Annotated in this window: 49 protein-coding genes (1 of these 49 running past the window's edge); 25 read left to right on the top strand and 24 right to left on the bottom strand. The window is 63.3% G+C overall.

Annotation, left to right across the window (positions count from 1 at the left end):
* The 7 genes from JQ609_RS13115 to JQ609_RS13085 form a co-directional block, all read right to left on the bottom strand.
* A protein-coding gene (locus JQ609_RS13115; protein ID WP_212206817.1) for an SUF system Fe-S cluster assembly protein crosses the window boundary here: on the bottom strand, positions 1-299 show its 5' portion. The gene continues 73 nt to the left of window position 1, outside the view; only the first 299 of its 372 coding nucleotides appear in the window; its start codon is at positions 297-299; its stop codon lies beyond the left edge, outside the window.
* Complete coding sequence (locus JQ609_RS13110) at positions 296-1,543, bottom strand: cysteine desulfurase (protein WP_212273727.1); 1,248 nt, start codon at positions 1,541-1,543, stop codon at positions 296-298. Before JQ609_RS13110 ends, JQ609_RS13115 begins: the two co-directional genes overlap by 4 nt.
* Entirely contained in the window at positions 1,540-2,865 is a 1,326-nt protein-coding gene (gene sufD / locus JQ609_RS13105) for a Fe-S cluster assembly protein SufD (RefSeq protein WP_212273726.1), read from the bottom strand. Before sufD ends, JQ609_RS13110 begins: the two co-directional genes overlap by 4 nt.
* A 20-nt stretch (positions 2,866-2,885) precedes the next feature.
* Positions 2,886-3,641, bottom strand: coding sequence for a Fe-S cluster assembly ATPase SufC (gene sufC / locus JQ609_RS13100; RefSeq protein WP_192739479.1), 756 nt, complete (start codon positions 3,639-3,641; stop codon positions 2,886-2,888).
* 223 nt (positions 3,642-3,864) lie between these two features.
* On the bottom strand, positions 3,865-5,346 hold the full coding sequence (gene sufB, locus JQ609_RS13095) for a Fe-S cluster assembly protein SufB (RefSeq protein ID WP_212206809.1): 1,482 nt from the start codon (positions 5,344-5,346) through the stop codon (positions 3,865-3,867).
* Positions 5,347-5,435: 89 nt separating this feature from the next.
* Positions 5,436-6,596 carry a cysteine desulfurase family protein gene (locus JQ609_RS13090; RefSeq protein ID WP_212273725.1) on the bottom strand — a complete coding sequence of 387 codons (1,161 nt, stop codon included), beginning with the start codon at positions 6,594-6,596 and terminating at the stop codon, positions 5,436-5,438.
* Between the two features lie 176 nt (positions 6,597-6,772).
* Positions 6,773-7,987, bottom strand: a complete 1,215-nt coding sequence (locus JQ609_RS13085; RefSeq protein WP_212273724.1) for an acyltransferase family protein — start codon at positions 7,985-7,987, stop codon at positions 6,773-6,775.
* A gap of 31 nt (positions 7,988-8,018) precedes the next feature.
* Here JQ609_RS13085 and JQ609_RS13080 point away from each other — a divergent pair, with 31 nt between their 5' ends.
* The 3 genes from JQ609_RS13080 (at position 8,019) to JQ609_RS13070 (ending at position 10,396) form a co-directional block, all read left to right on the top strand.
* Positions 8,019-8,960 (top strand): LytTR family DNA-binding domain-containing protein, encoded by a 942-nt coding sequence (locus JQ609_RS13080; protein WP_212273723.1) that lies wholly within the window; start codon positions 8,019-8,021, stop codon positions 8,958-8,960.
* Positions 8,961-9,220: 260 nt separating this feature from the next.
* Positions 9,221-9,868: an alpha/beta hydrolase gene (locus JQ609_RS13075; RefSeq protein ID WP_027536583.1), complete on the top strand. Its 648-nt coding sequence runs from the start codon at positions 9,221-9,223 to the stop codon at positions 9,866-9,868.
* 15 nt (positions 9,869-9,883) lie between these two features.
* On the top strand, positions 9,884-10,396 hold the full coding sequence (locus tag JQ609_RS13070) for a DUF1697 domain-containing protein (protein WP_212273722.1): 513 nt from the start codon (positions 9,884-9,886) through the stop codon (positions 10,394-10,396).
* Between the two features lie 95 nt (positions 10,397-10,491).
* Here JQ609_RS13070 and JQ609_RS13065 read toward each other — a convergent pair whose 3' ends face one another.
* Positions 10,492-11,169, bottom strand: coding sequence for a glutathione S-transferase family protein (locus JQ609_RS13065; RefSeq protein ID WP_212273721.1), 678 nt, complete (start codon positions 11,167-11,169; stop codon positions 10,492-10,494).
* Positions 11,170-11,286: 117 nt separating this feature from the next.
* Positions 11,287-12,390: an anhydro-N-acetylmuramic acid kinase gene (locus JQ609_RS13060; protein WP_212273720.1), complete on the bottom strand. Its 1,104-nt coding sequence runs from the start codon at positions 12,388-12,390 to the stop codon at positions 11,287-11,289.
* Between the two features lie 176 nt (positions 12,391-12,566).
* On the opposite strand from JQ609_RS13060, the gene tyrS reads away from it, so the two are divergent.
* Both tyrS and JQ609_RS13050 read left to right on the top strand, forming a co-directional pair.
* A complete protein-coding gene (gene tyrS, locus JQ609_RS13055) occupies positions 12,567-13,820 on the top strand; it encodes a tyrosine--tRNA ligase (protein WP_212273719.1) in 1,254 nt (417 codons plus the stop codon).
* A 56-nt stretch (positions 13,821-13,876) separates the two neighbouring features.
* On the top strand, positions 13,877-15,124 hold the full coding sequence (locus tag JQ609_RS13050) for an MFS transporter (protein ID WP_249127960.1): 1,248 nt from the start codon (positions 13,877-13,879) through the stop codon (positions 15,122-15,124).
* Positions 15,125-15,154: 30 nt separating this feature from the next.
* Here the strand turns inward: JQ609_RS13050 and JQ609_RS13045 are convergent, their stop codons facing one another.
* The 3 genes from JQ609_RS13045 to JQ609_RS13035 form a co-directional block, all read right to left on the bottom strand.
* Positions 15,155-15,445, bottom strand: a complete 291-nt coding sequence (locus JQ609_RS13045; RefSeq protein ID WP_211994952.1) for a GlsB/YeaQ/YmgE family stress response membrane protein — start codon at positions 15,443-15,445, stop codon at positions 15,155-15,157.
* A gap of 128 nt (positions 15,446-15,573) precedes the next feature.
* On the bottom strand, positions 15,574-15,888 hold the full coding sequence (locus tag JQ609_RS13040; protein WP_192739493.1) for a hypothetical protein: 315 nt from the start codon (positions 15,886-15,888) through the stop codon (positions 15,574-15,576).
* 111 nt (positions 15,889-15,999) lie between these two features.
* Positions 16,000-17,208, bottom strand: a complete 1,209-nt coding sequence (locus tag JQ609_RS13035; protein ID WP_212273811.1) for a sensor histidine kinase — start codon at positions 17,206-17,208, stop codon at positions 16,000-16,002.
* A 243-nt stretch (positions 17,209-17,451) separates the two neighbouring features.
* On the opposite strand from JQ609_RS13035, the gene JQ609_RS13030 reads away from it, so the two are divergent.
* The 3 genes from JQ609_RS13030 to JQ609_RS13020 all read left to right on the top strand — a co-directional run bounded on the left by JQ609_RS13030 (position 17,452) and on the right by JQ609_RS13020 (position 18,929).
* A complete protein-coding gene (locus JQ609_RS13030) occupies positions 17,452-17,619 on the top strand; it encodes a hypothetical protein (RefSeq protein ID WP_212206770.1) in 168 nt (55 codons plus the stop codon).
* Between the two features lie 25 nt (positions 17,620-17,644).
* Positions 17,645-18,064: a response regulator gene (locus JQ609_RS13025; protein ID WP_212273717.1), complete on the top strand. Its 420-nt coding sequence runs from the start codon at positions 17,645-17,647 to the stop codon at positions 18,062-18,064.
* 103 nt (positions 18,065-18,167) lie between these two features.
* A complete protein-coding gene (locus tag JQ609_RS13020; RefSeq protein WP_212031343.1) occupies positions 18,168-18,929 on the top strand; it encodes a Crp/Fnr family transcriptional regulator in 762 nt (253 codons plus the stop codon).
* An 8-nt stretch (positions 18,930-18,937) separates the two neighbouring features.
* Here the strand turns inward: JQ609_RS13020 and JQ609_RS13015 are convergent, their stop codons facing one another.
* Together JQ609_RS13015 and JQ609_RS13010 are read right to left on the bottom strand one after the other, a co-directional pair.
* Positions 18,938-20,041, bottom strand: a complete 1,104-nt coding sequence (locus tag JQ609_RS13015) for a mandelate racemase/muconate lactonizing enzyme family protein (RefSeq protein WP_212273716.1) — start codon at positions 20,039-20,041, stop codon at positions 18,938-18,940.
* Positions 20,042-20,135: 94 nt separating this feature from the next.
* Entirely contained in the window at positions 20,136-23,876 is a 3,741-nt protein-coding gene (locus tag JQ609_RS13010) for a DUF3971 domain-containing protein (RefSeq protein WP_212273715.1), read from the bottom strand.
* Positions 23,877-24,104: 228 nt separating this feature from the next.
* On the opposite strand from JQ609_RS13010, the gene JQ609_RS13005 reads away from it, so the two are divergent.
* Entirely contained in the window at positions 24,105-24,914 is an 810-nt protein-coding gene (locus JQ609_RS13005; protein WP_212273810.1) for a peroxiredoxin, read from the top strand.
* A 101-nt stretch (positions 24,915-25,015) separates the two neighbouring features.
* A complete protein-coding gene (locus JQ609_RS13000) occupies positions 25,016-26,365 on the top strand; it encodes a M23 family metallopeptidase (protein ID WP_212273714.1) in 1,350 nt (449 codons plus the stop codon).
* Between the two features lie 258 nt (positions 26,366-26,623).
* Here JQ609_RS13000 and JQ609_RS12995 read toward each other — a convergent pair whose 3' ends face one another.
* Together JQ609_RS12995 and JQ609_RS12990 are read right to left on the bottom strand one after the other, a co-directional pair.
* Complete coding sequence (locus JQ609_RS12995; RefSeq protein WP_212273713.1) at positions 26,624-28,114, bottom strand: NAD(P)/FAD-dependent oxidoreductase; 1,491 nt, start codon at positions 28,112-28,114, stop codon at positions 26,624-26,626.
* Between the two features lie 29 nt (positions 28,115-28,143).
* The gene (locus tag JQ609_RS12990) at positions 28,144-28,593 is read right to left on the bottom strand and encodes a cupin domain-containing protein (RefSeq protein ID WP_212273712.1); all 450 of its coding nucleotides are present in this window, start codon (positions 28,591-28,593) and stop codon (positions 28,144-28,146) included.
* Between the two features lie 278 nt (positions 28,594-28,871).
* Here JQ609_RS12990 and JQ609_RS12985 point away from each other — a divergent pair, with 278 nt between their 5' ends.
* The 4 genes from JQ609_RS12985 to JQ609_RS12970 all read left to right on the top strand — a co-directional run bounded on the left by JQ609_RS12985 (position 28,872) and on the right by JQ609_RS12970 (position 32,633).
* Positions 28,872-29,885 carry an AraC family transcriptional regulator gene (locus tag JQ609_RS12985; RefSeq protein WP_212273711.1) on the top strand — a complete coding sequence of 338 codons (1,014 nt, stop codon included), beginning with the start codon at positions 28,872-28,874 and terminating at the stop codon, positions 29,883-29,885.
* Positions 29,886-29,904: 19 nt separating this feature from the next.
* On the top strand, positions 29,905-30,093 hold the full coding sequence (locus tag JQ609_RS12980) for a hypothetical protein (RefSeq protein ID WP_212273710.1): 189 nt from the start codon (positions 29,905-29,907) through the stop codon (positions 30,091-30,093).
* A gap of 3 nt (positions 30,094-30,096) precedes the next feature.
* Entirely contained in the window at positions 30,097-32,280 is a 2,184-nt protein-coding gene (locus JQ609_RS12975) for a carbamoyltransferase C-terminal domain-containing protein (protein WP_212273709.1), read from the top strand.
* Between the two features lie 158 nt (positions 32,281-32,438).
* Positions 32,439-32,633 (top strand): hypothetical protein, encoded by a 195-nt coding sequence (locus tag JQ609_RS12970; RefSeq protein WP_212206742.1) that lies wholly within the window; start codon positions 32,439-32,441, stop codon positions 32,631-32,633.
* A gap of 6 nt (positions 32,634-32,639) precedes the next feature.
* Here JQ609_RS12970 and JQ609_RS12965 read toward each other — a convergent pair whose 3' ends face one another.
* The 5 genes from JQ609_RS12965 to JQ609_RS12945 form a co-directional block, all read right to left on the bottom strand.
* Positions 32,640-33,569: a DMT family transporter gene (locus JQ609_RS12965; protein WP_212273708.1), complete on the bottom strand. Its 930-nt coding sequence runs from the start codon at positions 33,567-33,569 to the stop codon at positions 32,640-32,642.
* A gap of 80 nt (positions 33,570-33,649) precedes the next feature.
* Positions 33,650-34,522, bottom strand: a complete 873-nt coding sequence (locus JQ609_RS12960; RefSeq protein ID WP_212273707.1) for an NAD(P)-dependent oxidoreductase — start codon at positions 34,520-34,522, stop codon at positions 33,650-33,652.
* Between the two features lie 17 nt (positions 34,523-34,539).
* Positions 34,540-35,671 (bottom strand): peptide chain release factor 2 gene (gene prfB / locus JQ609_RS12955; protein WP_212206736.1). Its coding sequence is split into 2 segments (ribosomal slippage): positions 34,540-35,601 and positions 35,603-35,671, totalling 1,131 coding nucleotides; the frame shifts between segments, so codons are not numbered across the junction.
* A gap of 181 nt (positions 35,672-35,852) precedes the next feature.
* On the bottom strand, positions 35,853-38,366 hold the full coding sequence (locus tag JQ609_RS12950; RefSeq protein WP_212206734.1) for a penicillin-binding protein 1A: 2,514 nt from the start codon (positions 38,364-38,366) through the stop codon (positions 35,853-35,855).
* A gap of 257 nt (positions 38,367-38,623) precedes the next feature.
* Complete coding sequence (locus tag JQ609_RS12945) at positions 38,624-39,928, bottom strand: N-acetylmuramoyl-L-alanine amidase (protein ID WP_212273706.1); 1,305 nt, start codon at positions 39,926-39,928, stop codon at positions 38,624-38,626.
* A gap of 741 nt (positions 39,929-40,669) precedes the next feature.
* Between JQ609_RS12945 and JQ609_RS12940 the strand changes: the two genes are divergently transcribed.
* Positions 40,670-43,834: a ribonuclease E/G gene (locus JQ609_RS12940; RefSeq protein WP_212273705.1), complete on the top strand. Its 3,165-nt coding sequence runs from the start codon at positions 40,670-40,672 to the stop codon at positions 43,832-43,834.
* A gap of 86 nt (positions 43,835-43,920) precedes the next feature.
* Here JQ609_RS12940 and JQ609_RS12935 read toward each other — a convergent pair whose 3' ends face one another.
* The 3 genes from JQ609_RS12935 to JQ609_RS12925 form a co-directional block, all read right to left on the bottom strand.
* Positions 43,921-45,249, bottom strand: coding sequence for a dicarboxylate/amino acid:cation symporter (locus JQ609_RS12935; RefSeq protein WP_212273704.1), 1,329 nt, complete (start codon positions 45,247-45,249; stop codon positions 43,921-43,923).
* Between the two features lie 116 nt (positions 45,250-45,365).
* Positions 45,366-45,917 (bottom strand): biotin transporter BioY, encoded by a 552-nt coding sequence (locus JQ609_RS12930; RefSeq protein WP_212273809.1) that lies wholly within the window; start codon positions 45,915-45,917, stop codon positions 45,366-45,368.
* Between the two features lie 109 nt (positions 45,918-46,026).
* Entirely contained in the window at positions 46,027-47,214 is a 1,188-nt protein-coding gene (locus JQ609_RS12925; RefSeq protein WP_212206724.1) for a pyridoxal phosphate-dependent aminotransferase, read from the bottom strand.
* Positions 47,215-47,451: 237 nt separating this feature from the next.
* Between JQ609_RS12925 and JQ609_RS12920 the strand changes: the two genes are divergently transcribed.
* The 10 genes from JQ609_RS12920 (at position 47,452) to JQ609_RS12875 (ending at position 57,539) form a co-directional block, all read left to right on the top strand.
* Positions 47,452-48,852, top strand: coding sequence for a M48 family metalloprotease (locus tag JQ609_RS12920; RefSeq protein ID WP_212273703.1), 1,401 nt, complete (start codon positions 47,452-47,454; stop codon positions 48,850-48,852).
* 114 nt (positions 48,853-48,966) lie between these two features.
* Positions 48,967-49,734, top strand: coding sequence for a DsbA family protein (locus tag JQ609_RS12915; RefSeq protein ID WP_212273702.1), 768 nt, complete (start codon positions 48,967-48,969; stop codon positions 49,732-49,734).
* Between the two features lie 137 nt (positions 49,735-49,871).
* Positions 49,872-50,804 carry a hypothetical protein gene (locus JQ609_RS12910; protein ID WP_212273701.1) on the top strand — a complete coding sequence of 311 codons (933 nt, stop codon included), beginning with the start codon at positions 49,872-49,874 and terminating at the stop codon, positions 50,802-50,804.
* Between the two features lie 200 nt (positions 50,805-51,004).
* Entirely contained in the window at positions 51,005-51,724 is a 720-nt protein-coding gene (locus JQ609_RS12905) for a DUF1236 domain-containing protein (protein ID WP_212206716.1), read from the top strand.
* Positions 51,725-51,957: 233 nt separating this feature from the next.
* Positions 51,958-52,425: a type II 3-dehydroquinate dehydratase gene (aroQ, locus tag JQ609_RS12900; RefSeq protein ID WP_212273700.1), complete on the top strand. Its 468-nt coding sequence runs from the start codon at positions 51,958-51,960 to the stop codon at positions 52,423-52,425.
* A 56-nt stretch (positions 52,426-52,481) separates the two neighbouring features.
* Entirely contained in the window at positions 52,482-52,973 is a 492-nt protein-coding gene (gene accB, locus JQ609_RS12895; protein WP_212273699.1) for an acetyl-CoA carboxylase biotin carboxyl carrier protein, read from the top strand.
* A 24-nt stretch (positions 52,974-52,997) separates the two neighbouring features.
* A complete protein-coding gene (accC, locus tag JQ609_RS12890; protein WP_212206696.1) occupies positions 52,998-54,359 on the top strand; it encodes an acetyl-CoA carboxylase biotin carboxylase subunit in 1,362 nt (453 codons plus the stop codon).
* Between the two features lie 122 nt (positions 54,360-54,481).
* Complete coding sequence (locus tag JQ609_RS12885; RefSeq protein WP_212273698.1) at positions 54,482-56,014, top strand: CHASE3 domain-containing protein; 1,533 nt, start codon at positions 54,482-54,484, stop codon at positions 56,012-56,014.
* Positions 56,011-56,451, top strand: a complete 441-nt coding sequence (locus JQ609_RS12880) for a response regulator (RefSeq protein ID WP_212206692.1) — start codon at positions 56,011-56,013, stop codon at positions 56,449-56,451. The genes JQ609_RS12885 and JQ609_RS12880 overlap by 4 nt, the downstream gene beginning before the upstream one ends.
* Positions 56,448-57,539 (top strand): sensor histidine kinase, encoded by a 1,092-nt coding sequence (locus JQ609_RS12875; protein ID WP_212273697.1) that lies wholly within the window; start codon positions 56,448-56,450, stop codon positions 57,537-57,539. The genes JQ609_RS12880 and JQ609_RS12875 overlap by 4 nt, the downstream gene beginning before the upstream one ends.
* Positions 57,540-57,671 lie beyond the last annotated feature (132 nt).

Genomic DNA, 57,671 nt, shown 5'->3' with positions numbered 1-57,671 from the left:
TTGACGTTGACGACGCCGACGCCGGGAACGCTGGCAACCGCGTTCTCCACCATGGTCGGCAGTTCGCCCGCCGCCGGGCAGTTCGGCGTGGTCAGCGTCATCATCACGTCGACGCTGCGATCGTCCTTGAAATCGACCTTGTAAATCAGCCCGAGTTCGTAGATGTCGGCCGGAATTTCCGGGTCGAACACCGTCTTCAGCGCAGCCACGATCTCACCGCCGAGACGCTCGGTCTCCTCCGGCGGCAGCGCCGATTGGGTTTCCATGTTGGCGGTTTTGACTTCGGCTGTGTCGGTCATGAAAACAATTCCTGCGCCTTGATCAGCGCCTGCACCAGATGGTCGACTTCTTCACGGGTATTATACATCCCAAAGGACGCCCGGCAGGTGGCTGTGACATTGAACCGCTCTAAAAGCGGCATCACGCAATGGGTGCCGGCGCGGACCGCGATGCCCTGGCGGTCGATCACGGTCGCGATATCGTGGGCGTGCGCGCCCTTCATCTCGAACGAGATCACCGGTCCCTTGCCGAGCGCGGTGCCGATCAGCCGCAGCGAATTGATTTCGCGCAGGCGATCCTGGGCGTAGGTCACGAGGTCGTGCTCGTGGGCGGCGATGCGCTCCTTGCCGATCGAATTGACGTAGTCGATCGCGGCCCCCAGCCCGATCGATTCCACGATCGCGGGCGTGCCAGCCTCGAATTTATGCGGCGGATCGCCATAGGTGATCCAGTCTCTCGCGACTTCGCGGATCATCTCGCCGCCGCCGTTGAACGGGCGCATCGCGACCAGGTGCTCATGCTTGGCGTAGAGTACGCCGATGCCGGTCGGGCCGTACAGCTTGTGACCGGTGAAGACGTAGAAGTCGGCGTCGATGTCCTGGACGTCGATCGTCATGTGGACGGCGGCCTGGCTGCCGTCGATCAGCACCGGAATGCCGCGGGCATGCGCCAGCTTCACCACGTCCTTGACCGGCACGATGGTGCCGAGCGCGTTCGACATCTGCGTGACCGCGACCAGTTTGGTACGGTCCGACAGCAGCCTTTCGAATTCCTCGATCAGGAAATTGCCTTCGTCGTCAACCGGCGCCCATTTGATGACCGCGCCGTGGCGCTCCCGCAGGAAATGCCAGGGCACGATGTTGGAATGGTGCTCCATGATCGAGATGATGATCTCGTCGCCGGCCTTGATGTTGGGCTCACCCCAGGACGACGCCACGAGGTTGATCGCCTCGGTGGCGTTGCGGGTGAAGATGATCTCTTCGGTACGCGCGGCGTTGAGGAATTTTGCCACCTTGGCGCGGCCGCCTTCATAGGCTTCGGTGGCGGCGTTGGCGAGGTAATGCAGCCCGCGATGCACGTTGGCGTATTCGCTCTTGTAGGCTTCCGTCATGCGGTCGAGCACGGCGGTGGGCTTCTGGGCGGAGGCGGCGTTGTCGAGATAGACCAGCGGCTTGCCATAAACCTTCATCGCCAGCGCCGGAAAATCCTCCCGCACCCGCGCGACGTCATAGGCGCCATTCTTTACCGCCGGATGCATGGTCAACCCCTCGCCTCCAGCCAACGCTGCGCCGCTGCAATCGCAAGCTCGCGCAGGCCGTCATTCACAATCGATTCAATCGCCTCGCCGACGAAGGCCTGGATCAGCAGCGCCTGGGCTTCCTTCTCGGACAGGCCGCGCGCGCGCAGGTAAAACAGCAGGCTCTCGTCGAGCGCGCCAGTGGTCGCGCCATGGCCACAGGTGACGTCGTCGGCAAAGATTTCCAATTCCGGCTTGTTGTCGGCCTCGGCGTCGTCGGACAGCAGCAGCGCCCGCGTCATCATCTTGGCGTCGGTCTTCTGGGCGTGCGGACGCACGATGATGCGGCCCTGGAACACCGAATGGGCGCGGTCGTCGACAACGGCGCGGAAGATTTCGCGACTGTCGCAATGCGGCACCGCGTGGTTCATGAACAGCGTGGTGTCGGCGTGCTGCTTGCCGTTGAGCAGATTGACGCCGTTGGTCTCGACCCTGGAGCCCTCGCCGGCAAACGCGATAGTCGCCTGGTAGCGGCTGACGCCGGCGCCCGACATCATGCCAAAGGTGTTGAAGTGCGCGTGTGCGCCGAGGCTCACCACACCAGAGGAAATATTTGACGCGTCGCGGCCGTCTTCGTTGAGACGGACATGATCGAGGCGTGAATTGTTGCCGATCGAGATGATCAGGGAATCGTGAACCTGATAGGCCTTGGCGCCTTCGGCCGCGATATAGCTTTCAACCAGGGTCGCACCGGCATCCTTGCCGAGGCGCAGCAGCGAGCGCGTGAACATCGCCGCCGGCACCGTACCGCTGGCGATATGGACGATCTGCAGCGGCTGCGTCAGCACGACGCCGTCCGCGACATCGATCACCACGCCGTCGGTCATCATCGCGCTATTCAGCGCCACCATGGGATTGGCATTGTCAGGCGTGAACAACAGCGCCTGCAGCGCGGCGTCGCCGGTTTCCAGCGCCTCGCGCAGGGTGCGGATGCCAAGGCCCTTCTCGAGACCGCCGAGTTCGGAGAGTTTGGGGGCGAACACGCCGTCGACCAGCACCAGCCGGCGGACGCCTTCGATGGCGTGCAGCTTGGCGGCGCTAGCCGCGCGCGAAAACTCCGCGGTATCCGGCGCGGGCGCCAGCGGCAGCACCTCGCGCATCAGCGCGCGCAGATCCGTGTATTTCCAATCCTCGATCCGGCGATGCGGCAGGCCCGCTTGCGCATAGGCAGCGAAAGCTGCCTCGCGCGCCGCAGCAACCTTGCCGGTGCCGGGAAGCCGGTCGCGCGCGATCGCAAAGCTGTCGCTCAGCGCGCTCCCGGTCTCGTTTTTTACCAAAGCCACATTCATCACAAAATCCGTATCCCGCCTCAGGCCGCGTCTTCGAACTGGGCGTAGCCGGAAGCCTCGAGCTCCAGCGCCAGTTCCTTGCCGCCGCTTTTGACGACGCGGCCCTTGGACATCACGTGCACGAAATCCGGCACGATGTAGTTGAGCAGCCGCTGGTAGTGGGTGATGACGACCATGGCCCTGCCCTGCGAACGCAGCGCGTTGACGCCGTCGGCCGCGACGCGCAGCGCGTCGATGTCGAGGCCAGAATCCATTTCGTCGAGGATGCAGACGGCCGGCTCGAACAGCGCCATCTGCAGAATCTCGTTGCGCTTCTTCTCGCCGCCGGAAAACCCGACATTGACGCCGCGCTTGAGCATGTCGCGCGGAATGTTCAGGCTGGCCGCCGCCGCATAGGCCTTCTTCAGGAATTCCGGCGTCGTCAGCTGGCTCTCGCCGCGCGCCTTGCGCTGCGCATTCAGCGCCACGTGCAGGAAGTTCATGGTGGCGACGCCGGGAATTTCGACCGGATACTGAAACGCCAGGAACACGCCCTTGGCGGCGCGCTCGTCCGGCGACATTTCCAGAAGGTCTTCACCCTTGAACAGGATTTCACCGCCGGTGACTTCATAGCCGGGCTTGCCGGCGATGACGTGCGACAGCGTCGATTTGCCGGAGCCGTTCGGCCCCATGATCGCGTGCACCTCGCCCGGATTCACCGTGAGCGACAGCCCATGGAGGATCTCACGCTCCTCGACACGGACTTTCAGGTCTTTCACTTCAAGTAACGCAGTCATATTCTTTCCTTCTGGCCTAAAACGCCCGAACTAGAACTGGCAAAAAAAGCCAGGCAAAAAACCCCAGAGACCCACCACCTGCAGCCAGTTTGCCGAATTCGGTAACTTCAACCGATCCCGCCAAACTCCCGATCAACACGGCAAACAATCCGACGATCGCAATCATCAAACAGCGCGAGCGGCGCAAACCGAATGAAGCCGAAGATGTTTCGAATCATCTGGGTTACCCGACGCTGCCCTCCAGCGAGATCGAAATCAGCTTCTGCGCTTCCACCGCAAACTCCATCGGCAGTTGCTGCAGCACGTCTTTCACAAAGCCGTTGACCACGAGGCCGACGGCTTCTTCCTGGGAGAGCCCGCGCTGCACGCAGTAGAACAGCACGTCCTCCGAAATCTTCGACGTGGTGGCTTCATGCTCGAACAGCGCCGAGGAGTTCTTCGCTTCGACGTACGGCACGGTGTGCGCGCCGCATTTGTCGCCGATCAGGAGCGAGTCGCAGGCGGTGAAGTTGCGCGCGCCTGTTGCTTTCCTGTGGGCGGTGACGAGGCCGCGATAGGTGTTTTGCGAGACGCCGGCGGCGATGCCCTTGGAGATGATCCGGCTCGTCGTGTTCTTGCCGAGATGGATCATCTTGGTGCCGGAATCGACCTGCTGGTGACCGTTCGAGATCGCGATCGAGTAGAACTCGCCGCGTGAATTGTCGCCGCGCAGGATGCAGCTCGGATACTTCCAGGTGATCGCCGAACCGGTCTCGACCTGGGTCCAGGAGATCTTCGAGTTATTGCCGCGGCAGTCGCCACGCTTGGTGACGAAATTGTAGATGCCGCCCTTGCCTTCGGAGTTGCCGGGGTACCAGTTTTGCACGGTCGAATATTTGATCTCGGCATCGTCGAGCGTGACGAGTTCGACGACGGCGGCGTGCAACTGGTTCTCGTCACGCTGCGGCGCAGTACAGCCTTCGAGATAGCTGACGTAAGAGCCCTTGTCGGCGATGATCAGCGTGCGCTCGAACTGGCCGGTATTGCGCTCGTTGATGCGGAAATAGGTCGACAGCTCCATCGGGCAGCGCACGCCCGGCGGCACGTAGACGAACGAGCCGTCGGAAAACACCGCCGAATTCAGCGTCGCGAAATAATTGTCCGAAGTCGGCACGACCGTGCCGAGATACTTCTTTACGAGCTCAGGGTGTTCGCGGATCGCTTCCGAGATCGGCATGAAGATCACGCCGGCCTGCTTCAGCTCCTTCTGGAACGTGGTCGCAACCGATACCGAATCGAAGACAGCGTCGACCGCAATCTTGCGCTGGCCCTCGGGCCGCACGACCCCTTCCAGCACTTCGACTTCGCGCAAGGGAATGCCGAGCTTCTCGTAGGTCTTCAGGATGTCCGGATCGATCTCGTCGAGCGAGCCGATCGTCTTCTTCGGCTTCGGCGCCGAATAGTAATAGAGATCCTGGTAGTCGATCTTGGGGTAGTTGACGCGGGCCCATTGCGGCTCGGTCATGGTCAGCCAGCGGCGATAGGCCTCCAGACGCCATTCCAGCATCCAGGCCGGCTCGTTCTTTTTTGCGGAGATGAAGCGGACGGTGTCTTCCGACAGCCCTTTTGGAGCCTTGTCGGACTCGATCAGCGTCTCAAATCCATATCGATATTGGTCGACGTCGATCTGCCTGACGCGATCGACCGTCTCCTGTACGGCAGCCATTTCATCCTCCGCTCGCGGTTTCAAGGACCGCGGTGGATCAATCCGGCGGTTCCGGCCTGATCGATCCTGATTGGTTCAGAACCGATTGCTTAGAACCGTTCAACCTGTGTTTCGTCGCTCTTAAGTAAGGTATTGGCGAGCGTTCGCCAAGCCTTGAGGGCCAATTCAATCTCTGTCTGTGATGTAGACCACCCCAGACTGAGCCGCACAGCTCCCTGAGCCAGTTCCCGGCCCTGGCCCATCGCGTCCAAGACATGCGACGGCTGGACCTTGCCCGACGAGCAGGCCGAGCCAGACGATACCGCAATACCGGCGAGATCGAAGCCAATTACGGCCGTTTCGGCCTTTAGGCCGGGAACGGTGAACAGTGTGGTATTGGGCAACCGCGGAGCAGGTTCAGCGAACACGATCATCCCCGGCGTCTGCTTCAGACCGTCCTCGAGGCGATCCTTCAGCCCCTGCAGCCGTCCCGCATCCGTGCCCAGCGCTGCCATCGCCGCCCTGGCAGCGGCGCCGAACGCCGAAATCCCGGCTACATTCTCGGTGCCCGCCCGGCGGCCCAGTTCCTGTCCGCCGCCGCGCAGCAGCGGCTCCAGCCCCTGCACGTCCCCGGCCAACACCACAGCACCGACACCCTTGGGGCCGCCGATCTTGTGCGCAGAAAGCGTGATCAGATCGGCTTCGATCGAGTTGATATCAAAGGCTATTTTCCCGAATGCCTGGATCGCATCGACATGCAGCAGCCCGCCGGCCTGATGGACGATCCGGGCCACCTCCGCCACCGGCTGAATGGCACCGGTCTCATTATTGGCCAGCATCACCGATACCAGCGCGGGAGGGCCGTTCAACAGCTCGCGCAGATGGTCGAGGTCAACAAGGCCTGAGGCCGTGACCTTGATGGTCTTGATGGTGTCGGGTGGAAAGCGTCCGCCCGACAGCACCGAGGCGTGTTCGATGGCCGACACCAGCAGCCGCTGAACCGGCTGCCCTGCGCCCCGCCGCAGGCCCGGCGTCAGCGCCAGCACGTTGGCCTCGGTTCCACCTGATGAAAAGACCACGTCCTGCGGCCGGGCGCCGACCGCCGCGGCGACCGCGGCGCGGGCGTCCTCGACCAGCCGGCGCGCCTGGCGGCCCTCGGCGTGGACCGAGGACGGGTTGCCGGCGAGCTCCCAGGCCGCCGCCATCGCCGCCTTGGCTTCCGGGCGAAGCGGCGTGGTCGCGTTCCAGTCGAGATAGATCCGGTCGGGCATGCGCCGTCTTAGCACGTTTCCCTAGAGCATTATCGGTTCTGATTGAATCAGAACCGAAGCTCTAGTCTCTTGTTTTGACGCGTTTTCTACCGCAGATAAGTCTACGCAATCTGCGTAAACTTGATTGCTGTGCGAACCGGCATCCACTTCGCTCGAAAACGCTTCCAGGCGGCCAATCATTGCGCGGGCTGGCTCCTCGCCCGCACCGGCATGGCCGGTTCGGATGCCATCCGCAATCCGAACAAGGGCCTCAAGATAGTGACGCGCCGAACGATCTCATAGGTCGCCACACAGGCCGCGATCGTTCCAAAAATGACGATCCCCGCCTCAAGCCAGGCTGGCAGACCCTGTCCGTGCAAAGCATGCGCAATCATGATGATCGCGGTCTGGTGCACGATGTAATACGGGAAGATCGCATCGGTGAGATAGCGCCGCGCCGGCGAATCCGCGGTCAGCCATCGCCGCGCGAAGCCGAGCAGCGCGACCATGCAAAGCCATTGATAAGAAGCGTAGGCAACGCCGGCATACATTTTCAGCGGCACGCCGCCGTACCTGTTCGCCCGCACGGCGAGAAAGCACAGAAAGAATCCGGCCGCCAGCGACAGCGCCAGCCAGCGCAGACGCTCCATCGCCTCCCAGACGGCCGTAGCGCGGGCCAGCACGAAGCCGAACAGGAAGACGGTCGCGAACAGCGCGTGATTGTACCAGTCGCCGAACAGCGCGTGCGTCGATGGAAAGTGCGGCAGCAGGACCAGGCGATAGGCCGCAAGCAGCAGCGGCGGCACGACCAGCAGCAGCACGCCCGACAGCGCGGATGCCAGCCGCCGCTCGATCCAGCCGAGAAGCCCCGGAGCCAGCCACAGCACGCCGCCCAGCGCCACCGTGTAGACCCACAGATAGGCCACGAACCAGAGATGGTTCCAGGTCGGCAGCAGGATGCAGGGGGTTGGGCAGAATTGCGGCCCGAAAGCGAAATAATGCCGCTGGTAGAAATCGACGAAGCCGGCCGGATAGCCAAGCGCCTCGACGATCTGGTCATAGGCCTGCGGCGGCACGATCACCAGCATGCCGAACACCAGGGGTATCAATAGCCGCGCCGACCGCGACCGCAGCAGCGGCCCCAGATTGTATTTGCCCAGCATGAAGCGGGTCGCCACCCCTGAAACCAGGAACAACAGCGCCAGCCGCCACGGATTGAGCACCAGCATCACCGGTTCCAGCGCAACGATCCGATGCGCGCTCTTGATGTGGAAGCCCCAGGAAACGTAGAGCATGCCGACATGGTAGAAGATCAGGAGGCCGAAGGCTGCGATCCGCACCCAGTCGAGATCGATGCGCCGATCGGAGCCGGGAGCGCTGTCCGGTGATTGTGATATGGTTTGCTGCCACATGGCTTGATCCCTCAATGTGCGACGAAGTTGGATGACCGACGTCAAAAATGCGCCTGATGGCCGTGGCGTCGAGCCGGTTTGGGATCAAAACCAGCCTGCTTGGGACGAGACGACCTCGCGTGGGACCAGCGGATTGCATCGCGGGATAACCGGCGCCGACTGGCTGGTCTATGCCGGGGTCGGGGCGGTCGCGCTTGCGATCGGCAGCGTCAATGCGCTGTCGATCGCGGACGACATCGCCCGGCGCGGCGGCCCGTATAACCTCAAGACGCCGCTGCTCTGGGAGATGACCAGCATTGCCGTCATCATCCTGCTGGCGCCGGCCCTATTCGCCGCCGTCAGGCGAATCCGCCGGGAACCGCGCCGGCTGGTCCGTATCGCGCTGGTAATCGCGGTAATCATCGTCTTCTCCGCCGTGCACATCACCGGGATGGTGGCGTTGCGTAAACTCGTGCTGTGGATGCTCGGCGGCAGCTATGATTTCCACCTCTCGCTCGCGACCGTGCTCTATGAGGCTCGCAAGGACGCGGTCACCTGCCTGTTGATCGGTGGCGGCATGTGGCTGATCGACAGCCGACGGGAGGTCGGGGCGGTTGCGATGGCGGCCCCCGCCACGGCAGCGGAAACGCTGCCGCACATGGTCTGGCTGCGCGACGGCACCACCCGTATCCGCATCGAACCCAAAGAGATTATCTGGATCAGTTCGGCCGGGAACTATGTCGAGTACAGCCTCGCCGATGGTCGCAGCCATCTGGTTCGCGGAACGCTGGCGGCAGCCGAGGCTCAGCTTGCGCGATTCAAACTGGCACGCGTCCACCGCACACGGCTGGCCAATCTCGACCGGGTAACCGCTGTGGCGTTGAAGCCATCGGGAGATTTCGAGCTTACCTTTGACACCGGTCAGACCACTGTGGGCAGCCGGCGCTACCGCAACGCCATCGCCTCGCTTGAACGCATCACCGCTTCAAGTTGAGCGGCCGACTTGCCATGGCGGCACCGAGGCGGCTCTCGGCGAAAAGAAATCTCTAAAATCCATCAAATACTTATCCCGAGCGCCGGATTCACCCTTGCCCGGCGGCGGGCGCATAAAAACCTTGCTTTTTGCCCCTCGCCTCATGTTAGAACGCGGCCGACAGTTCACGGGGCGCCGCGCGCGCATCTCCCAAACGACGCCTGATTGCCGTTTCTCCGCGGATCAATTCCGTCGCCAAGAAGCACTTCCAAGGATCATCCATGCCCGAAGTTATTTTCACCGGTCCCGCAGGCCGTCTCGAAGGCCGCTATCATCCGGCGAAGCAGAAGAACGCGCCGATCGCGATGATCCTGCATCCGCATCCGCAGTTTCACGGCACGATGAATCACCAGATCGTCTACCAGTGCTACTACGCCTTCGCGCATCGCGGCTTTTCGGTGCTGCGCTTCAATTTCCGCGGCGTCGGCCGCAGCCAGGGATCGTTCGACCACGGCACCGGCGAATTGTCGGACGCGGCGTCCGCGCTCGACTGGGCGCAGACCATCAATCCCGAAGCGCGCGCCTGCTGGGTCGCGGGCTTTTCGTTCGGCGCCTGGATCGGCATGCAGCTGTTGATGCGCCGGCCCGAGGTCGAAGGTTTTATTTCGATCGCGCCGCCGGCCAATCTCTACGACTTCTCGTTCCTCGCGCCCTGCCCGTCGTCGGGCCTGATCGTGCATGGCGAAAAGGACGCGGTGGTGCCGCCGAAAGACGTCAACACGCTGGTCGAGAAGCTCAAGACGCAAAAGGGCATCGTGATCGACCAGCAGGTCATCCCCGGCGCCAACCATTTCTTCGACGGCAAATTGCAGCCGCTGATGGAGACGGTGACCGGCTATCTCGACATGCGGCTCGCCAACGTCCGCTAAATCAAGCGGTTTGCGATGACCGCCTTCGTCGCTTTGCTGCGTGCCGTCAATGTCGGCGGCACCGGCAAGCTGCCGATGAGCGAACTCAAGGCGATGTGCGAGGCGCTCGGGTTCGAGGCCGTCCGCACCTACATCGCCAGCGGCAATGTCGTCTTCACCAGCCGCAAATCCGAATCCGCCGTCAAGAAGGCGCTCGAAGCGCGGCTTGAAGCCTATGCCGGCAAAGCCGTCGGCGTCATGTTGCGCACCGCGGCCGAGATGCAGGCCGTTCTGAACAACAATCCGTTTCCAAAGGCGCCGGGCAACCGGACGGTAGCGATATTCCTCGATGCCAAGCCACCGGCCGATACGCTGGCCGCCGTCAAAGGCCGCAAGGACGAAGAAATCGGATTGGGCGCGCGCGAGATCTACGTCCACTACGGCGACGGCATCGGGCAATCGAAACTGGTGATCCCGGCCGCGAAAGCAGGCACCGCGCGCAACATGAACACGATCGCGACGCTCGCGAAAATGGTCACGGAATTGTAGAATTGTAGGATGGGTTGAGCTCTTCGCGAAACCCATCAATTGCTGCCCGAGAATGTGTGATGGGTTTCGCGAAGAGCTCAACCCATCCTACGCGTTCACGCTGCCAGTTTCAGCATGTGCGCATTATGGCGAACCAGGAACGCGTGCAGCAATTGCGGATAGTCGGTGCCGACGGCGCTCTGAACACTGTCCCGTTTTGCCAGCGCCGTCCGCCATGCGCGCACCTTCGGCGTCTCTGCGAAGATCGAGAGGTCGATCAGTTCGTCGAACACATCGAAGTAGCGGAAGATTGGCGCGAACACGGCGTCCACGAGACTGAATTTCTCGCCGGCAAAGAATGGACCCGAACCCAGCGCCTCCTCGACGCGTGCGAACTTCGCGGCCACCGCGACGCGTTTGGCTTCAAACACCGCGGCATCGCCTGTCGTCTCGAGGCCCCACAGCTCGCTCAGGATCGTCGAGCCGAATTCCATCCATGCGCGGTGCTGCGCCCGCTGCAACGCGTCCTGCGGATGCAGTTTTGCACCCCTTTGGGTTTCCTCGATGTACTCGCAGATCACGTTGCTCTCGAACAGCGCGACCTCGCCGTCCTCGCTGCGCACGATCAGCACCGGCACCTTGCCGAGCGGCGATAACTTCAGGAACCAGTCCGGCTTGTTGGCGAGGTCGATATCGACGCGCTCGAACGGCACACCCTTCTCGTTCAGCGCGATCACGGCGCGCTGCACGTAGGGACAAAGCTTGTGGCTGATCAAAGTGAGTTTTGCCGTCATGACGACCTCCAAGGGCGAGGCCAAACGGCTCGCTTCATGCATTTGCATCAATTAGATGCATGTGCATGTAGTCGTCAAGATCAATGCAGTTGCATCAACAGATCTTGATCCCGGCCGCTACGGCCGGGCCATCAGCCCCCCGGTCATCGGGATCGGCACCCCCGTGGTGGCCGGATAGCTCAGCGGCAGGCCTTTGAGCCCTCGCGCCGCGAGGAAGCCGAAGGCCTGCGCCTCGATCGCATCCGAGGCCCAGCCGAGCCCATCCGCAGCCTCGACGGCCGCAGGCTGAAGCCGATCGCGCAGCATCCGCAGCATGGTCAGGTTGCGGGCGCCGCCGCCGGCCACGATCCAGCTCTTCGGCACCTTCGGCAGCAGCGGCACGATCCGGGCGATCGATGCGGCCGTGAACGCGGTCAGGGTCGCGGCGCCGTCCGCGGGCGACATCCCGTCGACCTTGAGCGCGGCAAAATCATTGCGGTCGAGCGATTTGGGCGGCGGTTTTGTGAAGAACGGCAGCGCCAGCGCGCGGGCAATCCAGGCGTCATTGACCTTGCCTTGCGCGGCGGTCTGGCCGGCGGTGTCGAAGCGCTGGTTCAGGACACGGTACATGTGGTCGTCGAGCAGCGCGTTGCCGGGCCCGGTGTCGCAGGCGATCAGCGTGTCGGTCCCGTCGATATAGGTGATGTTGGAGACCCCGCCGATGTTAACCACGACGATCGGACCCTCGCGCTCGAGCGACTGGGCCAGCGCGCGGTGATAGACCGGCACGAACGGCGCGCCCTGCCCGCCGGCGGCGACGTCGGCGGCGCGGAAATCATGCATGACGGGGATGTGGATCGCCTTGGCCAGAGCTGCGGCGTCGCCGATCTGCACCGTCAATCGGCGCTCGGGCCGGTGCAGCACGGTCTGGCCGTGAAAGCCGACGATGTCGATGTCCTGGGCGGAGATGCGGTGCTGCGCGGTAAAGGCCGCCACCGCCTCGGCATGGGCCAAAGTGACGGCCTGTTCGGCGTCCCGCAGGACGCCAGGCCGCGCATCGCGCTGCGGCAGGTTGACGGCCTCGTACAGCGCCTGGCGCAGCAGGCGGCGCTCCATTTCGCTGTAGGGTCGATATCCGGATGGCCCAAAAGCCCGGACTTTCCGGCCATCGGTTTCGATCATGGCGACATCGACCCCGTCGAGCGAGGTACCGCTCATCAAACCTATGGCCGTCAACATCATCGTAATCGTGCCTTCGCCACGCCCTGCTCGAATCGTCCCGCCGACGACGACCAGCTTGTGCCAAACACGGACATCTTATAATGCCACACCGCAAGCGCTTGCGGCAGCCCATTCCGCTATGGTTCCGCAACTCGTTACAATTACCGTGAAAATAGAATGATCAGAGTCGCAGACCAATGACCGCATTTAAATCAGATTTCCTGAACATTTTACAGGAACGCGGCTTCATCCACCAATGTTCCGATTTCGACGGCCTCGACGCGCTCGCCGCGAAAGGCCAGGCGACCGCCTATGTCGGCTACGATTGTACCGCGCCGTCGCTGCATATCGGCAATTACCTGACCATGATGATGCTGCACTGGCTGCAGCAAAGCGGCAACAAGCCGATCACCCTGATGGGCGGCGGCACCACCATGGTGGGCGATCCCTCCGGCAAGGACGAGTCGCGGGCGATCCGCTCGATCGCGGAAATCGAGGCCAACAAGGCTTCGATCCGCGGTGTGTTCTCAAAGGTGCTGCGCTACGGCAACGGCGCCAGCGACGCCATCATGCTCGACAACGCCGAATGGCTGACCAAGCTGAACTGGATCGAAATGCTGCGCGACATCGGCCGGCATTTCTCGGTCAACCGCATGTTGACGATGGACTCGGTGCGCCTGCGGCTCGAACGCGAGCAGGAGATGAGCTTCATCGAGTTCAACTACATGGTCTGCCAGGCCTATGACTTCGTCGAGCTGGCCCGGCGCACGGGCTGCCGCTTGCAGATGGGCGGCTCCGACCAATGGGGCAACATCGTCAACGGCGTCGATCTCGGCCGCCGCATGGGCACGGAACAGTTGTTCGCACTGACCACGCCGCTGCTCACCACAGCCTCGGGCGCCAAGATGGGCAAGACCGCGCAAGGCGCGGTGTGGCTCAACGCCGACGCGTTCTCGCCATACGATTTCTGGCAATACTGGCGCAACGTCGAGGACGCCGACGTCGTGAAATTCCTGAAGCTGTTCACGATCCTGCCGATGAGCGAAATCAACAAGCTTGCGGCGCTGCAGGGCGGCGAGATCAACGAGGCCAAGAAGGTGCTGGCGACGGAAGCAACCGCGCTGCTGCACGGCCGCGAAGCCGCCAACACCGCCTCCGAAACCGCGCGGCAAACCTTTGAGGAAGGCGCGATTGCGGAAAGCCTGCCGACGGTGGAAATTCCGCGCGGCGAACTTGATGCCGGTGCCGGCGTGCTGGGGCTGTTCGTCAAGGCCGGCCTCGTCGCATCGAACGGCGAGGCACGCCGCCAGATCAAGGGCGGCGGGCTGCGCGTCAACGATGCCGCCGTGACCGACGAGAAGATGGTCCTGAACGCGGGCAATCTCACGCAGGAAGGCGTCATCAAGCTGTCGATGGGCAAGAAGAAGCACGTCCTGCTCAAGCCTGCATAGGCGCATTCGGTTTTGACGCTTGCGTGGGATTGCGGAAGCGCGCTCCCATGCCCGCCATGGATGACAAGACGCCAGGGGGAGACGCGTTGACGACGCCGCAAAAGCCGGCGCGCACCGCCCTCAACGTGCTGGCGCTGTGCTTTGCCCTGTCGGTGGTCGGCCGCGGCCTTGGCGAGAGTTTTACGGTTTTCCTGAAACCGATCGCGGAGAGTTTCGCCTGGGACCGCGCCGAAGTGGTCTCGGTCTATTCGCTGACCTGGCTCGCAGGCGGGCTGATGGCGCCGCTCGTCGGCCGGCTGTTCGACCGCTCCGGGCCGCGCCTCGTCTATTCGCTCGGATTGCTGCTGCTCGGCGGCTCGTTCCTGGTCGCCTCGCGCGCGCAGGCGCTGTGGCAGTTCCAGCTCTCCACCGGATTGTGCGTCGGCATCGGCATCGCACTGATCGGCGTGGTGCCGAATTCGATCCTGCTCGGCCGCTGGTTCGGGCCGCGATTGCCGACCGCGATGGCGATCCTCTATTCGGCGACCGGTGCGGGCATCCTGGTGCTGTTGCCGGCCTCGCAGCTCTTGATCGACCGCATCGGCTGGCGCGATGCCTATCAATGGTTCGGCATCGCCGCGCTGTGTCTGTTGCTGCCGCTGCTGCTGATGCCGTGGCGGCTGTTCGCGACCGGCTCGCCGCATGTCGTCAAGAAGACCGACGACGGCCTGGTCGATGATGGCTGGACACTGAAGAGCGCGATGCTCAACCACGTCTTCTGGGCGCTGTTCTCGACCTTCTTTTTCACCGCGGTGGCGATGTACGCCATCACAGCGCAGATCGTGGCGTATCTGATCGACGCCGGCTTCCCGCCCCTCGAGGCCGCCACGGCCTGGGGTTTTTCCGGCGTGGTGCTGCTGTTCGGCATGCTCGGGATCTCGACGCTGGACGGCATCATCGGCCGCAGGCCGTCAGTGCTGTTCAGCTACGGCGTTTCGATCGTCGGCATCATCCTGCTCTGGCTGCTGCAATATTATCCGAACTACTGGCTGCTGACCGGCTTCATCATCTCTTTCGGCAGCATGATCGGCTCGCGCGGGCCGCTGATCACCGCGACGGCACTGAACATTTTCCGCGGCAAACGGGTCGGCACCATCTTCGGCACCATTTCGATCGGCAGCGGCCTCGGCTCGGGAATGGGCTCATGGGCCGGCGGCCTGATCCATGACTGGACCCACAACTATAACGCGCTGTTCGTGTTCGCGCTGGTCAACGTGGTGCTGGGATTGATCCCGTTCCTGGTGGTGCCGGCGCTGCGGCGCTGACGATACAATCCAGGGACGGCGCAATTGTCATCACGGGCGCCACCAGCTCCTTCGCCATCGGCCGCCACCACGAACCAGCCGCACGACGACGAGTAGCAATATCGCGCCGATGGTCGCATTGATGATTGCGCTGATGATTCCGGTTCCGAGATGAATGCCGAGCTGCGGCAACAGCCAACTTCCGATAAAGGCGCCCACAATCCCGATAAGGAGATCGCCGACGATCCCAAAACCAGTCCCCTGCACGATTTGGCCCGCGAGCCAGCCGGCCACGAGACCGACAAACAAGATGACCAGCAAACTCTCGCCCGACATATGCATATCGTCACCTCAGCGGTTGGCCGCAGCGCCAGCATTGCAGGCTGGTCCGCCTCTGCCTGTACAAGATTGATCATGCCCGACCGAACAAAGTCGGCCGGGCAGATCTGTGGTCATTCGCAGCGCGTGGCTCAGTAGCGACCGCCGCCGACACCAATGCTCACGCCGGGCGCATGAATTCCAATACCGGGTCCGCGCTCTTCATAGCCGCGGCGCTCGATATAGCGCTCGCGCGGCGCATAGCCATACGAGTCGCGAGACTCGCGAAGGATGACGCGGCGCTCCCCGCGCTCTCGCCAGCAACGGCCGTCTTCGTCGCAAACCATGCGTACGTTCTGAATATGGCTGTCCGACGCGACCGGGCCAATGGAAAGCGGAGCCGCCGAGGCAGCAGTGGCAAACAACGCCGCAGCGCCGGCTGCCAGCGCGAGGGTGAGCGTTTTCATAATTTCTCCGGGGGTTGATGTGTCAGGAGACCAATAGGCCGCTGGCCCATTGGTTCCTGCGACATCTTCACGTGTTCTGCCTGGATCGAACAGCGCGAGAGGCGACGCAATCTATTCTTTGACTTGGGGAAGGATAGGCAGGTCGAGCAGGAAATGTGCCCCTTTGGGATTTCCGGAGATGAGCGTCAGGTGGCCTTGAAGCTGCCGCACCATGCCGACGATCACCTTGAACCCCAGACTGGTTTGCGGCTGATCAATGTCGAAGCCGTGCGGAAGGCCGACGCCATGGTCGGAAACCTCGACATGAAGATGTTCATCGATTTCCCGCGCACTGACCTCGATGACGCCACCGCCTTCGGGGTAGGCGTATTTCACCGCGTTTGTAACGAGTTCGTTGATCAGGAGTCCCAATGGAATGGCATGGTCAGCCGAAAGCAGCATTGGGTCGGCATGGCAGTGCAGCGTATGGCCATCCGTCGTACCTTTCAGCTTTTTGCAAAGCTCGTTCATGAAGTCTACGAGTTCGACAAAACCGACGTGCGAACTACGCCATAGATGATCATGTACCTGGGCGATGGTGTCGACGCGCAGGCTTGCATCCTCAAGCGCATTTCTGACATCCGGGGATAGAGCCGAACGGGCCTGGACGCGCAGCAATCCGACCACGGAAGTTAGACTGTTCTTGACGCGGTGGCTCATCTCCCGCGTCAGCAGCGCCTGGTGCTCAAGTGCCTCCTGCAGTTTGGCGTCCGCCTGCTGACGTTCGATGGCGACGCCGAGCAGGCCGGCAAAGCCGGCCAGAAAGTCGGCATCCGCCTCGTCAAACTGGCCGGGATCGGCGCTATCGACCTCCAATACGCCGAAGAACGTTTTGCCCTCCCCGCCCTTTTCGATCAGCACGTTGATCGCGCGCCTGACGCCGTGATCCTTCAGGAGCTGGGGTGTCCGGAAACGGGTCTCCACATCCAGGTGATTCGAGATAACCGTGGCCCCGGTTTGGTAGGCGTATCCGGCCGGCGATCCGAGATCGGCGGTGAGCGACACGTTATCAATGGTGTCGAGGTCCCAGCCGACGCCGGCGCGCACCCTCAGGTGGTCTTCTTCCGGCACATATTCCAAGACTTTGGCGAATCGCGTCTGAAGCCCGTCGGCGCAAAACTCCGTGGCCCGCTGCAGGATTTGTCGGTAGTCGCGGGTTTGCATGGCGATTCGGCCGAACTCGCCGAGCAGGGATTGCTGCCGAAGTCGGTATGGAAGCTCGTCCCGATCAGGCGATTCTGCAGGAAACTTGAATAGTTCCTGAACTGCGTCAGACGGCAAATGCAATCGCGGACCTCCCGAGCACGGCCTTCGCCAGGGATCAGTTCAGATTTCAGCCAGTGCTTTCAGGGCATTATGGCAGCCCGGCGTTGGTCAGTCTGAGCAAAACAGCTCACTTCAGCGCCCCGGTGCGTGAGCGCCCGCTCCTGCAGCATCACGAATACGTGGGTCATGGTCTGTGGTGTGGACCACCGACAGCACGAAAGGCGGTGTGCGATCACTCACACCTTCCAGGAGGTGCGCATGCCCGATTCCGAAAGCAACCGAAAGCGCGACCTCGAGTGCCTGCGCCTGGCATCGGACCTCATTGAACTCGCATCCATGTCGCTCGCCCCGGAATTGAAGGCGCAGTGTCTGCGGATGGCAGCCGATTTGACCGAGCAGGCCAATCAGGGACACGGCAGCCAGTAGCCCGTTTTGGAAAGTTCCCGTCAATATGGCTGCAGAATTGCCCAGCAAATCACCGACCATCGTTCTGATCGTAGAGGACGACACACTGCTGCGGATGTGCGTCGCAGAGATTGTTGAGGAAGCAGGCTTTGCAGTCATAGAAGCTGCTGATGCAGACGCGGCGATGGCGCTGCTGGAATCCCGCTTGGACATTGCGTTGCTGCTCACAGATATCGACATGCCCGGCAGCATGAACGGATTACAATTGGCCCACGCGGTGCGCAACCGCTGGCCGCCAATCAAAATTCTCGTCGTATCGGGACAAGTTCGGCTACAGCCCTTCGAACTTCCGCAGGACAGCTGCTTTCTCGCAAAGCCTTACCAGACTGCGGCGCTGGTCGAGGCGCTGTGTACGCTGGCGCCTCCCTTGGGCCATCCCTATCGGGAACCCAGCAATGTCCACTGAGCTGTTTTGCTCAGACTTGAGCCGCTTATTAGTGCAAATCTGATCCGCCAATCGCCGTGCCTAAAATCGGTCCGAAGCACTCGGATCATCACGGCCATAAGCGATGCCCCAGGCGCAAATGGATTATGACCCGCGAAGCAATCAACTGCTCGGCGCCCTGGAGCCAGACAGCCGCAGGCGAATAGATTCCCACCTCGAGCCGATCGATTTCGAACTCGAAGAGATGGTCTGCGATGCCGGCGGTCTGCTCAAACACGCCTATTTTCCGCAAGGCTCGGTTCTGTCGCTATTGACCGTTCTGGAGAATGGCGCCGCCATCGAGACGGCCAACATCGGACGCGAAGGCGCGTTCGGCCTGTTTGCAGCCATGTATAGCCGTGTCTCGTTCAACCGCTGTCTCGTGCAACTCCCGGGTCATACGGTTCGCTGCCCGATCGAGCTATTGCAACACGAATTCAAAAACAGCGAACACGTGCGCGACCTGTTCGTTAGTTACTCGGAGACCCTGCTTTCCCAGGTTCAGCAGACGGTTGCCTGCAATTCCATGCACACGACGGAAGAGCGAATGTGCAGGTGGTTGTTGATGATGCACGACCGCGCCGGCGGTGAAGCGCTGCCTTACACCCACGAGTTTCTTTCGCATATGCTCGGCGCGAACCGGAAATCCGTAACGCTTGCCGCACAATCGATGCAGACCGCCGGTCTCATCCATTATCGCCGCGGCACCATCCAGGTACTCGACCGGGCGGGCCTGGAGAAGGCGTCATGCGAATGTTACGCCATCGTCAAGGAGCGCTTCGATGCGTTCCTGACGCCGCCTTCGACGGCGGTACAGGGCCACAACAAGGGCCGTACGGCCGGGTGAAGCACCCGCTAGACCCGATACCGCTCCATGACCTCGCGGTCCGGCTCGTAGCCAAGCCCCGGCGCTTCCGGCACCGCGACCGCGCCATCGGCGCCGACATCGATCGCGCCGCGCCAGAGGCACGCGGCACGGTTCATGTAAAAGAACTCGACGAAGGTTTTGTCGTCGCGCAGCGACAGCAATTGCAGTGTCGCCAGAAGGCCCGGACCGAAATAGGGCGAATGCGGCGCCAGCCTGACGCCCCTTTCGTCGGCCAGATCAACCACCTTCAGATATTCGGTGATGCCGCCGACCTTGGTCACCGAGGGCTGCGCGTAGCTGACCGCGCCCGCATCCATCATCAGGCGAAATTGATTGATGGTGCAGGCATTCTCGCCGGCGGCGATATCGAGCCCGCCCTTCGTGCGGGTCTCGGCCAGCGCGGCAAAATCTTCCGGCGGCCACACGGGCTCCTCCAGAAACATCGGCGCGGCCGCCTTGCATTCATGCGCGAAGGCGATGGCTTCCGCCGACGTCATCGGGCAGTTCATATCGACCATCAGCGGGATGCCGTCGCCGATCGCGCGCCGTGCGGCGAATACGGCCGGCGCCGTCGTCTCATGAAGCTTGATGGCGGTGTAACCGCGCCGCAGCGCCGTCTCGCATTCGCTGGCGACGAGATCGGGTGTTCCGATCCGCAGCAGGCTGGCATAGGCCGGTACCCGCACCCGTTTGCGCGCACCCAACAGGCGGTGCAACGGGACGCCCTGCACGCGTGCCGCAAGATCCCACAACGCGATATCGAGCGCGGAGATCGCGAACATCGTGATGCCGTAGCGGCCGAACAGATGCAGATTGCGCTGGATACGGTCCATGAAGGCGGGAATGCCAGCGGCGTCGGGGACCTCGAGACCCCGGGCCTGCGGCGCAATCATTTCATCGATGGCGGTGGCACAGGATCGCGGGCACACATAGCTGAAGGCGTCACCCCAGCCGGTCAGCCCCGCATCGGTCGAGACCTCGACGAGGACGATTTCGAGCGCCGATATCGCCGAGGCGCCCTGCTTGAAACTCGCCACGCCGGCGTCATAGGGGATACGGATGTGATGCGCACGGACGTTGGTGATCTGCATGACGCCAGCCTCCCGGTTTTTTGAAAGCTAGCGCGGGACGATGCCGATTGGCCAGATCAATCGCTGATGGCAAAATCTCTCAACAGCTCACGCCCTAATTATTGGTCGGCGGGAATTCGATCGGGTTGTTCTGCTTGCCGGTGTTGAATTCGAAGATCTTGCGCAGCACGCCGGGCGCCATCGCTGAAATTGGATTGACGCGCAGCACCGGCGCGGCCGGCGTGCCGACGACCTCATAGGTGACGCCGATCAGGCCCTCATTGCTGCCGCCGCCGAGGAACAGGCCGAGCACGGGAATCTGGCCGAACATATTGTTGAGTCCGTACATCGGAACGAAGGTCCCGCTCATGCGTACGGAGTTGCCGATATAGTCGAGCGTGCCTTCGATGGTGGCGCCGATCGTCGGGCCCTTCACGACGCCGTCCCGGATCGTGAGGTGTCCGCTCTGCCGGGTGAATTCCGCGCGCAACGCCGAGAACGACACGCCGTTTTGTACGCCTGCCGGTCCACCCGCTGCCGCGCGCTCCAGTTCAGGGACGCCTTTGACGGAGAAGTCGCGGATATTGATCAGGCCATCTTTGGCTGATGGTTCGACCGTCGGCGGCTCCATCGCGAGCGAGAGCTGACCGCCGAAGACCTTCGAGTTGGTGTCGGTGAAGCGGAGGAACGCGCCGGCGTCATTGGTCTGCAGAATGATCAGGTCACGCCCCTGCCCCTGAACACGACCGCGCAAATCGGCGGTCACCGGCGTATCGCGCCCGACCTTGCCGGTCATCGCAAACGCCTTGATGACGCCATTGCGCCGGGACATCTTGGCATCGACGCTGCGTAGCGCCTCGCCATTATGGCCGGCGACCGCGCCGAGCTTGACGTCGATATCCAAGTCGATGTTCTTGGTCTTCTTGGCGTCGGCCTCCTTGCCCGAGATCGCCGATTTGAGGAAGCCGCGGCCGTCGAACACGTCGCCGCGCATCGTCACCTTCACGATGCCATCGGCATTGCGTTCGGCTTTCAGCGAGGTCTTGTCGCCTTCCGATGGCGAGTAGGTCGGGAAGTTCGCGGTCATCAGATCGCCATTCGCGTCGACTTCCAGCGAGCCCTTGATCGAGACGCCGCCGCCGTCGACGACGATGTCCTGGAACAGCGTCGACTGCTCCTTTTTGACGACGCTGAAGGTCGCCTTGCCGGACCTGCCCGGCACCTTGACCCAACCCGGCAGGATGTTGTCGAGCCGGAGCGCGGTGAGATCGGCCTCGATACCGACGCGGCTGTCGTTCTCGCCGATCTTGCCGACCAGTTTGATTGGAATCGCGCCGCTAACGGCTGGACCGAGATCCAGCCCAAGCCGCGCGCGGCTGGCGTCATCCAGCGTCGCCGACAGCCTGATATCGGCGTCGCCCTCGTTCGGCTTGCGATAATCCAGCGACGCCTGCTGGCCGTTGATCTTGACGTCGCCCCTGACCTGATAGCCGTTGTTGTTGGCAACGACCTTCAGCGTGTTCGCCTCCAGCTTCTGGTTCATCACCAGCTTGTCGATGGAGACCCCGCCGAGATCGGCGGTCACAGCATAAGTCGTGTCGGCCTTGGTCAGCACGCCCTTGACCGGCATGCCGAGCATGATGTTAGCCGTCACTGTCCCCTTGCTCGCGTTCGGATCGATGAAATTGGCGGAGACGTCGCTGAGGCGATCGGATGCCAGGATCTCGGCCGCGGCCGCAATGGTTCCATCCATGCGGAATTTCACCTTCGACGGCGATGGCTTCGGCGCCATGTCCGGCACCTCGAAGGTGAAATCCGAAATCGTGACCTTGCGACCGGCCGGCGTATCGGCGATGCCCTGGCCGATGTTGACGGTAGCGGTGCGACCCGTCACGCGTGCCTTCAGGTCGGCGTCGCGCACGACCGGCATGTCATCGACGGGGCGCACCGTCACGCCGGTCGCCGTGATAGTGACCGCCAGGCCGTCGTCGGGAATCGGCGGGCCTTTGCGCGACAAGTTTCGCACCGGCGAATTGACGCCGACCTCGATGCGCTGGAGCGTGCCGCGTTCGATCCGCTCGATCACCCATTCGCGCACTTCCGGCACGATCAGGACCGGCCACATCCGCTTGAGCGCGGAGGCCGACATCGGCGTACCGGCAAAGCCAAGCTGGAGCCGCGCCTCGCCGGAATAATCGACGCTGCCGGTTCCGGCGACGCCGATCTCGCCATTGCTGATATCTGCCTGCGTCAGCAGAAAGCGCTTCCTGTCAGTGTCGAAGCGCATGCCGATCGCGATGCGATTGAAGATCAGCGGCTGTTCGCCCTCATTGCCGGCCAGCACGATAGTGCCGCCGCTCAACCCGGCCTGCCATTCGGTCGTGGTTCCATTCGGCGGCTCGAGATGGCCGAGCAGCGTGACCCGGTTGGCGCCGGAAACGATCTTGAACGGGGCGACCAAAACGCGCCGCGCGGAATCCCATTCGACGTTCATTTCCGCCGCATCGATCGCCATCGGATAATCGGGCGTATCGCTGTCGATGATGTTGCCGGCACCAGCGGTCAGCTTGCCACGGAAATAGGTCGGCAGGCCATCGCGGCCGAGTTCGCCTTTCAGTTCACCCGACAGCGGCAGGTTTGCGCTGTAGGTGAGATCCTTGACCCGCATCGCCAGCAGAATATTGGCCGCCGGTACCTTGTCGGCACGCAGATCGACCGAGCGCACGCCGTTGGTCGGTGGCCCGATCACCGCCCGCAGCGACCATGGCCGGGCGCCCTCCTCGCCAACGCTCAGCGCCACCCCACCGGCGTTCGGCCGGCGAAGGCTCATGCTGATATTGTCGAAGGTCCACTTGTTGCCGCGCTGCTGGTCGTCGACGACCAGATTGCCGTTCTTCAAGCCGATCTCGTTGAGATTTTGTCCGTCGAGACCGGTCAGGCTCAGGCTGTCGAGCCAATCGAGGCCGGCCAGCAATCCGTTCTGTGCCGTCTCGGGCGCCGGCGTGCCAGGCGGCGGTGCCGGCCGCGGGAATGTGGGCGCCAGGCCAGCGTCGCGCTTCGAGGCTACGCCGGTCGCCAATGGTTTGGCCGTGTCACCAGCCGATACCGTCACCTGGCCATCCGGCGTGATTCGTACCGCGAGTTCGGCATCGACCAGATTGAGGCTCTCGGCGCGAAGCCGCCCCATCAACAACGCGGTGCCGGATAATCTCACCTCGGCCTTCGGGGCGCTTGCGACAATGGCCTGGTCGCGATCCCTGACCACGATGTCGCGGATACGCACCGCGATTCGAATTCTGCCGGCACGCTCGATTTGCGTGCCACCGACCTCGACCGTATTGCCGTGCCCGATATTTTCCTCGATCGCCTTCGCAAGCCAGGGCGTCGCCAGGTCGAGATTGATCGGGCCGGCGCCGAGCCGCCACCAAAGCCCGCCGAAGCAGCTGGCAAAGATCACGGCCAGCACCGCAATCACGACCGATAGGCGCTTGACCCAACGTTCGCCGCTGATCCATCGGTTCAGCGCCGAAACATTGTCGCTGAAACGGTGAAAACGGGAATTGGACCGGGACAATAGCCGCCGTGCGCGGTGGCGCGCCGCCTCGTCCTGGTCGGTATCCCAGCCGGCCTCGTCATCCCATTGCGAGATTTGGGCCTCAGCACGCGGATTCGACCCTTGTCGCCCAAGATCTTGGCGCCCCGAACCTTGGGGTCCAAGACCTTTGAGCCCAGAACCTTGGAGCCCAGGACTTTGGGGCGAACTATTCCTAGCCATTGCCTCTCGGTGCTGGCGCTGAGGTTGATCGTCGCCGCAGGCACGCCCATCGATCTGTATCGAGCGCTCCCGTGCCGGCATCGCTGCCAATCCTCGATTAATACTGTTACTCGTAGCCAAGCCCAAGGACTCAATCGCCGACTTAATCAAATGGGCCGTCAACGAGCGGACGGGTGGTGCGTCGAATTCCTTGTAACCATACTCCGAGGTCATCAAACTTGCCCAGCAGCCGGAGCGAATCCGATAGGCCGGGACAAGACCCGCAATACCCTATTGGTTGATCCGCCGAAAGCGACGAAAGGAAGGCGTATGTCCAAGAAAACGCGCAAGAAATCCTCCAAGGGATCCGCAAAGACACCCGCAAAGACACCTGCCAAGTCATCCGCGAAGGCGCCTGCCAAGAAATCCGCCCAAAAAACGATCCCTGCGAAGGCAGCCCGCAGTGGCTCGAAAGCTCCAGTCAAAGCGCCCGCGGCCAAGGCCGGCAAGGCGGTCGCAACAAAATCAGGCAAAGCAGCCAAAAGCGCTTCGACCAAAGAATCCCACAAGCCGGCGTCGAAATCGTTAAAATCCAACCTATCGGCGACGCCGAAATCCGATTCCGGGCCGATTCCCAAGCCGGCCGAAAAACCGCTCCCCGCGCCCGGACCGGCGGCTGCGCTGGCTGAAGGTGCCAAAGCGCCCGGCTTCCGGCTGCCCCGGGACGGCGGCGACAGCGTCGCCCTGGCCAATTATGCCGGCCAAAAACTGGTGCTGTTCTTCTACCCCCGCGCCGACACCCCCGGCTGCACCAGGGAGGCGATCGACTTCACCCGGCTCAAGGACGCCTTCGCCGAAAGCGGAACGGCGGTGCTCGGCATCTCCGCCGACACCGTACGGGCCCAGGAGTCCTTTCGCGACAAGCACCAGCTCTCGATTCCTCTGATTTCGGATGAGAAACATGAGATGCTGGAGGCGTATGGCGCCTGGGGCGAAAAATCCATGTATGGCAGGACCTTCCTTGGGATTCTTCGCACCACCGTTCTGATCGGCAAGGACGGCAAGATCGCGAAAATCTGGCGCAATGTACGGGTCGATGGCCACGCCGACGACGTGTTGGCCGCAGCGCAAGGATTATAGTTTTCCAGGTTCCATTTCCCAAAAATTAACCATGAGTGGGTCAAATCGGCCTCGCAAATTCAGCCGTACGGAACCCCTGTCCGACCGGCGCGGGAGAGCCGATGTCGTACCGTTCCGGTCATCATTCCGAGTACCACCAGCACCATCATCCCCATGACAGCCGGGCGCGACGTCCCGTGGCGCAGGCCGCGGCGCTGCCCCCGGCCAATGACGGATATGCCATTGTCCATGCCGGCAAGCAGGTGCGGTTCGGGCCCGTGGTGTTCTGGATCGTCGTCGGCACGGTCGTCGTGCTCGGAATGTGGTCGGCGGCGACCGCCACCTATTTCGCCTTTCGCGACGACGTCCTGACCCGGCTAATCGCCCGCCAGGCCGAGATGCAGTACGCCTATGAAGACCGCATCGCCGAGCTGCGCGCCAAGGTCGATCGCACCACCAGCCGCCAATTGCTCGACCAGGAACAGTTCGACCAGAAGCTCGACCAGATTATGAAGCGCCAAACCGCGCTGGAATCCCGCGCCACCGCGCTCGGCTCGATTCCGGACAGCACGGCCACCGGATCGATCCGGCCGCCGGCCCGCGGCGCCGCCGCCGAGAGCCCCGCTTCCGGGACACCGAAGCCCAGCCCGATCAGCGACACCGTGATCTTTGTGGCGCCGCCGGATCGTGAAGCCCGTCTGGAGTCGCGCGCTCCGGTCGTGGCCAAGCAGCAAGCCAACCAGTACGCCAAGGTTCAAGGCGTCGACAACGTCCTGGTCCGGCTGCAGACGTCGCTTGACCAGGTCGAGCGGCGCCAGATGGCGGCGCTGAGCTCGGTAGAAGACAGCATGGAATCGCGCGTCCGCCGGATGCGCGGCGTGTTCACCGATCTCGGCCTCGACATGGCGCAGCTCGAAGCCGCGACGCCACGTTCGGGCGTCGGCGGCCCCTTCGTGCCGGTGAAGCTTGGCGCCGATGCCGGCCCGTTCGAGCGCCAGCTCAACCGGATCAACGCCACCCGTGCCCAGGTCGAGCGGTTGAATCGCACGCTGGCGCTGGTGCCTTATCGCAAACCCGTCGTCGGCGAAGTCGAGTTTACCTCCGGCTTCGGCGTCCGCAGCGATCCTTTCCTTGGTCGGCCGGCGATGCATACCGGCCTCGATTTCCGCGCCGCGACCGGCGATCCCGTGCGCGCGACCGCGAACGGCAAAGTGGCTTCATCGGGATGGATGGGCGGCTATGGCCGCATGGTCGAGATCGACCACGGCAACGGGCTATCGACCCGCTACGGCCATCTGTCGGAGATCCACGTCAGGGTCGGCGACGTCGTCAAGATCGGACAGGTGATCGGTGCGGTCGGCTCAACCGGCCGCTCGACCGGTCCGCATCTGCATTATGAAACACGGATCGACGGCGACGCGGTCGACCCGCAGAAGTTTTTGCGCGCCGGTGTGCGGCTCAGCTCCGGCTAGAGGTCAGCGCGAAGCGCCAATGATCCCGTTCCCGCCTCCGCAGATAAAAAATCGCGAAAACAACCCCATGCAAAAGTAAAATGAGCCTCGACCAGCGGTATTAATGCACCGTCCGCGCCCTTATCGTCGACCACCGCCTCCGCCCATTCCACCGCCGCCGCAGCCGCCCGGGCCACCTGACAATCCGGCGGCCTCGATCGTTGGGAAATCCTGCGAGCCGGAGCGCGGCCTAGCTCGGTTATTGGCCGTCTCCCCGCGTCATGCTGATACCTTGTAGTCCGGTGCAGAAGCGAGAAACCGCGCATACGCATCCGCGTCGGGTGGGGTAAATTTCTCCGCCAGCGCGCTGCGCCGGCGTGTTGTTGTCCCGATGTCGGCGAGCAACTCGTCAAAATGCTTGAAATGGTAGGGCGCAACGCACAGCCCGCCATAGACGCCGGCCGCTGGCCGCTCCACGCGTTTGAAATGCAGCATCAGTTCGATGTTGTCACGCATCTCGGCGGGGCTCGGCTGCTGCGCAAGCTGGCCGTCGGCGTAACGGACCAGCCAGTTTGCCGCCAGATCGGCGCACAGCACCGTGCAGAAACTGGAGTTGAAGCCGACAAAACCCATGTCCGGCAGATCCGGATTGGCGATCAGCCGGTAGAGCCTGTACTGGCCGTCGCCGTCCACCAGACGGTCACGAAGCGCCTGCGGCAGGAACGGCACGCCGAGCTTGTAGCCGATGGCCAGGATGGCGAGGTCGGCTGCAACGCGCTCGCCGCCGGTCATCACGATGCTGTTGCCGTCGTAATGGTCGAAGCTGCCGCGGATCGCCTTGATCCGGCCATCGGCGACCATCGGAAAGAAGTCCGGCGTGGCAATCGGCACCGCGCAATTGACGCCATCCTCGATGCGCTGCTTCGGAACCATGTCGCATTTCTTCAGCTTGAGCTGCAGCTTCAGCATGCTTTCCAGGCCGCGCCAGTTGGCCCAGACAAACGGCTTCGCCACCGCGTGCTTGAACCGCGACAGCGCGCCGATGCCCCAGCTCTTGAACATCTCCTCCTGCGCGCGGATGTAGAGGATGCGCTTGAAGTTGATCAGGCCGCCGATGAAGTAGGGAATCCGCCACACCGGCTCGCGGTACACCAGCGTGACCGCGCTGGCGCCGGAATTGACCGCGTTGACCGCAATGTCGGTGGCCGATTTCGAGCCGCCCAGCACAACCACCTTCTTGCCCTTGGCGAGGCCGGCATCGTTGTATTGCGAGGAGTGCAGGATGCGTCCGCCCTGCGCCTTGAACGCGTCCTCGCCGCGAAGGCTGAGGGTCTGCGGTTCGTTGAACTGCCCGATGCAAACCGCGACGAAGTCAAAGTCCTCCGGCGTGCTGCCGGCGGGGCCGCGAAGGTCGAGCCGCCAGCCCGGCTTGGAGTCCGGGCGGCTATTCATCTGCACCACCTCGGTATTGAAGCGGATCAGGCGATCGAGGCCATGATCGCGGGCGTATTCGGCAAGATAGGCATGGACCTGCGGACCCTTCGGCCATTCCGGATAGGATGCCGGCATGGCCTTGTCGGTGTAGCGGTAAAGCTCCTTCGGGCTTTGGGTCTGCACATCAGGATAGGATCTTGCCGGCTCCCACACGCCGCCGAGATCGCCGCTGCGCTCGACAATGCTGACGCGATGTCCGCGCGACGAAAATGCCTTGGCCGCAGCCAGCCCGGACACGCCGGCGCCGATGATGCAGACCTGCTTTTGCTTGACCATGGTTGTCTCCGTCGTGAAAGCTCGCGCCGCTATTCGTTGGCCTCGGGCGGCAGGAAGTTCACCTCGTGCTCGGCGGAAACCCGGACCACCTCCGCAGGGTCGGTCATGTTGTGCAACCGGTTGAACAGCGCTTCGAGCTTCTGCATCGGCGACACCCAGAACAGCGCGCGCGCCGGCTTGTCTGACTTGTTGAAGTAACCGTGCGGAATGCCGCGCGGCAGCCGCACCAGGTCGCCGACCTTCGCCTTGACCCAGACGCCGTCGAGCTTGAGATCGAGTTCGCCTTCCTGCACCAGAATGAATTCATCCTGCGTCGGATGGATATGGACCGGCACGAACTGGCCGGGGTCGCTGTTGGTCTCGAAGGCGAAGGTGGAATCGGTCACCGCCTTCGGGAAATAGACCTGCCCCAGGATATTCCAGGTCACGCCGCCGTAGCCGGTGCCATCAGCGGTGATCCCCTTTTCGAGTGCTGCCATGTGCCGTCTCCTGTTGGATGGTTAATCGGTCAAGATCAGTCGTATTTGCGCAGGCTGCGGCGAACCCACCCGGCCGTCTAGCCGCAAAACGAATCCGCCATCGGGGCCGAAGAACTTCTTTTGGACGGCACGGGTGATGTTGCGGCGCACGATCATCGTGGCGCTGATGTCGCCGGCTGCGCAACGATCAGGCACAATCCGCTGCCAAATCGCCTTTCCAAGCCCCCGCCCCGAAGATATTATAGGGTTCAAACAAACCCGAAGGCCGTGTGAGGACGATGGGCGCAGCCGTTGCGGAAAGGGTGGGAGACGCGAGGCTGGCCGCGTTCAACCGCGTATCGACCGGCGATGTCGATGCCGCCGCCGAGGCGATCGGACGCATCTTCTGCCCCCATCAGTTGACGCCCACCCGCCCGTCGGCGCCGGGTTTCTACGCCCTGCACAATTGCGCCGCCTTCGACGGGTTCTCCATCAACTACGTCGCCTATGGCGGGACGGTAACGATCGATCCTGGCTGCCTCGACCGCTTTTTTCTGCTGCAGATTCCGCTGCACGGATCAGCGCGGATCGCAACCGCGGCCTGCGAGGTTGAAAGCAGCCCGGGCACGCGCGCTTCGCTGCTTTCCCCGACCATCCCAACGCGGATGACATGGGACGGCGATTGCGCCCAACTCATCCTTCTGGTGGACCGGCGGCTGGTCGAACAGCGGGCCGCAGCGCTTTCAGGAAAGCCGGCGGGTGCGGTCGAGTTTACGCCGGCGATCGATCTCAACCAGGCCTGCGGGCGCGAGCTGCTGTCAGGGGCCGCTGACCTGGTCGATCTGGCCGAGCATCTCGGACCCAGCCGCCGCCTGGCACCGGTTGCCGCGGCCGAATTGCGCGAGGCGCTGCTCGGCGCCCTGCTCCACGGTCAGCACCACAGCCGGAGCGTAGCGATGCAGGTGTTCGGCGGCCGCGCCGAAACGCTGCCGCGGCCGTTGCGGCGGGCGCGGGACTGTCTGCATGCCCACGCCGCCGACCCGCTCGATCTGGCCCAACTCGCCGAAATCACCGGCATCGGCATCCGCGCGCTGCAGATCGGCTTCCGCCGCCATTTCGGCACGTCGATTTCGCAGATGCTGCTCGATATCAGGCTGGCGCACCTCAATGCCCGGCTGACCAGCGCACGCCCCGGCGAGAGCATCACGGAGATCGCATTCGAACTCGGATTTACCCATCTCAGCCGCATGGCGCGCGCTTACGGCAAGAAATTCGGCGAAACGCCGTCCTCGACCCTGCGCAGGATGAGCTGAACCAATCAATGCTGGCTTAGTGCCCAACCTCACCCGCGATGATATCGCCGAACAGCTCCCCGCTTATGCCGTTGAACTTCATCAGCTGCATCTGCTCGATCGGAAAGAAGTCGTTCGGCAAAGTGTCGCAAGCCGCGCGCGGGCTGGCAAGCGGCCGCTTATTCCGCTGGATGAAACAGCATTGTTGCGCGCCGCCTTTTATGATTGATGCATGGCGACACGTTTCCCCTGCAAGGCCCCCTTGGAATTGAACCCGACGACACGCATTGGTCCCCGACATCCGAAGCTCGCCGCCGGCGGATTCCGCGCCGCGCGATGGCTGGCGGCGAAGACGTTTGGCGCGGCCGGCTTTCACCAGCTCGGCTCGAAATTTGCCGATGCGCGCATCGCGCAGGTGCGCGACAAGCTCGCGCGCGGGGAAACGGTCTATCTCGCCGGCCTCGGTGCGCCCGGCACGCACAATTCGGGCGTGGCGCTGGTCGAGGTAACGCAGGCCCATGGCCCCCACCTGATCCTCAACAACGAGGAAGAACGTTTTTCCGGCAACAAGCACACGACGGAATATCCGCGCGCCTCTGTCGATGCGATGGTTGCAGCCTTGCGTGGCATCGGGCGCGACATCGCCGATATCGACGCCTGGCTGACCAGCTGGGACTACCCGACATTGGCGGGAACACTGGCACGCTCGGTGCTGGAAGAAATCCCGCAAAGCCTCAAGCTGCTGCGCACCACCGAAGCCGCGGGCTTCGACGGAAGACGTCTCGACCAGATGACGCGCACGCCGAAGATCCTTGCGAAGCAAATGGGGCTTTCCGAACGCCTGCCGCTGATCTGCCTGCCGCATCACGACAACCATGCCTGGTTTTCCTATGCGGCGTCGCCCTTCGCCGACGACGGCGAGCGGGTGGCGGTCGCGGTGCTCGATGGCACCGGCGATCAGGGGTCGATCTCGTTGTACGTCGTCCAGCACGGCAAGATGCGCCGGCTCTACTGCAACGACAGCATGTTCGATTCATTGGGTGCGTTCTACAGCGTGATCTCTTCAACGCAGGGCGGCTGGACTTGGCTCTCCAGCGAGGGCCGCTATATGGGCGCGGCCGCCTGGGGCGACATGAACCGCGCGACAAATCCGTATTACGCGCGGCTGCGAAACGTCCTGCACTTCGGCGAAGCCGGCGAAGTCAGGCTCAACCGCGCGATGGCCAACTGGTATTGCGACCCGTTCGACAACCCTTACAAGACGGCGCTCACCGACATCCTTGGACCAGCGCTCAAGCCCGAGCAGCTCTGGAATCCCGACGCGGTGCTGCGTGTCGAGGACATCCATCACCGTCGCGACACCAAGGAACGCCTCGACAAGGCGGCCGCGACGCAACTGGTGTTCGAGGACGCCATGATCCATGTCGTGGACCACCTGTTGCGCGTCACAGGCGCGAGCCGGCTGGTGCTGACCGGCGGCGTCGCGCTGAACGCGATCGGCAATATGCGCCTGCTCGAACATTTCAATGAAGCCTGGTTCGCCGGCGCCCAGCAGCGCAAGGCGCGCCTGCATCTGTGGGTGCCGCCGGTGCCCGGCGATCCCGGCGTCACCATCGGCGCGGCGTGGCTGTTCGCGCATCTGGCGGGCGCCCCGCGCGGCGCGCCGATGACGCATGCGTTCTATTGCGGCCTGCCGCCGTCAAATGAAGCCATTGCGAGCGCGCTGGAAGCCGATGACATCGCCTCGCAGCGCATTGGTGATATCTCGACCGCTGATGGACGCGACGCCGTCGCCGACCTGATGGCGTTTGTGGTCGCGCAGAGCGGCGTGATTGCGCTCTATCAGGGCGCCGCCGAGACCGGACCGCGCGCGCTCGGCCACCGCTCGATCCTCGCCAATCCCTGTGACCACAACGCGCGAGAGCGGCTCAACGAGCGCGTCAAATACCGCGAGGCGATCCGCCCGCTGGCGCCGATGGCAACGCTGGAAGCTGCCCACCAATATTTCGAGCTGCTGCCGGGCGCCTCCGATGCCGGTTACAACGCCTACAATTACATGGTGCTGACGGCGCAATCGAAGCCGGGCGCACGCGACAAGATTCCGGCCGTGATTCATGCCGACGGCACCGGCCGGATTCAGATCGTCAATGCGGATGACGATCCCCTCACCCACGCTTATCTGAAGGCGCTCGGCCGTCACATCGGCGTCGAGATATCCGTCAACACGTCCTTCAATGTCGCAGGTCCAATCGCGCAAACGCCGCAGCAAGCCATCGACACGCTGCGCCGTTCCAAAGGCCTCGATGCCGTCGTGTTGGTGGCAGACAACGGCGCGGTCTATGCCGCCTGGCACGGCGGCGAGCGCAACAACGGAAGATTTTCAAGCTGGTTCGCGCAATGGAAGAGCCGCCGGTAAGGTTGACAGGTTAGCTTAACCAGCGACTTCAATTGCATCACGACCGCCGCGGGCTATCGTGCATGCAGTGGACGATTTGTTCGTTCCAACCCCTGTTAACTTCGCCGTCGGGCGATCATTTTCCGCCCGGCGGCCTCGTTAAATCGTGAGCGCGCGCCATGCATGCGGAAAGCCAGGAGCGGTTACGAATATTGAGCCTCAGTCCGAAGCCCGCCTGGGCCGAAGTCTGGCACTTGCGGAAGATTTTCATTCCTCGGCGATCCATCACCGGACGGTTGCTGACCGGCAAGGTTTGGCGGCGCCATGACGGCAGGCGCTGGATCTACAAGAAATTCACCGAAAACAACGGCTAGCGCCATCTATCCTATGGCAGCCGGCCGTCGAACCAACCCGAGCACCCGCCCGTCGATCAACAGCAGCGCGCTGCCGATCACCAGCGCGCCCGCGATCTCGCGCGGCGAAATCTGCTCGCCCAGCACCAGATAGCCGAGCACGATGGCGGTGACCGGAATCAATAGCGTCACCAGCATGACATTGGTGGCGCCGGAGCGCCGCAGGATCTGGAAGAACACGATATAGGCCAGCGCCGTCGACAGGACAGCCAGACCGATCACCGCAAGCCACGTCGCAACGCCTGGCATCGGCAATTGCCAGGGGCGTTCGGCGAAGCCGGCGACAATCACCATTATGACGCTCGAAGCGAGCAACTGAAACGTCGCCGTCCCCAGCGGCGGCGAGTTCGACAGCAGCCGTCGCGCCACGAGCGCCGACAGGCCATAGCTGAACGCGCCGGCGAGGCAGAGCAGGATGCCGATGCCCTGCCCGCTCCAGAATCCGTCGCCGTCCAAACTCCAGCCACGCAGGATGACGACGCCGATCAAGCCCACCACGACGCCCGCGATCCGCCGCACCTGCAGCTTCTCTTCACCGGCCGCCGCCATCACCACAACGGTAAACAACGGCGTGGTGGCGTTGAGGATCGAGGCCAGCCCGCTCGGGATCGTCGTCTGCCCCGCCACGATCAGCGAGAACGGCAGCACGTTGTTGCAAAGCCCGATCGCGAAGAACGGCTTCCAGCCTGCAATGCCTTTTGGAAAATCGATCCGGTAGACCCATAGCAGCGGCAGCAGGATGATCGAGGCCAGCGCCACGCGCAGCAGCACCAGTGTCAACGGCGGCAATTCGCGCAGCACCACGCCGTTGAAAAAGAACGAGCCGCCCCACAGGATCGAAAGCACGCCGAGCAGCGACCAGTCGCGGGCGTCGATCCGGTTGTCGGCGGTGGTCATGTACGGCTCATATCTGCATTCGGCGCAGATCTATTCCGGCCCGCGAGCCTTGCCCACCCGATTTCCGAACACGTACGCGCCTATTTCGGGCGCGACACGATCTCGATCATCCTGCCTTCGTCGTCGTCGGGCATCTCGGCCTTGGCATGGGCATAGGCTTCCACCGCGGCGCGGCCGACCGGCGGCGTTCGGGCCAGCAGGCTTTCGGCCAACTGCACCGCATAGGCGGCATCCTTGTGGCGGAGCGCCGCCGTGAACGACGCGCCGGAGAAATCGCGCGCCACCATGCGCTTTGAATGACGGATCACCTGCGGGCTCGCGACCGCGCCGGTCGCCAGCGCTTCCGCCACGAGGTTCATGTCCAGCCCTGCCTGCTCGGCCATCGCGATGCCTTCGGCCAGACTTGCGATCTGCACCGCGCCCATCAGATTGTTGATCAGCTTGAAGACGGTGCCGGTGCCGACAGCGCCAAAGTGCCGGACTACGTCGCTGATCGGCGCCAGATATGGTTTTGCCCGATCGAGATTAGCTGTGTCGGCGCCAACCAGCAGCGTCAGCTTCCCGGCGGCCGCCGCGCTCGGCAGGCCGGTGACGGGGCAATCGATGTAGAACAACTCGCGCCCGCGCAGTTCACGCGCCAGGTCGAGCGCGTGCTGGTACGACACCGTGGAGCATTCGATCGCCAGCGTGCCGGGCTTCATCTTCGCGGCCGCGCCATCCTGGCCGAGCCACACGGCGCGAGACGCTCCGTCATCGGCGACCATGGTGACGACGGCATCCGCGCCATCGGCCGCGTTTGCCGGTGAGGCCGCCCAGCGCGCGCCGCGCGTGATCAGATCTTCGGCTTTCGCCTTGCTGCGATTCCAGATCGCAACCGAAAAGCCGGCATCGAGATAGCGGCCCGCCATGCCGTGCCCCATGCGGCCGAGGCCGATGAAAGCGACTGTCGTCATGGGCAAATTGTCATGGGTTAATCCACATCCTCGACCGAACCGGGCGAGGTGCCGAACGCACGCTGTGCCAGCGTCGCGGCCATGAACTCATCGAGATCGCCGTCGAGCACGCCCGACGTGTCCGAGGTCTGCACACCGGTGCGCAGATCCTTGACCATCTGGTAGGGCTGCAACACGTAGGAGCGGATCTGGTGACCCCAGCCGATATCGGTCTTGGCGGCCTGATCGGCCGCGGCCTGTTCCTCGCGCTTCTTCAGCTCGATTTCGTAGAGCCGCGCGCGCAACATGTCCCAGGCCTGCGCGCGGTTCTTGTGCTGCGAGCGGCCGGCCTGACAGACCACGGCGACGCCGGTCGGAATATGCGTCAGCCGCACCGCGGATTCGGTCTTGTTGACGTGCTGACCGCCGGCACCGCCGGAGCGCATGGTGTCGGTGCGCACGTCGGACTCCGCGATGTCGATCTTGATGCTGTTGTCGACCACGGGAAAGATCGCGACCGACGAGAACGAGGTGTGCCGGCGCGCGTTGGAATCGTACGGCGATATCCGAACCAGCCGGTGCACGCCCGCCTCGGTCTTGAGCCAGCCATAGGCGTTGTGGCCCGAGATCTGGATGGTGGCGGATTTGATGCCGGCTTCTTCGCCTTGTGTTTCTTCCAGATATTCGATCTTGAAGCCGTGCTTCTCGGCCCAGCGCGTATACATGCGCAGCAGCATCTCGGCCCAGTCCTGGCTTTCGGTGCCACCCGCGCCGGCATGGACTTCGAGATAGGAATCGAACCGGTCCGCCTCGCCCGACAGCAGCGCCTCGAGCTCGCGGCGCGCCACTTCCTTTTTCAGCGCCTTCAGTGCGTTCTCGGCTTCGGTGACGACACCGGCATCGTTCTCGGCTTCGCCGAGTTCGATCATCTCGACATTGTCGCTGAGTTCGCGCTCGACCTTGCCGATGCCCTGCAGCGCATCCTCCAGCGAGGTGCGCTCCTGCATCAGCTTCTGGGCCTTCTGTGGATCGTTCCAGAGATTGGGATCTTCGGCGAGCTTGTTCAGCTCGGCTAGCCGTGCCGTGGACTGTTCGACGTCAAAGATGCCTCCTCAGCAGCCCGACTGACTGCTTGATCTCTTCAACGAGGCGTTCGACTTCGGCGCGCATGGTGTCTCTGATCTGCGGTGCAAACCGCTAATATAGCGTTTTCAAGCGAAGTGGGTACTGGTTCGCGTGAAGAAAACGCGTCAAGATATAGAGTTAGTGTTCGCAGGGATGTAGCGGCGTCTCTCACAAAGCGCAATCCGCCTGGGGTTCGGTCCCAAGCAGTTTCTTCACACCAACGAGCCTAGTACAGCCCGCCGGGCCGCATGATGTGGCCGGAGTCGGGCGACTGGTATCCCCCCTGATATCCGCCTTGATATCCCTGCGGGGCGCGCCCATCGGCATCGGCCACGCCAATGACGGAGTAATTATCCGGCGGAGCTGTACCCGGCTTGAAGGCTTCCAGGATGGTCCGGCCACCTTCGCCGGGACCTGCGCGCATGCCGCTCTTGGCATCGACGCGAACCAGCTTGATTCCGGCCGGCACCTTGAACGGGATCGCGGCCTTGTCGGCGAGCGCGAGCTTGAGGAAGTCGCGTGCGATCGGCGCGGCCAGCGCACCGCCGGTCGCCTTGCCACCGAGGGTGCGCGGCTTGTCGTAGCCGACATAGATGCCGACCACGAGGTCCGGCGAGAAGCCGATGAACCACGCGTCCTTCGCATCGTTGGTGGTTCCGGTCTTGCCGGCGATCGGCTTGCCGACTTCCTTCACGACAGTCGCGGTGCCGGCCTGCACGACATATTCCATCATCGAGGTGATCTGATAGGCCGTCATCGGATCGAGCACCTGCTCGCGGCGGTCGACCAGTTGCGGTTCGGGCTGATTCTTCCAGCCGCCGGGCGCGTCGCAGCCGCGGCATTCGCGCGCGTCATGCTTGTAGATGGTGTGCCCGTAGCGGTCCTGGATGCGATCGATCAAAGTCGGCTTCACGCGGCGGCCGCCATTGGCGAACATCGAATAGGCCGTGACCATGCGCATGACCGTGGTTTCGCCGGCGCCAAGCGAATAGGACAGATAGTTCGGCAGTTCGTCGTAAACGCCGAAGCGCCGCGAATATTCGCCAATCAGGGGCATGCCGATGTCCTGCGCCAGCCGCACCGTCACCGTGTTGAGCGACTGCCGCAGCGCATTGCGCAGCGTCACCGGACCGTTGTACTTGCCGGACGAATAGTTTTCCGGGCGCCAGACGCCGGCGCCCTGCCCCTGATCGATTTCGATCGGTGCGTCGACCACCACGGTCGACGGCGTGTAGCCATTGTCCATGGCCGCTGAATAGACCAGCGGTTTGAACGAGGAACCCGGCTGCCGGTACGCCTGCGTCGCGCGGTTGAACTGGCTCTGGTCGAACGAGAATCCGCCGACCATGGCCAGCACGCGGCCGGTCCAGGGATCCATTGCCACCATCGCACCCGACACTTCAGGCAATTGGCGCAGGCGATACTGCCCCTCCACCGGATTGCCGTCCTTGCCGAACAGCGGATCGACATAAATCACGTCGCCCGGTGCGAGCACTTGCGCGACCGATGTCGGCGTTCTGCCCTTGGTCGGCCCCGACGCAGCCTTGGCCCATTTGACGCCATCGATGGTGATGATGCCGGTCTGCCGTTGCTTGGCGACGGCGCCGCCGAGCTCGCGGCCGGGCTGGAAACCGACCCGGGCCGACTGGTCGCTGGTCTCCAGCACCACAGCCATCCGCCAGGGCGAGATATCGCTCAGCGCCTTGACGTCGGCCAGCTTCACGCCCCAATCGCCGGTAATGTCGAGCTTGCTTGGCGCACCCCGCCAGCCCTGCGCCTCATCGTAATTGACCATGCCGGCCGCCATGGTCTTGCGCGCCATCACCTGCATCTTCGGGTCGAGCGTCGCCCGGACCGAGAGGCCACCTTCATAGAGCTTCTTTTCGCCGTAACGTTCGAAGATGTCGCGCCGGACTTCCTCGGCGAAATACTCGCCGGCAAAGATATGCGCGCCGGTACCGCGGCTGGTGACCAGGAGTTGATCCTTGCGCGCCTTGTCGGCATCGGCCTGCTTGATCCAGCCGTTTTCGACGAGACGATCGACGACGTAGTTACGGCGTTCGATCGCGCGGTCGCGGTTGCGCACCGGATGCAGCGCCGCCGGCGCTTTCGGCAGCGCCGCCAGATACGAGGCTTCCGAGATCGTAAGCTCGTTCACCGACTTGTCGAAATAGACCAGCGACGCCGCCGCGATGCCGTAGGCGCCGAGACCGAGATAGATTTCATTGAGATAGAGTTCGAGGATGCGATCCTTCGAATAGGCGCGCTCGATACGCATCGCCAGCAAGGCTTCCTTGATCTTGCGGGCGAAGGAGACCTCATTGGTCAACAGGAAGTTCTTTGCGACCTGCTGGGTGATGGTCGACGCACCCTGCGGCCGGCGGTTGGAGCCGTAGTTCTGCGCATACAGCACCGCCGCGCGCGCCATGCCGGTGAAGTCGATGCCGCCATGCTCGTAGAAGTTCTTGTCTTCGGCGGCGAGGAACGCGTTGATGACGAGTTTCGGCACCGCCTGGATCGGCAGATAGAGTCGGCGCTCCTTGGAATACTCGCCGAGCAGCGCGCCGTCTGAGGCGTGCACGCGCGTCATCACAGGCGGTTCATAATCCTGAAGCTGCGAATAATCCGGCAAGTCCTTGGAGAAATGCCAGATCGCGCCGGCGACGCCGGCGACGCCCACCAGGAACACCACGGTTCCGGCAGCGAACAAGAATCCCAAAAACCGCACCAGCAAGCGCATGATCGAAGTTCCGTTCCAACCCTTGCGCCGTGACTTGCGGCGTCTGCCTTGCCATCAAAATCCAAGCGCAAATCGAAGCGCTCAAGCCCTCGCCCGACGGACCCGTCGTTGCGCGTACCAACAATAAAGGGGCCGACGGACAATAATGGCCGATTCCGAAGACCCTGCGGTAGTTTTCTATACCGCTGCCGCTGTGGCCAAACTAGGGCTTCCTTCACAGCATCGCGTGCATTTAATCAGCATTTTCATACGGCTTTTCATTTGCCGGGTCCGGCGGTTGCCAGCCGTTTGGCGAAAAATGCATCAATCGCCTGCGCCATCGATCCGACGGTCTTGTTCCGCCAGTTCTCCGACATCAGAAGCTCGAGGTCGCCCTTGTTCGAGACATAGCCGAGTTCGACCAGCACCGAGGGCACGTCCGGCGCCTTCAAGACGCGGAAGCCGGCGGATTTCAACGGGTGCTTGTGCATCCGCACCGTGGTCTTCATCTCGCCCATCAAGATGCGGGCGAACCGGTTTGAAAACGTTCGGGTCTCGCGCTGCGCGAGGTCGATCAGGATGTCGGCGACTTCGGTCGGCTCGTCGGTGAGATTGACGCCGCCAATGGCGTCCGACTTGTTCTCGGCCTCGGCCAGCCGCTCGGCTTCAGCGTCGGAGGCCTTGTCGGACAAGGTGTAGATGGTGGCGCCGTGGGCATCGCCCTCCCGGCGCGGCAGGGCGTCGGCATGGATCGAGACGAACAGTGCGGCCGACTGGGTGCGCGCGACCTTCACGCGGTCGTTCAGTGGAATGAACGTATCGTCCGTACGGGTCATGACGACGCGGTATTTGCCTGATTTCTCGATGCGATCGCGCAGCGCGAGGCCAAATCCCAGCACCAGATTCTTTTCCATCTCGCCGCCGGCCTGGGTGCCGTTGTCGATGCCGCCATGGCCGGGATCGATCACGATCAGGGGTCGGGTATCCTGCGCCTGCGCGGACTTTGCCGCCGCCGGTGCATCGTCCGGCCCAACCGCGGCATTGGCGGAAGCAATCGCCGGCCTCAGTTCGGGGCGATTCTCGGGCGCCAGCAATTGCACGAAGGCGGTCCGGTCCACCTCTTCCAGCTCCAGCACCAGCCGCGGCGGCTGGTCGTTGGCCGCTTCCAGCACATAGGATTTGGCGACCTTGGCCGGTCCCGTCAGGTCAAACACGATTCGCGAACCGCCCGGCATGACGAGGCCATAGCGGAACGCCTTGACCAGCCCGCGCCCCGTGCTGCCGGTGGCCGCGGCCAGCTTGAAGCTGACCTGGGGAATATCGACGACCACGCGATAGGGATCGGCCAGCGCAAAGGCGCGAAACTGGATCGGCCTGTCGAGATCGAGGACGAAGCGGGTTTGTTTGCTGTCGCCGGCCAGCCTTGCATCGGAGGCCACCGGAAAATTCGAGGCGCTTGCCGCAGCGGGTCCAGGCGAAGGCCCCTGCGCAGCGCTCGGGGTGATGAAATTGGCACACGCCAATGCTGCGGCGCACAACAGGCCGCACCCCAGCAAAACCCGGTGATTTGCGCGGTTAGCCAACGATTCGACGCCTCCGAGGCAGCCCTCTTACCGCATTAGAACCACAGGGTTAATCGAAGCTTAAGGGTCGAAAAGCGAAAAGGGATGAGTGTTGCCGTGCTGCGACGCTGCCCTTGACGCTCCCTGACGCTCCCTTGCACCCGGCGGGCAATCCACGTATGTACGAGGTGCTGACGGCTAATACTCCCGGTTGTGTCGCGTTCAGCCTCCCGGTGCAGCGCCGGAACCTTCCAAGTCGAAGGGACCTGCGTCTTTCCCGATCCCTCCACCAGCCAGCGCTGCGCGCGGCTGACACGGAGAGGCGGTTTCGAGCCCGAGCGGCGTCCGATCCCAGGTACTAACTTGCAAGGTACTATCTTGCTCCAGGGACGGTTTGAGACACGGCAGAACTGATTATCTGGACCCCAAAATGGTCCGATATGCGATGGCCGGCGAGCGCGAATGCGCCGCGCCGGGCCTTCAGCGATAGACACGGCGGTCAATTTTGCCGCCAACATGTTCAGACGGGCCGACGCTTGATGCGCCAGACTGTGTTGCCGACCAGGATCCACGGAACGATCGCGCCGACGCGAAGCGAAAGCTTCGCACGTCGTTTTGTTCCGGTGGCTCCCCGTTCGGCGCGGCGCCAAGGTTTGCGTTTTGGCCTTCCCCTCACCCCCGAATCAGGTGGACCGTCGCGTCACCGGGCCGCGCAATATGCGCGCGCCATGCACCGCGCCCGCCGCCGTCAAGAGCTCCAAAATGCCCAACAAGATGTTGATCGATGCCACCCACCCGGAAGAGACCCGGGTCGTCGTGGTCCGCGGCAATCGCGTCGAAGAATTTGATTTCGAGACCGCCCAGCGCAAACAACTGCGCGGCAATATCTACCTCGCCAAGGTCACGCGCGTAGAGCCGTCACTGCAGGCGGCCTTCATCGAATATGGCGGCAACCGTCACGGCTTCCTGGCCTTCAGCGAAATCCACCCCGACTACTACCAGATCCCGGTCGCCGACCGGCAGGCGCTGATCGAGGCCGACGAACGCGCCCATCGCGAGGCCGAGGAAGAGAGCGAGAACCGCTCCTCCAACCGTCACCGCGGCCGTTCGCGCCACCGCAACGCCCGCCGCCGCGGCCATGGCGAACGGGTCCAGAGCGACGTCGTCGAAAACGCCGCGATCGATCCGGCGCAGGCCGCCCAGCCCTATGAGGGCGAGGCGCAGCGCTTGCATGAAGGCGCACACCCCGACGAAGCCCGCGCCCATGATGGCGATCACCATCCCGCCGATACAGCCGACCACGGCCACGATCATGGGTATGTTGCGCATGATCACGACGATCATTCGCATGAACAGGGTCGCCCCCAGGAAGACCACCTCGAAGAGCAAACCCAAGATCGCGTCCAGGATAACACCCCTGATCATGCCGCGGCCGAAGCCCCGGTAGCTTCATTCCAATCCGATGCGGCACCGGTTGAGGCCGTCGCCGCGCCGGCAGAGGTAACGGCCAGCGCCGAAAGCCACGAGGTTCATGCGCATCACGACGAGCCGGCGCATGACGCACGGCACGGCGACGAACACGCGCTCGAAAACGCCGCCCATGCCGATGACGCGCCGCGCGCCGAGGATGCCGGCGAGGAATACGCCGCCGCCTCCCACGAGGATCGTGCCCCCGCGCCGGAAGGCGACGAGCAAGACGACGATGATGAAGACGATGGCGACGATGCCGAAGAGGAAGTCGTCGAATCCGTCGGTGGCGACGATGTGCTCGAGGAAGTGCCGGAGCGCGCCTTCCGTCCGCGCCGCCAGTACAAGATCCAGGAAGTCATCAAGCGCCGCCAGGTCATGCTGGTGCAGGTCGTCAAGGAAGAGCGCGGCAACAAGGGCGCGGCGCTGACCACCTATCTGTCATTGGCCGGCCGTTACGCCGTGCTGATGCCCAACACCGCCCGCGGCGGCGGCATCAGCCGCAAGATCACCTCGGCCCAGGACCGTTCGCGGCTTAAGGAAGTGGTGCAGGATCTCGACGTGCCCGAGGGCATGGGCATCATCCTGCGCACCGCCGGCGCCTCGCGCACCAAGCCCGAAATCAAGCGCGACTTCGAATATCTGATCCGCATGTGGGAAACCGTGCGCGACATGACGCTGAAGTCGCAGGCCCCGACGCTGGTCTACGAGGAAGGCTCGCTGATCAAGCGCTCGCTGCGCGACCTCTACAACAAGGAAATCGACGAAATCCAGGTCGCCGGCCAGGCCGGCTACGATGAAGCCCGCGACTTCATGAAGATGCTGATGCCCTCGAACGTGCGGGCGGTCCGGCAATATCGCGACGGCCAGCCGCTGTTCTCAAGGATGGGCGTCGAGAGCCAGCTCGATGCGATGTTCTCGCCGACGGTGCAACTGCGCTCGGGCGGCTACATCGTCATCAACCAGACCGAAGCTTTGGTCTCGATCGACGTCAACTCCGGCCGATCGACCCGCGAGCACCACATCGAGGACACCGCGCTCAAGACCAACCTCGAAGCCTCAGAGGAAGTCGCGCGGCAGCTGCGTCTGCGCGATCTTGCCGGCCTGATCGTCATCGACTTCATCGACATGGACGAGAAGCGCAACAACCGCGCGGTCGAGCGCAAGCTAAGCGACTGCCTGCGGCAGGACCGCGCCCGCATCCAGGTCGGCCGCATCTCGCATTTCGGCCTGTTGGAAATGTCGCGCCAGCGCATCCGCGCCAGCGTGCTGGAGAGTTCGACCGAGCCCTGCGCGCATTGCGGCGGCAGCGGCCATGTCCGCTCGGTGTCGTCGGTGGCGCTGCAATTGCTGCGCGGCATCGAAGAAATTCTGATGAAGGGCGCGACCCACAATCTGGTGGTGCGCACCCGCACCGACGTCGCGCTCTACGTCCTCAACCACAAGCGCGGCCATCTGCGCGATCTCGAAAACGCCTTCAAGGTCACGCTTGCGATCGTTGCCGATCCCACGGTGGCCGGCCAGCAATCGTTCATCATCGATCGCGGCGAACAGGTGCACACGCTGGAAGCCGCCAAGGCCTTGCTGGCGGCGCAGGCCGCGGCGTTCCCGTCCCAGGTCGAGGAAGCCTATGACGACGAAGAGCCGTTCGACATCGAAGGTGAAGTCGAGACCGAAGAGACCGAAGGCCTGACCGAGGAAGCCGCCGGCGGCGAAGAAGTCGCCGGTGAAAGCGAAGCCGACGGCCACCGCCGCAAGCGCCGCCGGCGCCGCCGCGGCCGTGGCGAGCCGCGTGAAGGGGCAGCCCCGCGCGACGACAATGACGCCCTGCGCGTTGCACCCGAAAGCGCTGATGGCGCGGTCACGGTTGCCGACGACGGCGAAGCCGACGACGACGAGGGCGACGAACAGGGTGCCGTTGCGCGCGGCGAACAGGGACCAAACGGCGAGCGCCGCCCGCGCCGTCGCGGACGTCGCGGCGGACGCCGCCGGCGTGGCAGCGGACCGGAAGATGGTCTCGCCGGATCGATCTCGGACGAACTCGGACCGACCCCGGTTTCGGAAGTCGCCAGCGCGGTTGCCGATTTCGACGGCCCCTCGGCCGAGCCGGCGCCGACATTGGTCGAACCCGAGCCCGTTTCGCAGCCGCCGCAACCGCAGTGGCAGCCCGCCGAACACGCCTCGCCCGAAACCGTCAGCAGCGCGCCGACGCCGACACCCGAGGAAACCGCACAGGAGGCCGACCGGGCCGCCGCGCGGCGGCGTTCGACGGTGCGCGAAAAAGTCTCGTTCCTGACCAGCGCCCCGTCCGAGCCAGCACCGGCCGTCAGCCATAGCGAGGCGGAGCCGGCGGCAACGGCCCCTGCTCCCGCGCCCGCTGAACCCGCGCCTGCCGCGGCCAGCGAAGCCGCGCCGCGCAAGGCCGGCTGGTGGTCACGGCGTTTCGGCAGCGGCGAGTAAGGACGACCTGAATTCAAACGGAAAAACCGCCCGGCAACACCGGGCGGTTTTTTGTTGCAACAACGCGATCCTTAAAAAAGCGATCGTCAATCGGTCGTCAGCGCCGTCTCCATGTCGGTCGGATCGATCTGCCTGTTGAGATTGGCGTGCAGCTTCTCTTGATCGAGTTCGCCCTCCCACCACGACACCACGACGCAGGCGACGCCGTTGCCGCAGAGGTTGGTCAGCGCGCGGCACTCGCTCATGAACTTGTCGATGCCGAGCACGATGGCCATGCCGGGCACCAGCCGCGGATCGACCACGGCGAGCGTCGCCGCCAGCGTGATGAAGCCCGCACCTGTGATGCCCGAGGCGCCCTTCGAGGTCAGCATCGCCACCAGCAGGATGGTAATCTGCTGGCCTATCGTGAGATCGAAACCGAGCGCCTGCGCGATGAACAGCGTCGCCAGCGTCATGTAGATGTTGGTGCCGTCGAGGTTGAACGAGTAGCCGGTCGGCACCACGAGGCCGACGACCGACTTGGAACAGCCGAGCCGCTCCAGCTTTTCCATCAGCGACGGAAGCGCGCTTTCGGACGACGAGGTGCCGAGCACGATCAGGAGTTCGTCCTTGACGTAGGACAGAAACTTGAGAATCGAGAATCCGACCATGCGCGCGATGGTGCCGAGCACGACCAGGACGAACAGCGCCGCCGTGAGATAGAAGGTCGCGATCAGCCCGATCAGGTTCACGATGGCGCCGGTGCCGAACTTGCCGATCGTGTAGGCCATGGCGCCGAACGCGCCGATCGGCGCGGCCCGCATCACGATCGCGATCACGCCGAACACCGCGTGCGCGGCGTCGTCGATGAAGGAACGCATGGTATGGCCCCGCTTGCCAAGCGCCATCAGCGAAAAGCCGAACAGGATCGAAAACAGCAGCACCTGCAGGATTTCACCCTGCGCGAACGCGCCGACGACGGTATCGGGAATGATGTGCAGGAAGAAATCGACGGACTTCTGGGCCTCGGCCTGTTTGGCAAAACCGGCGACCTTGGCCGCGTCAGCCATCGCGCCGCCGAAGCCGTGGCCCGGCCTGACCAGATTGCCGACGAGCAGCCCGATCACCAGCGCAAAGGTCGAGACGATTTCGAAATAGATCAGCGCCTTGATGCCGATGCGGCCGACCTTCTTGGCGTCCTGGATATGGGCGATGCCCGACACCACGGTACAGAAGATGATCGGCGCGATCACCATCTTGATCAGTTTGATGAAGCCGTCACCGAGCGCCTTGATCCAGTCGTTGGTCGCCAGCGCCGGCCACAGCCAGCCGACCAGCGCACCGAGCACGATGGCGATCAGCACCTGGACGTAGAGGATTTTGTACCAGGCCTTGCCTGCGCGCACCGGCGCGTCAGCCGCAATCGTTGCCGCCATGACGTATATTCCCGTTCGACCTGCGGCGTTCTGCCACACCTCCGCCCGCTAGCACAGCCAAATTATTTCAGCCAGCAGAAATCAGGGGCATTGCTGCGGGGTCCGAACGGGATCGGTCAGCGGCGGTCGAATGGGCGCCGCAACAAAGGCATGAGCGTAGCGCCGAGCGCGTTCTTGATCAGCGACGCCGCGACGAACGGCGCTATTCCAACCAGCCACGCCTTTTCAACGCCGAGCTTGATGCCAAATGCCAGCCAGGCAAACCCGGCCGCAAGAATGATGATGTGGCCGAGTCCCATGGCGACGAAAAGCAGGGGTACTGACCGATCCCAGCCACGCTCGCTCAGCCATCCCGTGACGAAGGCCGCCGCCACGAAGCCGTAGAGATACCCGGCCGTGGGACCGAGCAACGGCGCAAGACCGCCGGTGGGGCCCGCGAATACCGGAAATCCGATCGCGCCTTCGGCGAGATAGGCCACGATGGTTGCGCTGCCGAGGCGCCAGCCATAGGCCGCCCCGATCATCAATACGACCAGCGTCTGCAGCGTCATCGGCACGTAGGGCAAAGGCAGATTGACCTTTGCCGACAAGGTCAGCAACGCGGTTCCCAATGCAACCAGGATCACGCCGCGCAACAGACCGGAGCGATCTGCAGGATGCGGCCACAGAACGGCGGCGAGCGGAAAATGCGGTGCAGCGACAGGCTGAGATGTGTCGGACAAGATGGTTCCCCGATCTAAATGGCAGATATGGATGAGTGATGGTGGCTGATGCGCCCTACCCGAGCCACTTCGCGATTCGGCTCACGGCTTCGCGCATCTCGTCGGAAGAGCGCGCATAGGAGAAGCGCACGAAGGCGCGTCCATGGATCGGGTCGAAATCGACGCCCGGCGTGGCCGCGACGTGGGCTTTCTCCAGCATCCGGCTGGCGAATTCAAAGCTGTCGGATGTGAACTGCGAGACGTCGGCATAGAGATAGAACGCGCCGTCGGCCGGCAGGAAATTGGTCAGGCCGGCCTTCGGCAATCCATCGATCAGGATGCGGCGGTTCTCCTGATAGCCGCGCTTGATCGCTTCCATTTCCGCCGCCCCCTCGAACGCGGCCTCGGCTGCGATCTGCGACAGCGTCGGCACCGAGATCGACAGGTTCTGCTGCAACCGCTCGATCGGCCGCACCAGCGGCTCCGGCACCACCATCCAGCCGACGCGCCAGCCGGTCATGCAGAAATATTTCGAGAATGAATTGATCACCAGCGCCTGCGGCGACAACTCGGCGGCCGACACCGCCGGGAACGCGTAATCGAGACCGTGATAGATCTCGTCCGAGATGAAGCGAATGCCGGCGCTCTCGGCCGCCGCCATCAGGCTGGTGAGCGCCTCCCGCGACATCATGGTTCCCGTCGGATTGGCGGGACTGCCGACCAGCACGCCCTTGAGGGGCGTCTTGCGATGCGCCGCCAGCAAGGCTTCGCCGGTCAGCGCGTGGCGTGTCGCGCTCGTGGTCTCGATCAGCACCGACTCGCAGCCGAGCGCGGTGAGGATGTGCCGGTACGGCGGATAACCGGGCACGCTCACCGCCACGCGGTCGCCCGGTTCGAACATCGCAAGAAAGGCCAGGATGAAGCCGCCCGACGAGCCCGTGGTGACCACGATCCGCTCAGGATCAACGCTACAACCGTAAGTATCGCGGTAGTGCCGGGCGATGCGCGCCCGCAGCGAGGGAATGCCGAGCGCGGAGGTATAATCAATCCGGCCGTCGTCGAGCGCGAGACGCGCCGCCGCCAGCGCGGTCTTCGGAGCGGGCGCTGCCGGCTGGCCGACCTCCATGTGAATGACGTGGCCGCCGGCCGCCTCGATGCGGGCCGCCGCCGCCATCACGTCCATCACCATGAAAGGTGGAACATCGCTCCGGCTGGAAGCCGTTAGCAGGGTGTTCGCAGCGTCCCTAAGAGTCGATTCGAGCATCGCTATCTGCAATTTGATCGGTCAAGGCCGATTTCGAGTTCCGGCACCCGTTACCGCCCCAGACTGGCCGTATTCGGTGGCTCCTTATAGCGCTTTCAAGCCAAGTGGATACTGGTCCGCGGGAAGAAAAAAAGCGTCAAAACAAGAGACTGGCGTTCGGTTCTGATCTAATCAGGGCTGCTCGGCCCGAGCGCCGATGACTGCCAGTTTCGCCGCCAACGCCCAATAGATCGCTTCATGTTGTTCCGCCTCGCGCACCGCAAAACGACGCTGAAACTGACCGCCCTCGCCACGGCGGCCGCGCTTGTCATGACGCCGACGCTCGCGGCGGCCCAGAACAAGGGCCCCCCGGTGCTGCGCGATACCGAGTCGGAGCAATTGCTGCGCGACTACACAAGGCCGATCCTGCGCGCCGCCGGCATGGAGAAGCAGAACATCCAGATGGTGATCATCAACGAAGGCGTCTTCAACGCTTTCGTTGCCGACGGCCGCCGCATCTTCGTCAACTACGGCGCGATGATGCAATCGGAGACACCGAACCAGATCATCGGCGTGCTCGCGCACGAGACCGGCCATCTGGCCGGCGGTCACCTCTCAAAACTTCGCGAGCGGCTGGCGGAAGCGCAGACCCAGATGATCATCGCCATGCTGCTCGGCGCCGGCGCCATGGTGGCGGGCTCGCGCGGTGGCGGCAACAGCGGGCTGGCCAATGCCGGCGCCGCCGCGATGTCGGCACCCGCCGAGGTGATCAAGCGCACTCTGCTTTCCTATGTGCGGCAGCAGGAGGAAAACGCCGACAAGGCCGGGGTGAAATTCCTCAATGCCACCGGCCAGTCGGCCCGCGGCATGTTTGAGACCTTCAAGCGCTTCTCCGATGAGAGCCTGTTCGCGGCGCGCGGCGCCGACCCCTACGTGCAGTCGCACCCGATGCCGGCCGAGCGCGTCCGCGCCCTGGAAGAGCTCGCGCGTTCCAGCCCCTATTGGGACAAGAAGGACGACCCAGCCCTGCAAATGCGCCACGACATGGTGCGCGCCAAGATCTCCGGCTTCATGGAGCGGCAGGACACCGTCTTCCGGCGCTATCCGCTGTCCAACACCGGCGTGCCCGCGCGTTATGCGCGCGCCATCACCACCTATCTGCATGGCGACCTGCGCAGCGCGCTGGCCCAGATCGACAGCCTGATCCAGCTGCAACCGGCCAATGCCTATTTCTACGAACTCCGCGGACAGGCTTTGCTGGAAGGCGGCAAGCCGGCCGAGGCCATCGCGCCGCTGCGCAAGGCGGTACAGCTTTCCAACAACGCCCCGCTCATCGAGATGCTGCTTGGGCAGGCGCTGGTGGCGTCCGACAACAAGGCCTACACCGAAGAGGCGATCGCCATCCTGCGCGCGGCGCTGGCGCGCGAGACCGAAGCCCCGATCGGCTACATGCAGCTCGCGATGGCCTATGGCCGCAAGGGCGACTACGCGCAGGCCGATCTGGCATCGGCCCAGGCCGCGTACCTCCGCGGCGACAACAAGACCGCGCGCGACCTCGCCTCGCGGGCCAAGACGCGGTTCGCGATCGGGACCCCGGGATGGGTCAAAGCTGACGATATTGTGAGCGCCAAACCGCTTCCCGGCCAAAGAAGCAACTAGCGCCGCTACCGGAAATAAACTGAGTTGCACGACAACCGAACCTGGACACCAAGCGTATTCCAAGTGCCGGCCTTCATGAGAACGGCCCGGAACTCGCCACCCAAGGATTTACCGATGCCTTTGCTCCGTCACCTTGCTTCCGCCCTGTTCGCGATCGCCCTGTGCGGCGCGTCGCTGCCGGCTTCCGCGCAGAGCTTCTCCGATGTCCAGCGCAAAGACATCGAGACCATCGTCCGGGAGTACCTGATCGCCCATCCCGAGGTGCTGGAAGAGGCGATGGCCGAACTGACCAGACGCCAGTCCGCCGCCGAAGCCGAGAAGCATCAGGCCAGCATCGCCAAGAACGCCAATGCGATCTTCAACTCGCCGCGCAACGTGACGCTCGGCAACAAGGACGGCGACGTCACCTTCGTCGAGTTCTTCGATTACAATTGCGGCTACTGCAAGCGCGCGATGCTCGACATGATGGAATTGATGAAGGGCGATCCCAAGCTGAAGGTCGTGCTCAAGGAATTCCCGGTGCTGAGCACAGGTTCAGTCGAAGCCGCCCAGGTCGGGGTCGCGGTGCGGATGCAGGATCCGACCGGAAAGAAATATCTCGACTTCCATCAGAAGCTGCTCACCGGCCGCGGTGCCGCCGACAAGGCCCGCGCGCTTGCGGTCGCCAAGGAAGCCGGCCTCGACATGGCCAGGCTCGAAAAGGATCTGGCAAGCCCCGAAATCCGCGCCACCCTCGAGGAGAACATGAAGCTCGCCGAGGCCATGGGCATGAACGGCACCCCGAGCTATGTGATCGGCAAGCAGGTCGTGATCGGCGCAGTCGGCGTCGAGACCCTCAAGGAAAAGATCAGCATCGCCCGCTGCGGCAAGGCGACCTGCTGAAGCCAGACGCCCTGTATCATTCGACGGACAAAATCCGGCTGCATCGCAGCCGGATTTTTTTTGCCGCATGCCTGCTGCGGCTGAACCGCGGCGACGCTACCAGGCACTAAGAGGGCTCGCACCAACAGGACCCCCGCATGAGCCTGACGCCGCCAACCACCGCCTACGACCTCGAACTCCTCAAGACCGCGCCCGCCCGCGGGACCAATACCGATCACGGCTGGTGCTACGGCCTGCCGCCCGGAATTAGGGAGAGCCAATGGCCGCTCAGCCCGTATGACGGCTTTCCGATGCAGCCCTGCTTCACGCTGAAGCTGCCCGAGCAGTATCGCACCAAAGGCGCGGACTATGTCGCGCTCACGATGTTCGCCGATCAGCAGCATGACGAGCCGAGCGAAGTCGAGACGATCGCCGAATATCTCACGTCGGAGGCATCGGACCGTCCGGCCGATCCCGATCTGTTGCCGTTCTGGCTCTACAAGCAGAACCGGCACCGGATGGAATTCCGGATGAAAGACGTCATCGACCACAATTTCGCAGCGATCTGGCTGACGGAAGTCGAGTTCGCAGGACCGCTGTGTCAGCCCCCTCGCCTCGCCGGCAACGCGCTGCTGCAAGCGAATCCGGCGCCGCCCTGGCTTGAGAGCGGTTCGGCGCGCGCGGTTTTCGATCTTCAGATCGGCAGCTATGACAGCGTCGATGAGATCGCCAACAAGTACTGGTACCGGCTGTTCGGGCGCGTGCCCGAGATCGGCCACCACGCCTACGGCATTGCGGTCGCGGTGCGTGACGGCGATCCCAATGTCGGCCGTCCGCCGCGCGACAAGCTGTTGCACAAGGATGAACTCGGCGATTACATCGCGCCCTACAGCAAGGGCGCCGAGCGGTTCGAACTGGAGCGGCTGTCCGGGCGCAATCATCTCGGCGGCACGATGTTTCCCTGCCAATGGACGCCGAAGTACAGCGCGACCTATCTCGAAATCGAAGAGCATTTCGGCGGCTTCAATTTCGGCGGCGGCAACGCTCAGCTCGATCTCGAAACGATGGAGTTCGACTGGGCCTGCGGTTAACAGCATTTTCGAGCGAACGCCTGCCCCGAACTTGATGCGGGGGGCAACGGTTCGGGTCAAGAAAACGCGTCTTGCCAAGTTGAGTTTCAAATTCACCCCGCATTCATCAAACTAATCTGATGGAACCGCGATTGGGCAGGAACATCGCACATCTCCTTTCGTTGTCGGTGCGGGCAATGCATCCACGTGAGGAGAATTCTATGTCTAATCGTTTTCTGATTTCAGCCGCCGTCGCGGCACTGATCGCCGGAACGGGCTTTGCAAATGCGCAGGGCACCGGCATGAGCAAAGAGTCGCCGTCGGCTGGTCCCGCGACCCAGCAGACCGCGCCGTCACCGGGCGGAGCCGGGTCGGGCACGATGCAGCGCGATAGCGGCGGCGCTTCCGACATGAAGGGCGCAAAGGGCGCGGAATCCAACGAGAAGATGCCGTCGAGCAAGAGCGCTCAGGACACCAAGTCGCCCGCCGGTGAGAAGAGCATGCGCTCCGAGACCGAACCCAAGGGCGGCAAGGACATGAAGGCCGAGGGCCGCGACAGCAAGACCGGCATGGACTCCAAGAGCGCAACCGACAGCAAGGGTGCGGCGGACAGCAAGACCGGCACGGCCCAGACCGACAGCAAGTCGGGCGCCACCACCGGCAACGCCGCGACTTCGGCAACCGCAGCACCTCCGGCTGAAAAGCGCTCGCAGATCACAACCGCCATCAAGTCGGAGACGAGCATCCGGGAAACCACCAACGTCAACTTCAATATCTCGGTTGGCACGCGGGTTCCGAGCTCGGTCACCTTCTATCCGCTTCCGCCGCGGATCGTCGAGATCTATCCGGAATGGCGCGGCTATCAGGTCATCCTGGTCAAAGGCCGCTATGTGATCGTGCGCCCGCAGACGCATGAGATCGTCTACATCATCGAGGGCTAACGTCCTTCGCAGTGACGGCAATTGGGGGGTGGGCAGCAATGCCCGCCCCTTTTGCGTCGGGACTTCGGGCTCTTTAACCTTGGTTAATGAGTGATTTCCGTAGGTTCCATAGGCCTTTTTACGAACCGGTTGAGGCGCTTGAAGGGTGTTCAAAACCCCCATCAGGCTTCCCCTTGGCCGCGTTGTTACCTATAACCCCGCGACCTACCCGCCCCCTTTTGCTGGAATTCTGGATGGCCCAGGCCCCTGCCCCGACAATCCTCGTCCTCAACGGCCCGAACCTCAATTTGTTGGGGACGCGCGAGCCCGAGACCTATGGCCATGCCACTCTCGCCAATGTCGAGAAATTGTGCGCGGAGACGGCGACGCAATTCGGCCTCGTGGCCGATTGCCGGCAGTCCAACCGCGAAGGCGAGCTGATTGATTTCATCCACGAGGCCCGCGCCAAGAAAATGGTCGGCATCATCATCAATGCCGGCGGCTATTCCCACACCTCGATCGCGCTGCATGACGCGCTGGTCGGAGTGAAAATCCCGACCGTTGAAGTGCACATCAGCAATATTCACGCTCGCGAGAGTTTCCGGCACCATTCGTTCACGGCCAAAGCCGCCTTCGCATCGCTGTGCGGGTTCGGGATCGACGGTTACCGGCTCGCAATCAACGGCCTTGCCGCCAAAATCGGCGTCAAGGCAAAAGCCTGATAATCAAAAGCCTGGCGCCTCAGCCGTCATCCCCCAGAGAATTCCGGACCCCGCATATGGCGAGCAAGCCTGACACCAAATCAGCCGCAAATTTCAAGAGCGACGACAGTGCGCTGATCCGCGAACTGGCGTTGCTGCTGGACGAAACCAGCCTCACCGAAATCGAGATCGAGCGCGCCGGCCTGCGGGTGCGCGTGGCGCGCAACATCACCGTCACAGCTTCGATGCCGGGCAATTACCAGCAGGCCCCGTCGGCACACGGGGCACCGGCCGCGAACGTGACGCCGGCGGCGATCGCCGATCTGGCCAAACACCCCGGCGCAGTCCCCTCGCCGATGGTCGGCACCGCCTACTCGGCGCCCGAACCCGGCGCCAAACCATTCATCGAGGTCGGCACCAAGGTGTCGGTGGGACAGACCCTGCTGATCATCGAAGCCATGAAGACGATGAACCAGATTCCATCGCCGCGCGCGGGCACCGTGACGCAGATTCTCGTCGAGGACGGCCAGCCGGTCGAATTCGGCGAGCCGTTGGTGATCATTGAATAGAATCCGTCAACGTCAGGCGCTGCGATGTTCGACAAGATCCTGATAGCCAATCGCGGCGAGATCGCCCTTCGCGTGCTGCGTGCGTGCAAGGAACTCGGCATCTCCACGGTCGCCGTGCATTCCACCGCCGACGCCGACGCGATGCATGTGCGGCTTGCCGACGAAAGCGTCTGCATCGGGCCGCCGCCGTCAAAAGACAGCTATCTCAACATCCCCTCGCTGCTCGCGGCCTGCGAGATCACCGGCGCCGATGCGGTGCATCCCGGCTACGGCTTCCTGTCCGAGAATGCCCGCTTCGCCGAAATCCTCGCCGAGCACAATCTGCATTTCATCGGCCCGAAAGCCGAGCACATCCGCCTGATGGGCGACAAGATCGAAGCCAAGAAGACCGCCAAGAAGCTCGGCATTCCCGTGGTGCCCGGCTCCGATGGCGCGGTCGGCCCCGAAGACGACGCGATGGCGATCGGCAAGGCGATCGGGTTTCCGGTGCTGGTCAAAGCCGCTGCCGGCGGCGGCGGACGCGGCATGAAAGTCGCGCACACGGCCGATGAGCTGTTGATGGCGCTCTCGACCGCCTCCAACGAGGCCAAATCCGCGTTCGGCGACGCTTCGGTCTATCTCGAGAAATATCTGACCAGGCCGCGCCACATCGAGATCCAGGTGCTGGGCGATGGCCGCGGCGGCGCCATCCATCTCGGCGAACGCGACTGTTCGCTGCAGCGCCGTCACCAGAAGGTCTGGGAAGAAGGCCCCTCACCGGTTCTCTCTGCCGCCGCACGCGCCAAGATCGGCGCCACCTGTGCCAAGGCGATGCAGGACATGAAATATCTCGGTGTCGGCACCATCGAGTTTCTGTACGAGGACGGCGAGTTCTATTTCATCGAAATGAACACCCGCATCCAGGTCGAGCATCCCGTCACCGAAAGCATCACCGATATCGACCTCGTGCTGGAACAGATCCGCATAGCCGCCGGCGGCGACCTGCCGGCGACGCAGGACGAGATCGCCATCATCGGCCACGCCATCGAATGCCGCATCAATGCGGAAAATCCGCAGACGTTTCGTCCCTCGCCGGGCAAGATCACGCAATTCCATCCACCCGGCGGCCTCGGCGTCCGGATCGATTCCGCCGTCTATCAGGGTTACGTCATCCCGCCCTATTACGACTCGCTGGTCGGCAAGCTGATCGTTCACGGCAAGACCCGCGGCGAATGCCTGATGCGGCTGCGCCGCGCGCTGGACGAGATGGTGGTCGAAGGTATCGAGACCACCCTGCCGCTGTTCCGCGCCCTGGTCCGCGAGCCCGGTATCATCGACGGCGACTACCACATCCATTGGCTGGAGCAGTATCTCGCCGGCCAGGCCGAAAAGACCAAGACTTCCTGAGTAACGCCCTGAACCGGCCCCTTTTGCCCGTGGAACCAATCGTTCCCCCTGGGCGTTGAGCGGTATTGGGGGCCTGTCTGGCAGGGGCGGTTTGTTTCGTTTGTTCATGACGCGAGATCATTGTGAACACTAAAGCCCAGCGCCGCCGCGCTTTGGGGCAAATCCTGCTGCTTGCGGCGGGATTTTCGGTGCTGGTGGGGATCAGCGCCTTATCGGTCATTCTCGTTCATGAGGCCCGCAAGGACAGCGGCAAGGTCGTGCATACGGTCGAGGTCGAGAACCAGCTTTCGACGTTGCTGTTGCAGATCCGCCGCGCCGAAAGCTCGGCGCGCGGCTATCTCCTGACCTCAGAGCCTCGCTTCCTGACCGAGCACGAGTCCGCCACCGCGACCATCCTCCCCGATATCGACAAGCTGATCCGGCTAACCTCGGACAATCCGGTCCAGGCCGAGAACGCCCGGCGGCTGCGGCCGCCGGTCGAAGCCCGGCTTGCCGAATTTGCCAAGGCCATCGCATTCGTCAAACGCAACGACCTCGCCGGCGGCATCGCGATGCTGCGTGAGGCCGGCGCCAGCGACGCCGTCCAGAAGATCGGCGACCTCAGCAACGCGATGCGCGCCGAGGAGAACCGGCTGTTCGCCCTGCGCACCGCGACCGCGGACCGCACGCAGCAACTGGCCTCGGCGGTGACGGTGGCGGGTTCCGGCCTCGTGATCGCGCTCGCCGGCATCTCGATCTTCCTGGTGCGCCGCTCCTCGCGCGCCCGCGACGATGCCGAAACCCAATTGCGCGACAACAATATCCACCTCGAAACCACGATCGACGAGCGCACCGCCGATCTGCGCGAAGCCAATGACGAGATCCAGCGCTTCGCCTATATCGTCAGCCACGATCTGCGCTCGCCGCTGGTGAACATCATGGGCTTTACCAGCGAGCTCGAGGAACTGCGCGGCGACATCTTCAAGCGGATCGCGACCCTGGCGCGCGCGCAATCGGCCGCGCCGGCGACGGCTGACAACGCCACCGATAGCGCCGAGCCCGTCCTCGAAGGACCCGACAAGCAATTGTCGGAAGACTTCACCGAGGCGCTGGGCTTCATCAAATCCTCGATCGCCAAGATGGACCGGCTGATCTCGGCCATCCTCAACCTCACCCGCGAAGGCCGGCGCGAATTCGAACCGGTGCGGATCGAAACCCGCGAACTGATCGAGGGCATTGTCGCGACGGTGGCGCACCAGGCCGCTGAAGCCGAGGCCCAGATCCGCATCGAACCGCTGCCGAACATCGTCAGCGACCGCCTGGCGCTGGAGCAGATTTTCTCCAATCTGATCGAAAATGCACTGAAATACCTCAAGACCGGCGTTCCCGGTGACATCCAGGTGCGCGGCCGCACCAAACTCGGCTTTGCTATTTTCGAGATCACCGACAATGGGCGCGGTATTGACCCCAAGGACCATCAGCGCATTTTCGAGCTGTTCCGCCGCGCCGGAACCCAGGACAAACCTGGGCAAGGCATCGGCCTTGCGCACGTCCGCGCGCTGGTGCGGCGGCTCGGCGGAACCCTGTCGGTCGCCTCGGAACTTCACAACGGCAGCACATTCACGATTACACTGCCGATCAATTGGACCATTCGTAACCGGAACACACAGTCATGAGTAATCCAGTCACTATCATCATGATCGAGGACGACGAGGGCCACGCCCGCCTGATCGAGCGGAACATCCGCCGTTCCGGTGTCAACAACGAGATCATCCCGTTCACCAGCGGTACAGCCGCGCTGAAGTACCTGTTCGGCAAGGATGGAACGGGCCTTGTTCACAAGGGCAACGCGCTATTGATCCTGCTCGATCTCAACCTGCCCGACGCGTCGGGCATCGATATCCTGAAGCAGGTCAAGGACAACAAATATCTTAAGACGACCCCGGTCGTGGTGCTGACCACCACCGACGATTCCCATGAAATAAAGCGTTGCTACGACCTCGGTTGTAACGTGTACATCACCAAGCCGGTGAATTACGAAAGCTTCGCCAACGCCATTCGCCAGCTTGGCCTGTTCTTTTCCGTCATCCAGGTACCGCCAGCCGCCACATGACAACAGCCACGCCGACACTGCTGTATATCGATGATGACGCCGGGTTGGCGCGGCTGGTCGATCGCGGCCTGACGCGGCTCGGCTTCAAGGTGGTGCATGCCGCCGATGGCCAGCAGGGCCTCGACCGGCTGGCGCAAGGCGGCATCGACGCCATCGCGCTCGACCAGTACATGCCCGGTCTCGACGGTCTCGAAACGCTGGAGCGGATTCTGGCAATCCCGGGTGCGCCGCCGGTGGTATTCGTCACGGCCTCGCAGGATTCGGCGATTGCCGTCACCGCGCTGAAGGCGGGCGCGGCGGACTATCTCGTCAAGGACGTGCAGGGCGAGTTCATTCCCCTGCTCCAGGTCGCCGTTAACGGCGCGCTGCGGCAGGCGGAGATTCAAAGAGCCCGCGACGAGGCCGAGGCCGAAGTCCACGCCTCGCGCGACCGCTACGCGGCGCTGGCCGCCGAGCGCGAGGTGCTGCTGCGCGAAGTCAATCACCGCGTCGGCAACTCTCTGCAGATCATCGCCTCGCTGCTGCACCTGCAGGCCAATTCCGCCGTCCAGGACGACGTCAAGGCGGCGCTCACCAATGCGATGGGGCGCGTCGCCGCGGTCGCCCAGGTCCATCGCCGGCTCTACACCTCGCACGATCTGAAGAGTGTGCTCTTGAACCAGTATCTCGAGGCGCTGCTGGAGGACCTGCGGCGCTCGGCCGAGGGCAATCGGATGTCGCGGCTGACGCTGAAGGCCGAGCCCATCGAGATCGACCCCGACCGTGCGGTGGCGATCGGCATCATCGTCAATGAGCTGATCATGAACGCCGTCAAATACGCCTACCCCGACGGCGCCGGCCCGATCCACGTCGAGCTCAAGCCTCTCGGCGACGAACTCCTGCTGTCGATCACCGACGACGGCGTGGGCCTCAACGTCAAGGCCGACCCGCGTTCGACCGGCATGGGACAGCGCATCGTCTCGGCCATGGCATCAAAGCTCGAAGCCGACGTCGCGCGCGATCCCGATCATGCCGGCACCAAGATCGTGCTGCGCTTTGCCCGCGTCAACAAGTCGGCGCCGCGGCCGAATGAAGCCGCGGCCGGGTAATATCCTTTTGCGGAATTTGAACCGCGACCTGCAAAAAGAGCGCTCTGGCGAGCTTTAAAGCGGGATGGAGTTAGGTTGAATCGATTTGGGATTCCCAAATCAGTAGGTTTCTGATTCACCATGCTGGCTGGA

The organism is Bradyrhizobium sp. AUGA SZCCT0169, assembly GCF_018130085.1.
GTDB lineage: Bacteria > Pseudomonadota > Alphaproteobacteria > Rhizobiales > Xanthobacteraceae > Bradyrhizobium.
The sequence above is the reverse complement of the archived record's forward strand: the minus strand, read 5'-3'. Positions and strand labels throughout refer to the sequence as shown.

Excerpts from the sequence above, each read along its gene's own strand:
- sufD (WP_212273726.1), bottom strand. The coding sequence starts at position 2,865 with ATGAATGTGGCTTTGGTAAAAAACGAGACCGGGAGCGCGCTGAGCGAC.
- sufC (WP_192739479.1), bottom strand. The coding sequence starts at position 3,641 with ATGACTGCGTTACTTGAAGTGAAAGACCTGAAAGTCCGTGTCGAGGAG.
- sufB (WP_212206809.1), bottom strand. The coding sequence starts at position 5,346 with ATGGCTGCCGTACAGGAGACGGTCGATCGCGTCAGGCAGATCGACGTC.
- JQ609_RS13090 (WP_212273725.1), bottom strand. The coding sequence starts at position 6,596 with ATGCCCGACCGGATCTATCTCGACTGGAACGCGACCACGCCGCTTCGC.
- JQ609_RS13085 (WP_212273724.1), bottom strand. The coding sequence starts at position 7,987 with ATGTGGCAGCAAACCATATCACAATCACCGGACAGCGCTCCCGGCTCC.
- JQ609_RS13080 (WP_212273723.1), top strand. The coding sequence starts at position 8,019 with ATGACCGACGTCAAAAATGCGCCTGATGGCCGTGGCGTCGAGCCGGTT.
- JQ609_RS13075 (WP_027536583.1), top strand. The coding sequence starts at position 9,221 with ATGCCCGAAGTTATTTTCACCGGTCCCGCAGGCCGTCTCGAAGGCCGC.
- JQ609_RS13070 (WP_212273722.1), top strand. The coding sequence starts at position 9,884 with ATGACCGCCTTCGTCGCTTTGCTGCGTGCCGTCAATGTCGGCGGCACC.
- JQ609_RS13065 (WP_212273721.1), bottom strand. The coding sequence starts at position 11,169 with ATGACGGCAAAACTCACTTTGATCAGCCACAAGCTTTGTCCCTACGTG.
- JQ609_RS13060 (WP_212273720.1), bottom strand. The coding sequence starts at position 12,390 with ATGATGTTGACGGCCATAGGTTTGATGAGCGGTACCTCGCTCGACGGG.
- tyrS (WP_212273719.1), top strand. The coding sequence starts at position 12,567 with ATGACCGCATTTAAATCAGATTTCCTGAACATTTTACAGGAACGCGGC.
- JQ609_RS13050 (WP_249127960.1), top strand. The coding sequence starts at position 13,877 with ATGGATGACAAGACGCCAGGGGGAGACGCGTTGACGACGCCGCAAAAG.
- JQ609_RS13045 (WP_211994952.1), bottom strand. The coding sequence starts at position 15,445 with ATGCATATGTCGGGCGAGAGTTTGCTGGTCATCTTGTTTGTCGGTCTC.
- JQ609_RS13040 (WP_192739493.1), bottom strand. The coding sequence starts at position 15,888 with ATGAAAACGCTCACCCTCGCGCTGGCAGCCGGCGCTGCGGCGTTGTTT.
- JQ609_RS13030 (WP_212206770.1), top strand. The coding sequence starts at position 17,452 with ATGCCCGATTCCGAAAGCAACCGAAAGCGCGACCTCGAGTGCCTGCGC.
- JQ609_RS13025 (WP_212273717.1), top strand. The coding sequence starts at position 17,645 with ATGGCTGCAGAATTGCCCAGCAAATCACCGACCATCGTTCTGATCGTA.
- JQ609_RS13020 (WP_212031343.1), top strand. The coding sequence starts at position 18,168 with ATGCCCCAGGCGCAAATGGATTATGACCCGCGAAGCAATCAACTGCTC.
- JQ609_RS13015 (WP_212273716.1), bottom strand. The coding sequence starts at position 20,041 with ATGCAGATCACCAACGTCCGTGCGCATCACATCCGTATCCCCTATGAC.
- JQ609_RS13010 (WP_212273715.1), bottom strand. The coding sequence starts at position 23,876 with ATGCCGGCACGGGAGCGCTCGATACAGATCGATGGGCGTGCCTGCGGC.
- JQ609_RS13005 (WP_212273810.1), top strand. The coding sequence starts at position 24,105 with ATGTCCAAGAAAACGCGCAAGAAATCCTCCAAGGGATCCGCAAAGACA.
- JQ609_RS13000 (WP_212273714.1), top strand. The coding sequence starts at position 25,016 with ATGTCGTACCGTTCCGGTCATCATTCCGAGTACCACCAGCACCATCAT.
- JQ609_RS12995 (WP_212273713.1), bottom strand. The coding sequence starts at position 28,114 with ATGGTCAAGCAAAAGCAGGTCTGCATCATCGGCGCCGGCGTGTCCGGG.
- JQ609_RS12990 (WP_212273712.1), bottom strand. The coding sequence starts at position 28,593 with ATGGCAGCACTCGAAAAGGGGATCACCGCTGATGGCACCGGCTACGGC.
- JQ609_RS12985 (WP_212273711.1), top strand. The coding sequence starts at position 28,872 with ATGGGCGCAGCCGTTGCGGAAAGGGTGGGAGACGCGAGGCTGGCCGCG.
- JQ609_RS12975 (WP_212273709.1), top strand. The coding sequence starts at position 30,097 with ATGGCGACACGTTTCCCCTGCAAGGCCCCCTTGGAATTGAACCCGACG.
- JQ609_RS12970 (WP_212206742.1), top strand. The coding sequence starts at position 32,439 with ATGCATGCGGAAAGCCAGGAGCGGTTACGAATATTGAGCCTCAGTCCG.
- JQ609_RS12965 (WP_212273708.1), bottom strand. The coding sequence starts at position 33,569 with ATGACCACCGCCGACAACCGGATCGACGCCCGCGACTGGTCGCTGCTC.
- JQ609_RS12960 (WP_212273707.1), bottom strand. The coding sequence starts at position 34,522 with ATGACGACAGTCGCTTTCATCGGCCTCGGCCGCATGGGGCACGGCATG.
- JQ609_RS12950 (WP_212206734.1), bottom strand. The coding sequence starts at position 38,366 with ATGCGCTTGCTGGTGCGGTTTTTGGGATTCTTGTTCGCTGCCGGAACC.
- JQ609_RS12940 (WP_212273705.1), top strand. The coding sequence starts at position 40,670 with ATGCCCAACAAGATGTTGATCGATGCCACCCACCCGGAAGAGACCCGG.
- JQ609_RS12935 (WP_212273704.1), bottom strand. The coding sequence starts at position 45,249 with ATGGCGGCAACGATTGCGGCTGACGCGCCGGTGCGCGCAGGCAAGGCC.
- JQ609_RS12925 (WP_212206724.1), bottom strand. The coding sequence starts at position 47,214 with ATGCTCGAATCGACTCTTAGGGACGCTGCGAACACCCTGCTAACGGCT.
- JQ609_RS12920 (WP_212273703.1), top strand. The coding sequence starts at position 47,452 with ATGTTGTTCCGCCTCGCGCACCGCAAAACGACGCTGAAACTGACCGCC.
- JQ609_RS12915 (WP_212273702.1), top strand. The coding sequence starts at position 48,967 with ATGCCTTTGCTCCGTCACCTTGCTTCCGCCCTGTTCGCGATCGCCCTG.
- JQ609_RS12910 (WP_212273701.1), top strand. The coding sequence starts at position 49,872 with ATGAGCCTGACGCCGCCAACCACCGCCTACGACCTCGAACTCCTCAAG.
- JQ609_RS12905 (WP_212206716.1), top strand. The coding sequence starts at position 51,005 with ATGTCTAATCGTTTTCTGATTTCAGCCGCCGTCGCGGCACTGATCGCC.
- aroQ (WP_212273700.1), top strand. The coding sequence starts at position 51,958 with ATGGCCCAGGCCCCTGCCCCGACAATCCTCGTCCTCAACGGCCCGAAC.
- accB (WP_212273699.1), top strand. The coding sequence starts at position 52,482 with ATGGCGAGCAAGCCTGACACCAAATCAGCCGCAAATTTCAAGAGCGAC.
- accC (WP_212206696.1), top strand. The coding sequence starts at position 52,998 with ATGTTCGACAAGATCCTGATAGCCAATCGCGGCGAGATCGCCCTTCGC.
- JQ609_RS12880 (WP_212206692.1), top strand. The coding sequence starts at position 56,011 with ATGAGTAATCCAGTCACTATCATCATGATCGAGGACGACGAGGGCCAC.
- JQ609_RS12875 (WP_212273697.1), top strand. The coding sequence starts at position 56,448 with ATGACAACAGCCACGCCGACACTGCTGTATATCGATGATGACGCCGGG.